The organism is Thalassoroseus pseudoceratinae (assembly GCF_011634775.1).
In the GTDB taxonomy this organism is placed as follows: Bacteria; Planctomycetota; Planctomycetia; order Planctomycetales; family Planctomycetaceae; genus Thalassoroseus; species Thalassoroseus pseudoceratinae.
This window is the reverse complement of the sequence record NZ_JAALXT010000003.1, coordinates 692,059-749,729: the sequence shown is the minus strand read 5'-3', so window position 1 is coordinate 749,729 and position 57,671 is coordinate 692,059. Positions and strand designations below refer to the sequence as shown.

Here is a 57,671-nt window from a genome sequence, read left to right as displayed (position 1 = left end):
CACTCCAGGGCGGTAGATTCAGGCGAAGGCATGTTCGATCTGTCTCGTTCGGTTCAGATTCTGAGCGGCCGCACCAGAGTCGGACCATCAGCATATACGCCAGATGCCTCCAACTCTTTGCCAGCCTCGATCAACAACACGACAGTTTCAAAAGAGCGATTCTCACTCTTGTCGACCCGGTTTAAGAAGGGGAAAACACAGGTCAGGCAGGGCATTCCGTCGCGGAGCCATCTCCTTCGTGATGGTGCGTATCGGCTGGGTCCGCAAAGTGGTTCGAATTTTGGGCGGCGGTGTGTCTAATGATGTTGAGTACGTATGTTAGCAGTGAACGTGAATCCCCCATGATTGTTTTGGGAATTTTCGATGAATAAACGTGCGTCAAACCAGGTGATTTGGGACGACTGCGAAGTATGTTCGTGTTCGAACGGTCAGTCAGAGTTTGCAGACCAAAACCATCGTGTAGGACTAATTAGATGGATGATGCCGATGATCATGCTGACATCGTTTGTCACGAAGGAATGGCCAATGGCCGTTTGAACGCGAATTTCTCTCGATTGCCAGGACCGGTTCCGATGACGACCAGAGTGAATCTCGGCCTTAGTGCCATTCTGACCCTCACATTGACCGGGGGTCTCATCGCGAGCGACTGCGATTCTCCGGAGCACGACTGCAAGACTCCGCACAAGATCTTCGGCAACAAGGCGGAAATTGATCCGGGATCGCCATCGCATTTGAGTTGGTGCGAACGTCACGCACGGGCGGGGAATCCGCAATCAATTTCGATCTTCGCGGACTGGTCCAACACACCTTCGTATTCCGGTTACTACGTCGGCGGTGGTAATCCACGAAAGATCGGTGCCCCGATCTTCGGTGGAGAACCACGCTACGTCAACTGCGAGGGTACATGGGGCTGGGACTACACGCCGTTTTGGTCTCGGGTTCGGCTCAACTGGTGGCATGGTCGTCGTTATGAAGACGGCGAAGGCCAATACGAATCGAACTCCAAATTTCTGTTCCCATTCACGCCAATGTTCGGACCGCTTCCCAAATAGGTGGTCGCGATCCGAATTTAACTATCCTTCCGTCGGATATTCCGGCTGACGGGCTTCGAGCGGTCGGAGCCAGATGTTCCGGAATCGAACGGGATTGCCGTGAAATTGCAAGCTAATCGGCTCCTTATCCGAGTGCTTGGTATACTTCGGTGGGGCAATATACGATGTCCCGCCGAGAAGTTCAGTTCGGTTCTGCACCACGACCCCATTCTGCAAAACCGTCATGTAACCGGGACGCGTGAGTGAACCATGCTCATCGAACCGGGGAGCTTCGAAGAGAATGTCGTAGGTCTGCCATTCCCCCGGTTTTCGACACGCGTTGACGAGCGGGGGATACTGCTTGTAGATGGACGCACATTGTCCATCGTGATAGGTGGCGTTCTCGTAAGAGTCCAAAATCTGGACTTCGTAACGATTCATTAAGTACACGCCACTGTTTCCTCGGCCCTGCCCTTGGCTTTTGACTTCGGCAGGAGTTGCGAACTCGAGGTGAAGTTGGCAGTCGCCGAACTTTTCTTTGGTTGTGATACTGGCCATCTTCGAGATCGCGTATCCGTCGCGGATCTCCCACCTGGTTCCGTTGTGCCATTGCGAGAGATCTTCACCATCGAATAGCACGATGGCATCGGAAGGCGGCGTTTCCGCATCGCCGGGATCGACGACTTTCGGTTCCGGCCATTCGATACCGCTCTTCCACTCTTTGAAGCCAAAGGCACTGGCCGTCATCACGACCACAACGGCACCAGCAAGTTTCACTAAACGCAGCATAAAATCAGTATCCTCATTTTGCGATCTTTCGGGTGAGAAGACCTGCACTTTACCGCATTGAAGAGGCAATGAGAACTGTCCCGCATTGTGCCGAAGTATCCAGCATAGCTGTTTCACAGCATTCATCGGAAGCATGCGTTCTTCCTCTTGCGAATCCATCAAGAAGACCAGGCGTCGCACTTGTGAGCACTGATGCGTGAAGCGAGTGGGATTGTAATTTGAGTGTCGAACGGGTGTGATAGAAACTAGGTCACAACGGTCGTTGTGAGTCCCGCTTTTCGTAGACCCTTTCATTAGAAAACACACACGATGATAAGCCGCTCGCTGAAGGGATTTGTTGCTGTTCTGATTTCCCTAACCTGGGGAAACATTTTGGAGGCTGCGCAGTCGCCGAACTTCATTGTGATCAACATTGATGATCTCGGTTACGGGGACATCGGGCCGTACGGAAACAAAGTCAATCGGACGCCAAACTTGGATCGGATGGCCAAGGAGGGTCGGAAGCTCGCCAGTCATTATGCGGCTCCGGTTTGTTCGCCATCGCGTGCGTCACTAATGACGGGAAGCTACCCGAAACGTGCCCTGAGCATTCCGCACGTTCTGTTTCCTGGTAACGATGTCGGTTTGCATCCGGACGAGATCACCGTTGCGGAGCTGTTAAAGAAACAGGGCTACGCCACCGGAATGGTGGGGAAATGGCACCTGGGGGATCAACCAGAGTTTCTCCCAACTCGGCAAGGATTCGACGACTATTACGGATTGCCATATTCCAACGATATGGGACCGGCAGCCGACGGTGTCAAAAGCAATCTTGGCCGTCCGCTTCCGAAAAATCGGAAAGGAAAAGGTCAACCGCCACTCCCACTCTTGAGGAACGAAACGGTTCTTCAACGAGTGCTTCCGAAAGACCAGCAGGCCCTCGTCGAACGCTATACCGAAGAGGCGGTTTCTTTCATTCGTGATCATCATGAGGAACCGTTCTTCCTCTACATGCCACACTCGGCGGTTCACTTTCCGCTTTACCCCAGCGAACGGTTTCGGGGCAAGAGTGCTCATGGACTGTTTGGGGATTGGGTCGAAGAAGTCGATTGGAGTGTCGGGCAGGTTCTCGATGCGGTCCGCGAAATGGATTTGCAGGATAACACCTTGGTCATCTTCACCTCTGACAACGGCGGTCAAATAAGACATGGAGCAGTCAATAAACCACTTCGTGGCGGCAAAGGCAGCACCTGGGAAGGCGGAATTCGTGTGCCGACAATCGCTTGGTGGCCTGGCAAGATTCCCGCAAATACCGAGACGTTTGCCATCACCAGCATGATGGACATTCTCCCAACATTCACGAAACTCGCTGGCGGCGAACTGCCGCCGAACCGAAAGATCGACGGTCACAACATTCGCCCGATTCTTTTCGGCCAAGAAGACGCCGAAACACCCTACGAGGAATTCTACTACTTCCGCGGCTTGAACCTGCAAGCGGTTCGCAGCGGCCCTTGGAAGCTGATCCTGAAGTCGGGAGAACTCTACAACCTTGACGCAGACATCAGTGAATCAAACAACGTCGCGAAAGCCAATCCCTATGTCGTCAAACTGCTTCGAGACATTGCCGCCAAGACCAAAGATGATCTGGGCACGGAGGGCGTTGGCCCAGGTTGCCGTCCGCTCGGAAGAGTCAAAAACGCACGGCCGCTGATCAACTACGATGGCAAGGTGCGTCCGGGTTTTGAGCCAGACCAGTCGGAATAGTATCTGGCCCGCTGGTTGTTTCGCCCATGCGAGAAGGGGGATTCTGCCCCTATATTTCCCACACGACCCTGCAAAAATCGAAGTAGGCGATTTTTCAGGTCCGTGAATAGGAGATATGACATGGCCGAACAAGGATTTACGTTGACGAGTCCGGCATTTCAACCTGACGCCGTCATACCGGATGTGCACACATGCGACGGTGATGACAAGTCGCCGGAGTTGAATTGGATTCATCCGCCGGAAGGCACCAAGAGCTTTGTACTGATTATGGAAGACCCGGATGCACCGGATGGCACCTTCACCCATTGGGTGCTGTTCGATATTCCGGCCCAGCGGTCCACGATTCCCGAAGGGGCCAGTGGGATTGGGCAAGGAGCCAGGAACGATTTCCAACACGATCACTATGGGGGTCCCGCTCCACCTCCCAATCACGGTGATCACCGGTACTACTTCCGTCTGTACGCGTTAGATGGGGAATCGCTTGGACTCGAAGCCGGCGTGAAACGGGAAGAAGTCGAACAGGCCATGCAAGGGCACATCCTCGATGAGACAGAGCTGATGGGACGCTACCAACGCACAACCGGTTAAACAGCCGGCCTGCCTGACGCATCAAGGATCGCTTGTGTTTTGATTTCGGTTTGGGCAAGATGCACGCAGGTTCCTCGCCCCACTCACACCGAAGGATTTGCAATGAGCGATACACCCCGCCGCACGTTCTTGAAGCAAGCCGGACTTGCGACCGCTGTCTGGACTGGAGTTTCGAGTTCCGCTCGAGCGGCCGATTCGGAGCGGTTGCGGGTCGGGATGATTGGGCCTGGCGGGATGGGCAGTTACCATCTTCGTGTCTTGACGGCGAATCCCGAAGTTGAAGTGGCATGGGTTTGCGATGTCGATGAGCAGCGGCTCGCAAAAGCAGTCGAGCATGTCGAATCCGCCACCGAACAGCGACCGCAAACCACTGACGACATGCGGAAAGTGTTCGACGATGATTCCATCGATGCGGTCTTTATTGCCACTCCGGATCATTGGCACGCACCAGCGGCAATTCTAGCACTGGATGCTGGCAAGCATGTTTATGTCGAAAAGCCGTGCAGCCACAATATCCGCGAAGGCCGGTTGATGATCGAGGCGGCGAAGCGGAGTGGAAAGTTCCTGCAAGTCGGGACTCAAAGCCGCAGCACGGAAACGGTTCGACAAGGTGTCGAAAAGGTGTTGAACGGAGAAATCGGCGACGTCCTGGTAACGAAAGCGTGGAACAGCCAACGCCGTCGGAACATCGGTAAACGCACACCAACCGACGCTCCAAGCCACCTCAATTTCGACGCATGGACCGGACCAGCTCCCAAGATCCCGTATCAAACCAACATGCTGCCGAGTGTATGGCGATGGTGGCGTAACTTCGGTTGCGGAGATATCGGTAACGATGGAGTCCATGACATCGACGTGGCCCTTTGGGGTTTCGGTGTGAACACGCACCCCAGTCGCGTGACGTGCCTGGGAGGCAAATACTTTTTTGACGACGATCAAGAATTTCCCGATACCCAGTACGCCGTCTTCGAGTACCCACAAGCGGGTGAGCCCAAAGGTCGGCAGAAACAATTTATCTTCGAGCAACGGATTTGGTCTCCGTACCCGCAGGAGGGTTACGGAAACGGATGTGCGTGGTACGGAACCAAAGGCATGTTGGTCATGGGGCACACGCGGGGTTGGCGACTTTACGGTGAACGGGGCAAGCTCCTTGATCAACAAACCGGCGGGGTCGATCTACCAGCGCACCATCAGAACTTCTTCGATTGCGTCCGTGGGAAATCGTCGAAGCTCAACGCGGGTATCGAAGTCGGGCATCAGGCTGCAACCCTCGTACATCTAGCAAATATCGCAGCTCGTGTCGGAGCCGTTTTAGAGTTCGATCCGAAAACAGAAGAAATCACTAATCACTCAGAAGCCAACAGCTTCGTCAAACGGGCCTACCGCGACCATTGGGCAACCCCGAAAGATGCCTAGCGGACTTCGTTAGGTCAGCCGGACTCAGGGAGCATTGCGCGTCCACCTCGGGCACGCACAGATGCTTCCAATGTCCTGAACGAAAACGGACGTACTCACACTGGTTAGTTCAACAAATCGTTCGGATCCGTTTGGTCGATGGATTCGCTTAGTAACGCCAAGGCTCCAAGACCGTAAAAGGTGTACTCCACATCGGCTTGTTCATCCCAGCTTGCCCCCCGAAATCCACCAGGGGGGAATTCCAACCATTTTGTGAAGAACTGACGGGCCTGCCCGCGATCAATGAGACGTTCGCGACCAATCTCGCTCAGCGTCAATAGGCCGGTGAACGTCGACAATCCATCTGCAAACGGAATACGGGTGTTCGCTTGGAATCCGCCCTCGTCACTCCGCACGTCCCGCAAGTACGCCGCAACATCTTCGCAAATTTCTCGGTCTAGATAGTTGAGGATACTCAGCGTTGCGACGGCAGCCGCCGTGGGGTTGGTGCCGCTGCGTTTCATGGGAGCAATCTCCACAAAGCCACCGTCTCCGCGTTGTCGATCGAAGAGAAATTGCACCAAGGCATTCGGGCGTGGAAGTGGTTGCCCGATCAACTCGTACGCCAAAACGACCAAGAAAGACTGATAAGTACTTCCCGCCGCTCCCTCGCTGCTTTTCGCATAACCACCGTCATTGGTGCGGACACTCTCCAACCGCTCAGCAATCTGCTTTGGCCAATCAGCGGCGTCGCTCGCAAACACGTCCGGTCCACCAGCCAATTGCACCACCACCGCCGAACTGAGCCAACTCAGCAGGTCAACAATACTCAGCGTCTGCCAATCGTGCGACTGCAGGAAACTACCGATCTTCGACGCTTCTTCAGACCGCAAACCGCCGAGCATCGACAAGCATCGGACTGCGAAACTAGTGTAGTAGATGTCGGAATCGCCCTCGCGTCCCCGAAACCCACCATCAGGCATCTGATGGGCCAACACGAATTGCCGATGCCGTTCGCGACGGTCCGGTTGCCATTCGATCAGTCCCTCGGAAAGCCGGGTTGCCAGGCGGAGTAGATATGGTTCAGACGACATCAAGTACTCGGCAAGGTGACAGTGTTCAGGTCGTTTCGTAGGCCTCTCGGAGTCGGTGCGTGTTGATCGTAGCAGAGCGTTTGTATTGGGGAAAGCAGTCACCGAAGCCAAGTGACTCGCCTTTGCGTCCACAACTTCTACAATGAAGCAGACTGTCACTCCACTGGTTTGGGAAATGCTGGCCTTCGATGTTGAAATTTGCCTACCGAAACCTTCGAAATCGTTCCTTACGAACCGCCCTCTCCCTGTTGGGATTGACGGTCGCCATCGCTGGGATGATCGGCCTGTTCTCCGTCGCAGAGGGCCTGGACGAAACGGTTTCGACCACTTTCGGACGTGTCCCTGGCTTGGCCGCGATGCAACCGGGCGCGCCCATGCCGTTGTTCTCAACGCTTCCCGCCGCATGGGGGGAGGAAATTGAGAACGTGGACCGCGTTCGTGCCGTCGTTCCAGAAATCTGGCAACGAGTCAACGTGATCAATCAAAAGATGATCTTCAGTCCGCCGCGGCTTCTCTACGGCAGTGAGATTTCCAAGCGGTTGCAACTCGAATCGGATCTGTATCGTGAGTCCATCAAATCTGGTCGCTTTCTAACGCTTGAGGACGAAGGCACACGCAACTGCTTGATTAGTCAACCAATTGCGGAAGAATTCGAAGTTGAAGTTGGCGATTCTCTGCAAGTCAATAGTCACCGAGTGGACGTTGTAGGAATCTACAAATGCGACTCCCTGCTGCTCGACATCGCGATTTTGATGGACATCGATACGGTTCGGCAGATGACCCGATTCGATCCCGGCACGGTTTCGAGCTACTACATCGAACAAACCGAAGAGACGAACAAAGACGATTTGGTCAATGAGATTCGAGAGATTTTTCGCGACCGTGACTTGCCACCGTGGACGCCATCGGCACTTCAAAGTATGGCTGGTTCCGGAACAGATGGCTGGATCGATGCATTCACTCAGAAGCTCAACTTAGTCCTCAAGTGGTTTGCCCAAAGACAGTCTTCACCGACCCAAGTCGCTCGTGAGAACAACGGGACTAACAAAGTTGAACAATTGGAACAAAGCCCAGCCGAAGAACCAATTGCATCCGGAGACACAGACTTTGTAGTGCGTCCAGACATGCCAATTGAAGTCCGCACCGCCGAGAGTTGGGCGAAGCGTTTTGACCGACTGGCTGACGACCTCAATGTATTTCTCGGATTGCTGACGGCAATCGGTCTCTTCATTGCTGTCTTGAGCATCATCAATACGATGGTGATGAGCGTCAGCGAGCGGATTATCGAGTTTGGAATTCTAAAAGCAAACGGCTGGTCCAAACGTGATGTCCTGAAACTCATCACATGCGAGAGTGGCCTGATTGGCTTTGGTGGCGGATTGCTCGGATGTATCGTTGGGTGGGTGGGCGTGCAGTTGGTGAACTGGCAATGGCCAACCCGAGTGGAGTTGTACGCCAGTCCCGGACTCATAATCTTCGGCGTGACGTTCGCAACCTCATTGGGAGTACTCGGCGGGCTATACCCAGCGTTCTGGGCAATGCGAATGATGCCGATGGATGCCATTCGCCGTGGCTAGACCTTGATCACCACCAACAACAATAGACCTATCTAGCGTTCCGTTGCAGGTAGACCGAAAAACAGCCAAGCTGCTCGTTCTCAAGCTGATTGATCAACGCTTCACTTTGGACTTTGTACTGTCTCGGGTCACGATGCATTGCAATCGTCGCATGATGCCGAGCTAACTCGGCACGCTGAGCATCTGCGTAAAATTTCGCCATCAGAAAATGGTTCTCCGCTGTTGGAGAAAGTTTAACGAGACTCTTCCATGCTCTCTCGGCCGCCGGATTGTTACCAAGCTTTCGTTGAGTGAACCCGATTCCTCGATAGGCTGTCTCGCGAAACGCCTGGCTAGCAGCATAACTTAAACTATCATGGGAATTCGACAACCACTCTGCACCGGCCTGATAGTACTGCAGAGCTTCACGATAGTTGCCTTGATGCTCTGCGACCGTGGCGAGAAGCAACGTGGCTTCGACGTCATCCGCATTCTGATTGACAAGCGACTCCAAGATTTGGGTTGCTTGTTCTTGCCGTTCAAGAATTGCAAGATTCTTCGCGGCTTGCTTCTCGAATTCTGCATGTGGTTGCTGAGCAATCGTATTCAAAATCTGTTCAGTCTGCTCACTCACATTTGCAACCTCTTTCCCGAGCACATGGGCTAGACGACGAGCGGACTCTTTCTGCGGTCCAATCTTCGCCGTTGGATCGACCGCTGCTAACTGGCTGGCTAATTCTGATGACGCTTTTAACCGATATTGCCCAAGCAGTTCGCTAAGACGCTCATTATGTTCGGCGAACCGCGAGGCTAGATAGATCTCGGGTAGTACAAACAGTATCGCGACTAGCAATAGACTCGAAGCAGCCTGAGTGGCTACCGAATCACCTACGTCTTCTGGCCTTCGGGAATCGAACCAGGCTGACGCGATCGTTGCCGAAGCACTACCGACAAACAAAGTCCCGATATATCTCGCAATGATTGACGGCACGTAAGACCGCAACGGAAACAACCACTGTTGTGCGAACAACGCAGCGGCAAATGAGACCGCAAGAACGCCCCCCGCAAGGAATACCAGAGTCCGACGAATAGCCGATTTCCTGATGACATTCCTTAGCCCAACAGCAGCGGCGATACCAGCACACATAAAAACGAGGCAAACGTCAGCCCAGACAAAAGGCCAAGCCGCAACATCTGCGACCGTCGCCGCAGACCAAACTAGGATTCCCCAGCACAGACAAACAAGCAAGGATGTCAGAACAACCTTAACCATGTCTTCTCCAGCCGCTTTGCTACCCACTGACAACCTCCCGAATTTGGTATCTCGCATTGAGAAAACACACCGTCTGATTAACTAGCGAATCAATGGCATGCCGCGTTCAACTTTCAATCCATTTAGGCCGCCAGCGGTTCTTGCTGAAATCGAACTATACGCGGCGTCTTCGCCAAATCAATCCATCGTACGAATAGTGCAAAAACGCAACAACAACATTGAGAAAGAGCCAGAACTTTGCAAAGTGCGTTGAGACTAAATAACCCGCAATCCCCAAAACAAGGATATAGATACTGAGTATTAGTAACCATGCAGGAACCAGTCGACTCAACAGGTCTTTCTCTTTCGGCATCTTTCGACTTGAAACGGACCAGGACACAATCGCGAGATACTCAGTTGCGTGAAACAAAGCCGAAGCAGTTGCTAACATCAAGACGAAATCGGCACGCTGAAAGTGCACTGAGAGAATCATACCACTGTATAGACACCACACACTCAGCATGTATATCGAACGCCCTACGCCAGTAAGTTGCCAATTCCTGAAATCGTAAACTAGAAGGAGAGTGGGTATCAGAATCACGAACCAGTCAGTTGTTGCTAGCGTTTGCTCTAGCGACTCATACGGCCATGTCCAACCGGCCACTCTGAGCGCGGCGTAGATAACAAAGATGCGAGTCCCCCACTTCTCAACTGCTGCAAAGCCAGGTTTTGATTCAAGTGGAGTTTTTCCGGTGAGCCGACCATAGATTCGATACACACCGTGATGCTGAGCAGCAAAGTGCCATGCATTCCACAGATAGTCGATTGTTAACAAGCACGTCAGCGTGCCGGTTGATATTTGTACGAGAGAGCAAACACCAACTGCGGCCGTCAAGACTGCTAGGAAGACGAATCGACGACTAGCAAATCGATCTCGGTCACCGAAGACTAGAAGCAATGAAATCCATCGATGCGGGGTAGTGACAAAATAGACCTGCCAGAAGATCAAGCCGTCGCGTCCCTCAATGCCGGTCCAATTCTGAAGAAGAAACACCAAGGGCCATAGCACATTGCATACAAACAACAAATCGGCGGTCGGTGAGAACAACCATTGCCTGGCCGATGGTGTGCCGTTTTCAGTTCTCGGTATCGGCTGACTGGCCGTTACTTTCGTTGTCGCCACTGAACTTATCAATCCTAAAACTACTGTTGTTCCACTCGCGTGTGGTGAGCCCGCGTGCAAGGGGGCAGAGCTACGCTAGCACGGAATGTTAATAATTTATGTCTAGAGGATGAAATACGGTCACAGACGGTACTCTAATAAAAACGATGCTCTCTCAAGAAGCCACCGAAAGTTCATCGAACTTTCATCATCCAAGATATGGACTGTCGGTTATAGTTTGCTAGCATGCTGGCTCATCGCTCACAACGCTAACGCATCTTTGACGAGACAAACCATACAGACACTCCTGCCGCCACCCCGCCCTGCTGAACCTACCACTTGCCTGCTGAACCTACCACTTGCCTGCTGAACCTACCACTTGCCTGCTGAACCTACCACTTGCCTGCTGAACCTACCACTTGACACATTAATTCGCCAGAGTCGCCCGCGCTGATTCTATGTAATTCGCGGACGGGACATTGCTACTTTTTCTCTCCTTACACACTGAGGACACGCTACCGATGCGTACACTTCCATGGAACCGTACACGCTCAACCAGTCAGCCCCCATCAGCTCGACAGGGTTTCACCTTGATCGAACTCCTAGTTGTGATCGCAATTATTGCAATTCTGATTGCACTGCTCTTGCCAGCGGTTCAACAAGCTCGGGAAGCCGCCCGCAGAACCCAATGTCGGAACAATCTGAAGCAGTTTGGTTTGGCATTGCATAATTATCATGGTACCTACGGCATGTTTCCGCCAGGTGGTGTGATCGGCGCATGTGCGGGGAATCCCCCGACGATCATCACCGGGGCCCAAGAGTGCGGCAATTTCAATGGTCAGTCACTCGGCGGAAACTGGGCACTCTATGTTCTTCCTTACATGGAGCAAGGAAACTTGTGGGAGAAGGCAAGACCAATTCTGGCAGGAGGCGACCCGCTAGACAATATGAATAATGTGTTCGGCCACTATGCACCCCCAGGATACCTATGTCCAAGTCATTCGGAAGGTGGCGGGAACGCTTCCGTTTACTTCCGCTCATTAGAGCACATGTCCCGCGGTAACTATGCTGCGAATTATGGTTCGGGTGACTTGTTGGCCTCCTACAACTCATCGACGGGGGGAGCATTTGCAATCAATCGAAGCTACCGTTTCCGTGACTTCAGAGACGGCACGAGCAATACCGCTGCCCTCAGTGAGGTTCGCTTCCGAGACGACGACAACAGCGATAGCCGAGGCACATGGGTGTACTCCGGTATGGGTGGCTCAGCATTCAGCACCGGTCGAGCACCGAATTCGGATACCCCAGACATCATCCCGTCGTGCCGCAACGTCGCTATCCTCCCATGTACAGAAGCAAACGACGGAACTCAAATTGCCGCCGCACGCAGTGAACATACAGGAGGTGTCCACACGCTGATGGCAGACGGTGGTGTTACATTCGTTTCTGAGTCGATCGACGCGGCTGTTTGGGCGGGTGTCGGTACTCGTTCCGGAAACGAAGTCCTCCAAGACTTCTAACCGATGTCGAAGGGGCCAGAAGTGCTGAGATCCGAGTCGCTCATGTCAACAAACCGACCTGAAGTTTGGACAGATTGCGGCGGAAGGGGAAGCACAGTCGATCACCACGGAATCAAGCAATCGACGATTGGCCGGTGTCTCCGTTGGACGCTGGCCATTACGTTAATGACTGGCGCACCACCATTGTTTTGAAACACCAGACCGACCTTTACTCAATAGAAACGCAGTGTTTCTGATTCTGCGAGCAACTCCATGCCAAACATTTTTCGATTTGGAATCTTTTTTATTGTCTGTATGTGCACAGTTGGATGCGGTGGCAACGATGTACCTTCATCGTCGGTTCCAATCACGGGGATTGTTCGCCTAAACCGGCAGCCGTTGCCATCGGGAATGATACATTTTTGGTCAAACGGTGAAGTCATCGCGACAGGGACCATCGACGGCGGTGAGATTCTCAAGGTCCACCCGAAAGATGACGCGAATGGACTGGGACCGGGGCGATATCAAATTACGGTCGGTCCGTCCGTCTCTAAGAAAGAAGACGACGCAATCGCACCGCCGACGACTACGACACCATCAACTATCGCTATCCCTCAAAAGTTCCAGTCGGTCACCACGTCAGGACTAGCGATCGAGATCAAAGCCGAAGCGACACTTATTCAAGTGAACATGCAGGGAGCGTAATGCAGGCATGGAAAGTCGGCAATAACAGACAGCGAAACACTATGAACATGGGTTAATTTACGCCCCAGCGTGGAAGACTCGCACATCACTTTCGACGCACGATCAAGTGGCAGTTTGGAGCGGCGATATCTTGAAATTCACATGAGGTTCACAAAGCCTTCACAATTCTCGATATCGTGACGTCCGTTAGCACACTCAGTAGAACCACGGTGTGTTCAAACTATCATCATTCGTTTTTGATGAATTACCTATTCTCTCGCTGTTTTGTGTTCCGAAGAGGTTACACGTCATGAATGCCGCTTCTTTTGGTCAGAGATCGAGAACTCGATTTCTTGGATTTACACTAATTGAGTTGTTGGTTGTGATCGCAATTATCGCAATCCTGATTGCGTTGTTGCTACCAGCCGTTCAACAGGCCCGTGAAGCCGCACGACGTGCGCAATGCATGAACAATCTCAAGCAGATTGGTGTATCGTTGCACAACCATATGGAAACGCATGGCTCGTTTCCCCCGGGATATGTCTGTTATGATGAGTCGGGTAACCGATTCAAGACCGGTGGATGGCAGCATGGCCAAAATGAGATTGGGTTCCACTGGGTCGCGGACATTCTTCCCTTCGTCGAACAGAACGCTCGCTGGGAACAGTGCGTCACGTGCAACGAAAACCGAATCAACGACCATACGCACAACCCTGCTGACGACTGCGAGTACCACGCCTCCACAGGTCACATCGGTCGCGAACCCCTTAAGTTCATGGTCTGTCCATCCGCTGATGAGGTCCAAACATTGTTTAGCGATGGAAGCTATGGATTGGAATCTCTCGCAAAGTCAAACTACGCGGGAAGCTGGGGTTCGGGCAACATGCTGTCCTGGGAATCGAATGCCACCAAAGGAACATTTGGAACGTTCTTCGTTAATCAAGAGAAGATTGTTCGTAGCCTGGGTGGTTCCGGTGACCGTTTTCAGAACTCGAAGGGACGTCGATCTTCTGACATCAAAGACGGCATGAGTAACACAATTGCTGTCAGTGAAGTTATCACCGTGGACGCCGCAACTGACATCCGTGGGACTTGGTTTTCACCGGCGATGGGAGCAACGATTTTCTCGGCTCTCTATGGCCCCAACTCAAAGCAACCTGACCAGCTTGCGGCATGCGATGAGTCCATCCCGGCAACCGACCCACTCCACTGTACGGAGGAACGATCCACCGCGGACGTTTGGGCCTCTGCCCGGAGTTACCACACGGGGGGAGTGAATGCGTTGCTCGCAGACGGTTCCGTCCGGTTCGTGGCTGATACCGTCGATCTCACAGTTTGGCAGGCCGCCAACACGATTCGAAATGGTGAAGTCTTGAAGGACTGGTAGGTTCTGATCTTGCTACTCCTAGTGGCAGCCATTGGCTATTGAGTCATCGTCTTCCAAGGGGAAGCGATATCAGGCATGAGCGTGTCTTGGTGTTATATTCCTCTTGTCCTACTACATAAGAATTTTATCGAAGTTGATATGTACCAATTCAGAAGTTTACTTTCGTGTTCAATGGCAGCGTCTGCGCTAGTCGTTGGACTCTCGGGTTGTGGTGACAACGTTCGAGGCAGTCTCGATGAGACCGAGCAGGTCACCGCTGCCATTCTTGCTCTCGGTGATGCTGCAGGCGGTGGACCGGAGACATTTCAGACGTTGTTTGTCGCTGGATCAGCCCCGGAAAACCGCAAGGACTACGCGACCGCAATCTTCGAGGTGGTTGGCGAGCCCGATGTGTCAGGCGATACCGGCACGGCTACAGTTTCAGTCACACGTGGTTACGGAGATTCTCAAGCAGGCGATAGTGTGAAGGGGAACTCGGCAAGTTCGGCGGCTCCGGCGGAAGTTCAATGGACACTGCAAAAGGTTGAAAATGAATGGAAGCTCAAGAGCGCTCCTTTGCAGTGACTTTCACGCCGAGCCGAATCTTATGGTTCGGAGTGATTGCCCTGGCGGCAACTGCGCTTTGTGTCAAGCTATTTTCGACTCGGTCCCCTGCCCCTAAGAATGCTGGCGTTGACAATCAAACCAGAACGGAATCGCAAAAGGACTCCGTTCTGGCATCGAGCGACGTCCAATCGCAGTGGGCACAACTCTATCACGAAAACTTCGCTGGTGATGCTGCATGCGTGGAATGCCATCAGGAACAAGCGGACGCACATCGCCGGTCGGGACACTCGCATACCGCGATACGGTTCGCTGAGTCAGGACTCGCGTCCCAAATCCAAGGCACTCAGTTCACTGATGAAATACTCAATCAGACTTTGACTTTCCAAAGTGACGGTCGTCAGTACTGGGTTGAAGCTGAAAGCTCTATCGGAATCGGGACAGTTACGATTGACTGGTTGCTAGGCTCCGGGACGCATGCTCAGACACCAGTTAGCGTACTTGAGAATGGCCGTCGAGGTGTGGAACATCATTGGACCAAATTTGCCGGTTCGGACAACTTGCAACTGTCTCCCGACCATGAAGACTTTGCATTCGACTCTCGTCACCCTCTAACTGACTTCGGCCGCCCTCTGGATGCGGAGAGTCTGAAAAATTGCCTTGGGTGTCATATGACCTGGGGACCGCCCCCGAACGGTCTTGTCAACAATGCAGAACTTGTCCCCAATATCTCGTGCGAACGATGTCACGGCCCTAGAAAGAAGCACGTTCTCTCGGCAAGGAACGGCGGGCTGGAGGCAGTCTCGCCAATGGTCAAGCTCGACTCACCGGCGGCTGAACTCAAGCTATGCAGCCAATGCCATCGTGACGAGACCATGATTAACCCCGATTCCGCCGCTCACGAACTCGCCCGCTTTCAGCCATATGGTTTGAAGCAAAGTGCCTGTTTCCGTGAGAGCAACGGGAACTTGAGCTGCTCAACATGTCACGATCCGCATGATGCGGCGAGCCGAAATCGGAGTCGCTACAATTCAATCTGTCGAGATTGTCATATGGAGGATGACGACTCAACTTGTTCAGCAGGTCGAAATAATCAATGCATTTCCTGTCATATGCCAGCAGTGGAGTGGGTTCGTGGCATGCACTTTCATGATCACCGAATTCAAATTCCCGCGACCGAATAATACTACTTTCCCACCAGCTTCGTCCGAGGCCATCGGAACGAGTGTGTCAGAGCAGGTTGATTAGCGATCAGTTCTCATGCCGATACGGGCTCATATTCCTCTTTGATAACCCAGGAAACGAATTGGCGATCGTACTCATTCGGGTGAGTCCAGCCCATCAAGTTGGTAGCGGTCGACTTGTTTCCCTTGTGCGTGCCAAATCTGTCCTGGTTCTCCTGGGATGAAATCGAATCCCTCGGCATGCATATGCGACTCGGCGATGTGCCAAACTCGGTTTGGCTGCTGGATTTCTTCTGGCAAGGTTTTTGGAAGCTGAAACTCGAACAATCCGTCCATGCTGCCAAAGGTATGAATCGAATACAGCCGATCTCCAACGATCCGAATGCCCTGCGAAAAATGCATCTCCTTGGGGTACCGTAGAACACCGTCCCGCAAAATCCGCTCTCCCTCAAATCGATACCGGTGGATCCCAAGGTCACTCAGATCACCAACCCATAGAAACTCACCATCATAGCAGACTGGATCGATCCAACTGACATCACTCGTGATATCCCAAGTTTGAACGACCGCTAAGTTACTCGCATCGATCTTTGCGATAACAGAACGATTGAGTTTCGGATCATGCTTCCCACCTTCCGGCCCATGTAAAAGCCCTGCCCAAATGAAGCCATCGTGGAAATCAATAGCACCAATGTGATTGACGCCTTCAATTCGAATCGGTTTTTCCTCAAGGAGTTTCCAATCTTGATCGTATCGCAGAATGGATTGGTACGTGCTTGTAAAGAATTCCGACTCTCCGATCGCAATTCCCTGACTAGCCGCCCCTTGCTTTAGCGGTTTTTGTTCGACAAGTGTTGAATGCGGCGTTCCTAATCCTGCTCTGTTAAGACGGGAACGATATTGAGGTCGCAGTCGTTCGATACCGTGCTCGTCTGCAACGTTCAACATCTCGTCGAGACGATCGACAAGCGGAAACTGAACGCCTGCGTTGAACAACGCCGCAACACGTTCGGCTTCGTTTGCACAGCAATAGTTCACCCGAACATTCTGCTCCTTCAATTTCGCGGTGACTTCCGGAGATGCCGGTCCACCGAGTAACTGAATGAAGTCCGCCCCCATCGTTATCGTCTCATTGGCGTAGGTCATCGAATTCGCTTGGCGATCCATATTGCAAATCAGAACTCTCTTATCAATTTTCTTGGCAGCATCAGCAGCAGCCTTGCCGCATGCTAGGAAGGCTTGGTGGAGACGTCCGCTTGCTGCGAGCGTTTTCGTGGTTTCTTCAGCCAGCTTCACATTTCCTTTGAGATGAACATTCAACCAAATGTTATCCGGCATCACGTCTAGGGCCTCTCTGAGCGTGGGGACACGCTCGCCCTTGAATCGCGTGTCTTTCCAAGACCCGGCATCGAGTTTCTTGAGTTCAGCGAGTGTCCACTCAGTGACTCGTCCGCTCCCGTTAGTGGTACGATCGATGGTCGAGTCGTGCATCAATACGAGTTCACCATCGCGAGTCAATGCGACGTCAAACTCGATCATCTGAGCCCCCAAGTGAATCGCACGTCGGAAAGCGGCCAACGTGTTTTCGGGATGCGTTGCGCTAGCCCCACGATGCGCGCATATGCCACGGATTGGCATCTCAGTGATATTTGACGCATCCTTCGTGCTTCTAACTAAGATCAATTTGCGTTCAGCACGGCTAATTCCGATCAGCCCCTTGGTTGCCGGGTCAACTGCAAACCCCTGTCCTGTAAAGGGGATCTTATCACGACCAACGTAATCCAACTCGTTGCCAGACTTCGGCAATCGCAAGCGGTAAAGTTCTTGCTTGTCATGCCCGGTGCACAGCAACTCGTCTCCATACCATAGTCCCCCCGAAAGACTATACTTGCCAAGTTGGCTAATCACCGATTTCGGAAATGTCCAACGCCCTAACTCCTGCCATTCATGACTAAACTGAACAAGAGTCGTCTGGTCGTTATCCTCCCCGTATTGCGCGAAGTTGCACCACCATGAGTTCCCGCGTCGTACCACCCATACGAGACTGCCTTCGTACCCTTCGATCTTGCGATACGTCGTCAACTTCATCGTGGAAGGGTCAAGAAATTTGATCTCGTTCTGCGGAGGCGTTTGAGGGTAGTTCGAATGCGCACATAAGAGCTGTCCTTTCCACAGAAACCCACTATTCAGGTGTTGGGCCTTCCCCGCGCTGACTGCAATGCATTCGCCCGTCATTCGGTCATATTTGGCAACTTGCTGGCTGCTGATCGCATATAGATACTGCCTGTCTGCAACCGCCGCCTGAATAGCCTCTTTGGCGGAGAATTCCTTGACCAATTTCCATTCACTGGCCGCTGCCGACTGACTCCAGGGAAGGAATACCGTAACAAGGCAACCGACATGAACAATGGCAAGGCACAATCTCATCGAAGCCGTCTCTCTATTGGAATATAAACCATGCAAACCGAGACAGGTTGTAGAATGGCCGATTCAAGTGGCATCTTCAATCAAGATGACACTGAGTTTCATAACTTTTTTATGATTGACTCTGATACACTTTGTTTTCGTGCCGTCAGATTAGCTTTGAAATTTGCAAACTCGCAATTTCATCAGAAGTTCACAGAAGGAACACGGGTTCTGCAAATGAGGGATTCTCGATTGATGTCTGTACTTCTCAAGTGTTATTTGACTACTGACGGACGAGTGTTGGTAAACACATCGACAATTGAGTTCGACGACGAGGACCAACAGACGACTATCGCTGACAACAGTTTAGTTCAGCATCCCATTCTGGTATTATCCCACGCTGACAATTCTGTGTCGATCGGTATCGAAAATTTCAAGTCTAGACGACACGCAATATCGCCCCACTAGGAGTGTTCAATGGCTTTGCACAATAAAGACTCAATTCGCGAACAGTTGGATGATGAGATCTATTCGTCTGCCGACCTTTCTATGGCGTTGCCGAAGTATCGTTTTCCTGGGGTCGAACAGGACCCCCGACATACCTATGCGCTCGTGCATGACGAGTTAATGTTAGACGGCAACTCCCGGCAGAACCTTGCGACATTTTGCCAAACGTGGGCCGAACCGGAAGTCCATCAACTGATGGCAGAGTGCATTGATAAGAACATGGTGGATAAAGACGAATATCCACAAACTGCAGAACTTGAAGCGCGTTGCGTCCATATGCTAGCGGATCTGTGGAATTCTCCGCGTGCTGCAAACACGGTGGGATGCTCGACAACGGGATCGAGCGAAGCGGCCATGCTTGCCGGGATGGCGATGAAGCGGAATTGGGAAGCCAAACGCAAAGCCGCTGGAAAGCCCATCGACAAACCCAATTTGATTACCGGCCCCGTTCAAATTTGCTGGCACAAGTTCACTCGATACTGGGATATCGAGCACCGGGAAATTCCCATGGAGAACGGCCGGTTGATCATGACTCCTGAAGAGGTCATCAATCGTTGCGATGAGAACACCATTGGGGTGGTGCCGACGCTTGGGGTCACTTTCACCTGTCAGTATGAACCAGTCAAAGCCGTGGCGGATGCATTGGATCAACTGGAGAAAAATCAAGGTTTAGATATTCGCATGCACGTCGACGGGGCGAGTGGAGGTTTTCTCGCACCGTTTTGTGCTCCCGAAGTGGAATGGGATTTTCAAATCCCTCGCGTGAAATCCATCAATGCATCAGGTCACAAGTTTGGACTTTCACCGCTTGGTGTGGGATGGGTGGTTTGGCGAGAAGAACAAGACCTGCCAGACGACTTAGTGTTCTGGGTGAACTATCTTGGCGGCAATATGCGTGACATCGCACTCAACTTCTCTCGGCCAGGCGGTCAAATCGTCTGTCAATACTATAATTTTCTTCGACTTGGTCGAGAAGGCTATCGAAGGATCCATACAGCATGCTACGAGACGGCCCAGTTCCTAGCCAAGGGGATCGAAAAGCTCGGTCCGTTCGAGATCATCTATGGCGGTGAGATGCACTCCGGCATCCCCGCACTCTGCTGGAGATTGAAAGAGGGGGCAGACCCGGGCTTTAGTCTATACGAACTTGCAGACCGACTCAGATGTCGCGGTTGGCAAGTTCCGGCCTACTCACTCCCTCCGAATTGTCAGGAGTTGCCGATTCAACGGATCCTCGTTAGACATGGAGTCAGTCGTGATCTTGGCTCACTCCTACTTGACGACATGAACAATGCGATTGCATATTTACAGAAGCATCCAAGTCAGTCACCAGTTACAGCTGAGGAGGCATCAGGCTTCCATCACTAGGATATCGTATGGTTTCTGGCGTGCGCCGCGAGTTCAAGATCACTCGTTTTGCTTGCGGTATTGAAGATTAGTACCATAGACAAATTGGTTGGATGGTTGATACAAAACCATCCAACCAAGCTATGCTACAACCCCAAAAACTTTGGCCGACGACAACATATGTCCTCAAGCAGTACACAAAAGAATCGATCTGCGCCACTCATGCTCGATCGTGTCAATGCGATGAGTGACGGTGTCGTTGCAATTGCTCTAACACTATTGGTGTTGAGCATTGAAGTTCCCCAATCGCACGACTTTACGAACGGTGGGCTAATCGCTTATCTCGTTAAAGTCGAATATCAACTCACCGTGTATCTTGTCAGTTTCGTTCTGATCGGATGTTACTGGGTTCTTCAGAACGTCATGTTTCATTACTTCCGACATGGCACGCGTGTGTTGACGTGGTTGAACCTTCTGTTTTTGTTTCTACTGACACTGTTGCCGCTAACAACACAGTTAATAGGCACCTACCGGGACGAGCCGCTGGTCATGGTTGTATACGGTGCAGTGAGTATTGCTTGCAGCCTATCACTCGCTCTGATTTGGTGGTATTCCAACCATATCGGGATGGTTGTCTGGCCAAAGATCGATCCCACCGTCGAACGAACGTTTATGCGTCGAATCCTATACGGAGCCTGTCTTAGTCTCGTTGCCGTTGGCGTTTCATTTCTAAACGTTCGAATGTCCCATTTCGTCTTCCTGTCGATGCCGCTGCTATATCTTTCCGATCGGCAGGTTGACCGCCATTGGTCCGAACTTGTAGCGGCTAACAATGGTGAAGTCGATGGTATTGATGATTAGACACGTGGAGATTTCATAGAGACATCATGGGAACGTAGAGTGACCGACACGGGATCGTGGAACCCTCGGATCAGAATTGGAATCCAAGTTGCACGATGGGGCCGCGGAGTTGCATGTCATACGCGAACCTGTTGTTGCCGCTCCCCTGTTCTTGGTCGATATCGAGCAAGCGATATCCGAGGCTCAGTTGGCAATGCTCTGAACATTGAAAGCGTCCGAGGGCTTCGATGTTGTAAGTCAGTTGAGAACAAGAACCAATCCCGAAGCCGCCAACGTCGCCGCGAAATGTGAGCCAAAAGTCATCGGTCACCGGGGCACGAAACCGGCCACCGATGATTGGATCGACCCACTGCCGCGAACCAGCAGCGGTGACACTACGCCCACGTGGCCCGGTGATGGTGATTTCATTGGTATCAAGAAGATTGTAACGACCGCCGAGCAAGACATCGGCTTCCATGGACTGATTCCAGTCGGTCAAACCGATGTCTTCGGATACGTTGTAGATAGCGGCGAAGTCGACGATGGCCTGTGCAAACCCAGCGGTCAAATCGATCCGGGGAAGAACACTTCGGTCGACGCCAAGGTTGTAGTAGTAGCCATTGGCGAGGAACCCCCACTTCTTATAGCTGACTTCCAGTTGCCCGGAAAAAATAAAGTTGAAGTCCGAGATGCTCTCGAAAATCTCGCGAGTGCTGACATTAACGTTAGCTGTTCGCCCACGAACTGTTGTGGTCCCATGCATTTCCGGAACCCAACCAGGGATATCGAACTTGCATTCAAGTTCTGGCTGACGACACTCCTCGACCAACGAACAACTGCTCCCGCATTCGGAGAAAACAGCGGTGGGTTCGACAAAGCACTCGGACCGGAGGTTTTCTGCCGTCGCGGTTACCGGCAGGTTCACGACAGTTAGAATTGCAAGTCCGGCGACGGATGACAGCCTGGACATAATTTGCCCCCCTGTAACGGTAGAATCGGAAGATGGCCGACGGGGAAACAATCGGCACAACCGACGGAGCACGTTCAACTGGAACATCTCGTCGAATCGATTCGCCGGAATCATTGTCGACAAGCCCTGCAGGATTGTTACAACCTGAACTCCTTAACAAGGCTCAGGGTTCAACTGCAAGGAGTGCGAGAGGCAAGCTGCGGATATGCCTGGCGAACCGCGGCCGATTTTACGAAAACAACTTTTTCACGGGTTGGCCACCGTCGGTGATAGGTACAGGGCGTGAGCCGGCATAGAGTTCCTGTGACGGATCAATACCGAGGGCCGCATGAATAGTTGCGTGATAGTCGGGAACAGAGACGGGGTTCTCAACGATTTTTTTGCTCAATTCATCCGTGACTCCGTACGCCCCCTGATGATTGAGACCTCCCCCTGCCAGCAGCAGACTGAAACAAGTTCCTTGGTGTCCACGTCCGCCGCGGCCGTCATAACTTGCGGGACGACCGAATTCCGTGCCCAATGCGATTAGAGTTTTGTCAAGAATGCCTTGCTGTTCGAGATCGGTGATGAGAGCGGACAACGCAATGTCCAGTTCTTTGATGAGCAAATGTTGGTTTTGTTGCCCTTCGTTATGCGTATCCCAGCCAGTGCCGTTGATGAAATTCAAGTTATGAGAGACTTCGATAAATCGAACGCCGGCTTGCACCAGTCGGCGCGCTAACAAACATCGCTGCCCGAACTCACCTCCGTAGGAGTTTCGCAATTCGGATGATTCGTCGTCCAAACGGAAGTGCTGCATGAAGTCCGGTCCGGCGAGTCGCATTGCTTCGGCTTGTGCAGCTCGGTACTGTGCGATGACCGAGTCTTGGGGGACGCGTGTCGTCAGGGGCTCAAGCAGATGGCGGCGACGTGCGACACGATCCGGTGTCACGTCTTCAGGTCGCGAGAAACCGGCGGGGCCACTTTCCGTGTCGACGAGATACACGAAACCGCTCTTCGCACCAAGGAAACCTGGCCCACGACTCACATTCGGATAACCAATCAGCATATAGGCTGGCACATTCGGGTTCACCGGCCCAGCGACGTGCCCGATGATCGATCCCAGCGATGGGTACGTAATACTGCCGCTGATTGCACGCCCCGTATGGACGAAGTTCGTGCCAAATGCGTGTTCATCAATCAAATGGTGATTGATCGTCCGCATAACGGTCAACCGATCCGCTAGCTTTGCGGTGCGATGGAGATGTTCGCAGAACTTCACGCCTGGCACGACGGTATCGATCGTGTCATATTCTGATCCTGCGATTTTGGGAGATGCTTTCGAGTTGCCACGTCGCTTGGGATCGAACGTGTCGATTTGTGCCATGCCACCGCCGAGCCATAGGAAGATGACGTGTTCCGCCTTCCCTTTGGGGAACTTCGTGGCCTCCGGTGCAGCTAGTACTGAACGACCGGCGAGCGCCGCCGCAGAAATGACGCTGGACTTCTTGAGAAAACTTCGTCGATCCATGGTGACTCCAATATATCGATATGAGATGAGTGCAGGCTCGAATTGTTAAGGTGTATAGACCCATTCGGGCGCGTTGAGAACGGCCCATACGAAGTCTTCCATTCGCAGTCGCCAATCTTCATTCAACGCATTGGTAGGGGGATCACCGCGGCGTGCGTCAGCTTCCTTCTCCAATGCCAACGCGTTCGCCGGCCCATCAACATGGTTGGACCAACTGACATAACGAACTGGTTCACGTTTCTCCGGTTTCGGTAGGGCACGTTCGGATTCCGGTATCACACGGGACTCGTAACCTTCGGAAAGCACACGAATGTAGCGTTCTCTCTCGGCAGTGGTTGGTTGACGCGTCAGTAGTCGAAGGAACACGCGGTCCACGAGTTCTTCAACGGGTTGATCCTCCAATGCAAGCTGAGTGAGTCCGTGACGATCACTCAAACGTGTCAACCAGATGCTCATAACGCCGTTGGCGAAGATCGCCGGTTGTAACACGTCCGGTTCGGTTTCGCGAAGACTCCGGGGATCCTGTCGCGCTCCCCGCCAACCAAATGCCTCCAGAACGCTTGTGACAGCCGTAATTCGGGGGAGTGACAAACTTGGACGGTCACGCTCATTCGACGTCGATGCCAACATCCAAGATCGACGTGGTTTGCCCATTGAGATGGCGTTCCGGACGGCGCGAACGCTATCGATATCCAAGCTCACTTCTTCCAAATCAAACGGTGTGCCGGTCGCGTGGAATACAGAATCCACGATTTGCTCGGCGGTGAGTCGTCGTGGTGCGGGAGCGACGTAAAGTGGACTCGTCTCTGCGAGTGTGACATCTGTTGCCCGCTGATAGGCATGCGAACTGAGAATCAGTCGGCTGATCGCTTTGACATCGTAGCCAGAGGCCACGAATTGCCGGCCGAGCCATCGCAATAGTTCTGGATGCGATGGTTCGCCGCGTTCCCAATCGTCGACATTTTCAACCAATCCTCGCCCCATCAACCGTTGCCAAATTCGATTGACCATGACCTGAGCAAATCGCTCGTTCTGCGGCGCAGTGATCAAGGTTGCTAAGCGATCGCGAGGGCTCTCCGGTTTTTCGGCGAGGACATCGGCGATGGATTCGTCACAATATCGCTCGAACGGCCATGCCGGTTTCACTTCCGCCCCCGGTGCCAAGGTGACTTCAATCAGCGGTTTTCGCCCACCGTGATCGAGCCGCCCCGCTGGGACACTACTTGACTTGGGGAGCTTGACCGTCTTCTGTTTCAACGACGCAGCCAGCTCAAGCAAATCCTTCTGCAAAGAAACATGTGATGGGGCATCGTGGCAGCGGGCACACTTCATTTGCACCCCCAGAAATGCCGAACTGACGATGATCCCTTTCGCCGCCATGGGAAGGTCGTTTTGTGTCGCAGTCGCAAAACCGGCGGGACCGCCGAACCGCTCGCTGCCTTCCATCCGGATCAGCTCAGTGACGAACAAATCCGCGGGCTTGTTGTCGAGCATGGACTCGTACAACCACCAGCGGAACGGGCCAGTGTTGTTGAGAGTAGGATTGATCATGTTCGGATTTTCGGCCAAGACATCAAGCCAATAACCCATCCAGTGATCCGCCCACCGCGGATCCTTCAGCAAGCGTTCAATCACGTTTTCGCGGCGACTAGCCGGATCGTCATTCATGAACGCTTGGATTTCCGCCTCAGTCGGTGTGACGCCTACAGTGTCGAGCGTGACTCGTCGGAGGAATTTTAGGTCGTCGGCGAGGGGTGTCGGTTCGAAGTTGGTTACATCGAACTGTGGCCAAACCGCCCCGCCTTCGATCCAACGTTTCAGTAGGTCGACTTCTTTCGCGGACAGCCGGTCCCCTTTGGGCGGCATCACTTCGGATTCATCCGACGCTGCGATCCGAGCGATGAGCGCACTCTGGTCGGGATGTCCAGGGACAATCGATGGTCCGTAGGCATCACCACCTTCGAGCATTGAAACATGATTGTCGATCCGCAAGCCGCCTTGCGCTTTTTCACCTTGATGGCAGGAGTAGCAGCGTGCCTCTAGCAAGGGACGGATTTCTCGGAAGTATGAAACACCGCTTGCTTGACTCTGACGCGACGCCTTCGCCGCGACGTCAATTCGCTGGGCAATGAAATGGTCGATGGCATTATGTGCGGGATAGCCTTCGGGGAGTGACGGAATTTCGACATCCTCGGTTTCGGCCAACCATTTCGCAGCCTCCTGACGACGTTTGTTCCAATACTCGCTGTTGGCATCTCGGCATTTTGAACGGGCCTTTGCGTTGACTTTCGCGAGCCACTCTCGCCGTTCGGATTCGTAGGCAGCCCATCCCGCATCTGTGTAGTCGACGTGCCGGTCACCAGGAGACATCAATGACCAGGACTCACTTCCTTCCAACGAAACCGCCACCACGGTCTCGCCGAGTTCTGGCCGGAACCGACTGCCGCCGGTCACGCCGCCAAGGATGGTTTCAAGAATCACAAAATGCTCACCGCCATCCGTCTCGAAGTCACACCAAGACTCGCGGTTGCCAGGTGGTGCGAAGCGGAACGTCGGGCCGAGATCAAGATAGTTGTCTTGTTTCGAAAGCAAATCGTGGCCGGCTCCGTCGCCTGGACGCGCCCCTGTTTTTAGCAATTGTTTACCATCGATTGTCAAACGACACGGTCCACGACCTCGCAGCAAAAGTCGATGCTTGCCCGCTGGGAGTTCCACAATCGCCGACGCCCGAAGGTGAGAGGGATTCGCCCGGTCACCACGCACACCGGTCGAAACATACTTATGCGGAACTTCGAACAAACCAAAGACATGTTCTTCGTAGGATTCCGTGACCTGCGGCTCTTCCGGCCAATTGTTAGAGGCGGGAACGCCGTCCTCGCTGATTTGCACAAGGACTTTCCCCGGCGGAATCATTTCCCGTGTGACGGGCGGTGGCGGCGGAACGAAAACATATCGTTTTGAGATTTCTTCGGCCTGGAATGGTTTGCGATAGATCGCAATGTTGTCCATCCAACCTTGAAACGACTGTGACTCGTCCCGTTGATACCCCGTTCCAATGATGAGATCAGCGGCGTCCTGAATCGGTGGCAAGTCCGTGGCACCGCCCAAGTCCCAGGTTCCAGCAACTGGTTGACCATCAATAAAGGCCTGTAAACTGCCACTTTGACCGAAGGTAAAACTCAATGCGATGTGATGCCAACCGGTGAGCGGAACCTTCGGTCCACTCCACCATCGATGCCATTCAACCGCCCCAGACTTGGGTTCCTTGGTTGTAAAGAGCAACCCAATTTGGGCTCCAGCGTCTGTTCCCTGCAATCGAACCGCGTAATTCTGATTGTTAACACCCAGTTTCTCACTGAGACTGCCATGCCGACCTTTGCCCATCAAGTAGACGATGCGACCTTTGCGGATCGATTTGACTTTCAACCAAGTCTCAAAGGCGAAGGTGTCTCCCTTGCCAAACCGGATGTTCGTAAAGCCGCCACGTTCGTGATCTTTGACGACAATCCATCCTTCATGCCCAACGAACTGGGTCGCGATGTTGTCTTCATGGAATTCCGGGTAGCGTGGTGGTCGCGGACCGTCGGACGGGGTGCCAAACTTCCCTGCCCAAGCACCGGGCTGCGATGTTCCATCAAACCGCCACTGCAAGATCGGTTCAGCGGCGTCTACGCACAAACTCCAGGACGGGCTCGTCAACACAATCAGAAATACAACCGGTGTAAAACGTGTGAGTATCTTCATTAGCACTTTCACTTGTCGGATAGTACCGTCCAATATTGAAGGTTCGACGGGCCGAATTGTCGTCCATGCGACCACGAGGGTTAGCGGCTTTCGAATCGACTGCAATATCGGAAATCGACGGACACGAAGGCGGGAGTCTCTCCGCGGTTTTGGCAATGTCGTTGTGGGGGTAGGCAGGCTTCTATTTCTACCCCATTTTACCTGGCGATTTCAACAGTAGACTGAGTTTACGGGTTCAATTGTGATCCATGTTCTTGAGGAAATGCATCGTTCTAGAGAGACACCGCACAAGTTTCCAACTAGAATCCGCGTTGACAGAGAATCGCGAGAATTGGGAGTCAAGTGGATGAAGATCGGCCAACGCAAAATCTCAGGGGATCAAGGATTGTGGCTCGTCATTGCAGTGGCGGTCGCAGTGCGTGTGATCTATTTCCTGAGTTTTCAAAAGTCCGCGTTAGCCGGTTTTGTTGACTTAGATCATCGCTACTACCTCGAATGGGCCCAGCGAATAGCGGACGGTGAATGGCTTGGCTCGGAAGTCTTTGAACAGGCCCCGTTATATCCGTATCTCGTTGGCTCGTTTTTCCGGGTGTTCGGCGAGCAATTAGACTGGCTAATAGCAATTCAGCACGTCGCCGGAGTCTTAACCGCCGTTCTAATCTATCTCAGCGGGTGCCGACTTTTCTCACGACCTGTCGCGATTGGTGGTGGCTTGCTTGTTGCAGTTTTCGGACCTCTCGTCTTCTATGAGGGTCTTGTGATGAAATCGTTTCTTAGCCCGCTGCTGACAACTCTTACCTTGTACGCAGGTCTAAGATTTCGAGAACATTTTAAAACACCTTGGCTGATTGTGGCCGGCCTAGCGATTGGTTTGGCTTGTGTCGTGCGAGAGAATCACATTTTGCTGTCGCTCCCAATCGCGTGGGAAGTTTGGCTGCATCGACGAGAATCCCAACGGTTCATAAGGCATGGGTTGATTTTGTGCGCGTCAATTGCGGTTTGCCTAATTCCATCGGCCGTTCGCAACTGGTCCGTTGCTGGTGAATTTGTTGTCGTCACGGCGGGTGGCGGAGAGGTCTTTTACATGGCCCACGGTCCCGACGCGGAACCGTTTTATCATGCTCCGGATTTCGTCAAACCCAACCCGTTCACAGAGCACGAAGACTTCCGTCGCGAGGCGGAACGTCGTACGAGACGAGAGCTGACACGTGGAGAAAGCTCGCGGTATTGGTTCCGGCAAGGGCTATCGTATGCGGTCCAACATCCGTTCCGCGAGGTGGCACTTTCAATCCAAAAACTGAATGTGCTTTTGCATGATTTCGAAGTCAATGATAGTGGAAACTATCGAGTCGCGGCACGTCTGATTCCGGTCCTTCGTTGGTTGCCAACGTTTGGATGGATCAGTGCATTGGGCTTGCTCGGTATGGTCGTCAGCCTTCGGGATTGTCGGCGATATGGATTGCCTTTATTGATCGTTGCAGCCCACGTTTTATCCGTCATTTTGACTTACAACTTCGGACGGTTTCGCTTGGGTTTGGTCCCGATTTGGTGTCTGTTTAGCGTCTCCGGTGTGGCTTGGCTCTATCATTTCTGGCGAACGAAATCGTCCAGAAATCGGATGACAGCAACGATGGTGACACTAGTCGTTTTGTTGGCCACACTACTCTTCTTTCAAATACCGCTTGGGTCGAGCCGTCTGACCTATGCAGTCGATGACGAATTGTTGCTCGCCAAGTTAGCCCTGCGTGAAAAGGACATCGACGCCGCGGAACAGTACTTCCTTCAAGCATTAGAGGAAATGAAGGACTACCAAGCGGACAATCGTAGCCGGGTTGATGGAGACCAAGTCGCTTTACTCGCGTTGAAAGTCGGCGATCAGTTGTTGAATTTAGAACACGTTGATCAGGCTGTTCGGTTTTATGAAGTGGCGAAGGATCAGCCGAACGATCGCAGTCATCGTCATGCCCTGTTGCAACAGTTGATGCGAACTCTTCTCGCGAGTTCCCGCAAGGGGCATCCGCTCGAATCTTCCGTCGCAATCGACAGACTACTAGCAGAAGTGCTCGCGGAACTCCGAAAGGTTGAGCCAACGCAGATCGCGTATTGGGCGTTAAGCGCCCATTGGCCGAATCATGAGTCGGAATTGGACCAGATTCGCGAGCGACTGGAAAAACTCTGGGCTCGATCGAATCAACAGTCGCCGGGCATTCGAGCTACATATCTCATGGGGCAAGCGTTTTTGTTTGAGAAGTCCGGCGAAACGGAATTAGCTCGACGAGCCGCCCGTGTCGCCCTTGACGAAGTTTCCGACCACCCTGCCAAAGTCGAACTGCTGGAAATTCTCAACCAAACCGACTAATAGCTCTCTCAATATCAGCAAACGAAGAACGCCTCGAATTCCCTAGAGAATCGAGGCGTTCTTTTGTTTCGACTTCAAGACCTGAATTGTCTACGGAAACTCAACAACTTGGCCGTCTTTGCGGTTGCCCAGTCGCTCGTACATCACACCATCAATGTTCTCGCTGACAAAATGCGTCGAGCCATCAGCGGCAAGGAAGTGAGCCCCGCCCGGATGCTTACTGCTGAAAGTGAAGTTACTGGTGCCATTGATGACGTCGGCAGCAGTGTTATCAGTTTGCCAAACAACCCCACCATACTTTCCATTGGTGTAGTATCCGGCCCAAATACCACCGCGTCGTTCAGGCTCGTCTCTGTTGATTTCGCCAATCATGAAGGTTTGGGTGGTACCGTCTTCGACATCCCGCATCCGAACCGAACTGTTGGACCAAAACATACCGTTGCCAGCGTTCAAATTGTCCCGACAGCAGCTCCCATAGACACCGATGTAATTGGAAACAGCATGTCCACCTCGGTTGCTGTTGAGCTCGCCACCGGTATCGGAAGGGCAACGATAGGCGTCTAAGACTGTTTCCGTCTCCGGTGTAGGGCTGGCCGTTCCATCATCGGTGCCGTCCACAAGGTCGAAATCAACCGTTGACACTCCCATTTGCTCGTGCAGGTTACCTTGCTCAATGAATGGCAAGATTAACGCTCCCCAACCCCAGCCAGGCTCCAGCGTTCCCGATGTTCGTGACTGAATCCACCCTGACGGAAAGCTCTTGTAGGTATCGTGGTAATTGTGTGTCGCGACACCAATTTGCTTCAGATTATTCTTGCACTGAGTTCGCCGGGCTGCTTCCCGAGCCTGTTGAACAGCTGGCAATAGTAATGCGATCAGAATAGCGATGATCGCAATGACGACCAATAGCTCGATCAGCGTGAATCCGCGTTTTTTACCCACAACTTGGTGCATTCAGAAGCTCCTGCAAATGGAAAAAGATTTGGCCCGAACGGGTTGATATCAAAAAATGGTGAACTTTAGTTGTAACAGATTGTCAGAGGTTGGCAAGTCAGTCCCACACGAATCGACACTATTGTCTGTTCATGTTACGTGATATTCACTAATTGTGACGCCAACGGATATCAATATCACGCAGGTATTTCTTGCGGGAAAAAGTTCTTGCTCAAATAGCCACAGCTCATTGCATTGGAAATTTGCGCAAAGAGCGTTATTGTCAGACCGCTCGATTCCTCCGCCAAACAAAAGTCACGTTGGGCGTTGGCTCATCTAATAATGGGGATCGCAGCCCAATTAGGTTTTGTTGAATCCTGAGATATTCGCGATCAAATCAAGAGGAAAAAATTCCGTGAAAATCCCGTTTCACAACATGTTCCCTGCGATGGCTGTCCTCGCGGGACTTCTCGCAGGATGTGGCGGCGGAGATCTCCCTTCGCTCGCTCCGGTCGCCGGAAAAGTCACGTTTAACGGAAAACCGCTGAGTGGAGCTCGTGTGACGTTCGAACCCGAGGAAGGCCGACCGTCATATGGGATGACGGACGCCAACGGAGAGTTCACCGTCGAGTACAAGCCCGATGTCCCGGGTGCTAAAATCGGCTCGCACACCGTGCGAATCCGAACCGGAATTGCCGATCCGGATGATTCAGAAGCCCCGCCTCCTCAAGAGACCATTCCTGCTCGATACAACCAAAACAGCAATCTCAAAGAGGAAGTCAAAGATGAAGAAAACACCTTTGAATTTACCTTGGAAAGCGGAGGTCCACTTCCAACCAACGATCCTGATGCTGCTCGTCGTGGTCCTGGCTCAGACGCGTAAATCCGCCCTCGAAAACGGCGGAGAGCACACATCACGATCGGCATTGTCGATGTGATTTGAATTCAACCGTCGGGATGATTTTGGCCATTTTCCGGATGTGTTTGAAAAGCACTTGAGGGATACGATCGGGATCACAAGCTCGATCCCCCGTGAGCATTGACTGCATTCGGAGATTCCCTTTCCGCGCGGTTAGCGAGGTTAACGTTTGTTGACAGTGGTGTCCGCCACAGGTGCTCGCAGCAACCATCGATCAAGCGGTTTTGAGCCATCCATGCCCTGGAAACCAAAATCGGGATTCGGTATCCTGAGCGGACCGTGGAAGAACCGTCTGGATTTCCGTCGAAATCTCAGGACGCGACCTTCCACGAACCCTCATATGTGAGGCTATCGTCTTCAGACATGAGAGTTTTGCCCCGTTAGCACAATTGGATAGTGCAGCGGTTTTCTACACCGCAGGTTGGGGGTTCGAATCCCTCACGGGGTACATCTCAACTTCAAGCAAACTTTGTCGGACGGTCCTGGATTTCGGTAGCCGCAACATTTTCGACACCAAACATTTTCCTGTCTCTTCGTGTCGAATTGACGTGGTTCGCGAAGACAAATCGAGGCACACGTCTACATCGTTTCGTGCGTAGCGAATGGGGTGTAATCAAGCTGATTGTTACGGTCCGATCGAAAGTTGTCTGGTCCATAGGTCGCGAATTACAACCATTCCATCACAATCACTAGGGATTCCAGGAACAGAAAAACCAGCCATTCAGACCGACTTTCCAGATCAGGTTTCCTCCCAAAGTACGGTTCGCTAGAATCCCAAAGCATCTCGGCACGGGACGTTGGGATTTTCTGTTCCATTTCGCAGCGAAGTCGGAAGGCCGCCAAGCGATCGGAAATGCAAAGCAAGAGTCCGTAACAGGGCACGCGGGGAGAACGACACAAGGAATCGCAAATTATCCAGCCCTCATGGGGCCGTAGCTCAATCGGTTAGAGCAGCGGACTCATAATCCGTTGGTTGCCAGTTCGAGTCTGGCCGGCCCTATTTTCTCATTTCTGGAACTTGTGCTCGTACCCGAATATCTTGGATCATTGGACCGCATCGGTTTCCTTCCAGCAGGTGCCGTTCTTCGGGGTGGGAATGCCTCGCCTGACGCTTGAATCAACGTGTAACGAGTCCTTTCAGTACACCGCGAGTCGCCGCCCTGCTGCTCCCCCCCCGGCTTCCCAACATTACCACTGAACACTTGCCGACACATTGGCTCAGATTCGACGCCGAGAATTTGCGTTGTGTGGCGTATGGTTCCCTGAACTTCGCAAGGCTTCACTGAGATTCCTGGACGGCAAACGCCCATGGGAGCACAGCGGAGTGCGATTCCTTCTCAACTCTCTGTAGCCAGTTATTACCGTCAAGCAACAGGCCTCCGGGACTCCACGGTTGCTGCTGTCCGACGTTCCCCTGATGGGACTGTGGCCGCGGATTGGTCTTCGCTATTTGCCCTGAATCTACGAAGTGTTCAGTACCCTGCGTCCTATTTGGGAATGATTCCCGAGAGTCGTCACGTCCGAAGTAGCCTGCTGGTCGTATCGAACGGGATTTAACGGTTGTGAGCGTTATGTTCGATACTCCTAAGAAAACGCCGGCGACCTTGTCGATTTTTGTACGTGAAAAGCAGTCGATGGGTCGATCGAGTCTTCGACGTCGCGGGATGCCGCTCCCCGTCTACGTCCCCGATTTTCGATCCCAAATTTACGTGGCGGGCAAGTTGTTGTCGGTCCTGACAGGAGGTCAAGATGGTTCTCCGACATTGGTTGACGAGCGTTGCGTTGACGCTCGGTGGCGGAATTGCACTCCACGCCCAGGTTCCGCCAGCACCGGGCCCGACGGACTCTGTAGAGTCCCCTAATGACAGTGGCGAATTCGCCACGGACGAAGCTCCGGCAGAGATCGATGCGGTCACTGACGACGTGGCTTCCACATCAACGGTCGACTCATCAGCGTTGGCTAGATTCCCGTATGGTGCCCGAACGACACCGACGCCTCCTGCGTCTCCGACCGTCCAACCGTGGAAAGTCAACTTCTTCGACAACGACTTCAGCTACAAGAACAAACCAGGGGCTCCGTATTTCCTGGGCGAAAATTTGAAGGACATGCCGCTCTTCACTTTGTTCGATGACGATTGGACACTCTCGATCGGGGGCGAACTCCGCAACCGTTATCACGACGAACGGAATCGGCTGGTGCCAGGCGGTCCCGGTCTGAGTTCATACAACCTATTCCGTTGGCGTCAATACTTCGATGCCAAGGCAGGCGATCATTTCCGGCTCTATTTCGAGGGGATTGATGCGTCGCAGTTCGGCGAAGAGCTACCCGCCACACCAATCGACGTGAACCGCTGGGATGTCCAAAATGCGTTCGCCGACCTCAAGATCGGTTCCTACGACGACCAACCCATTTGGTTCCGCTATGGACGCCAGGAACTGCTGTACGGTGCTCAGCGGTTGATCTCACCGTTGGACTACTCCAATACGCGTCGAAATTTCGAGGGCTTCAAAGCCTTCACGAAACTCGGGGACTGGAAGATCGATGCGTTCACAGTTCGCCCCGTGAACTCCGCAACCGGCAATGCAGGCGTGCCACAATTTGACAACGCCAGTGACTCACCAGACCAAAGCCGAACCTTCCAATCTGTCTATGCGACGTACTCGGGTGTGGACAACAACACGTTTGATTTCTACTGGATGTGGCTCCGTGAACAAGACGAACGAGCCCGTCCGCCGCGATTCCCAGACGGGAGTCGACAATTGGTCGGGATGCGTTGGGCTGGCAAACGTGCAATGGGACCAGGAACGTGGTCTTGGGACAATGAAGGTGGCTATCAATTCGGTCATGATGAGTTCGACGAAACGGTTCAAGCAGGTTTCGCCACCGGGATCTTGAACTACACCTTCAGCGACATGCCCTGGAAACCGAAGTTCACCGGGCTGGTTTGGTGGGGCTCCGGTGATGAAGATCCCAATGATGACTACAACAACACGTTCGTCCCCTATTTCCCGCTCGGCCACGCCTATTGGGGATTGATCGACAACCTCGGTGGCCCCAACTTATTAAACTATAGTCTGCAAGCTTCGGTTCAGCCTCATAAGAAGATCAATGTCCTCTTCGCGTACCATTGGTTCGACCTCGCCAGTGACAACGATGTCCTCTACAACGTCGCTCAAGCACCACTCGGTCGCCCCGTCGGCGAGGCGGATATCGGGCAGGAGTTCGACATCCTGGTGAACTATGTCTACAACCCGAATTTTGCGATCCAACTCCAATACGCAGAGTTCTTCTATGGTGACTACGTCGACCTGACCCTTCCACGCGATGACGCAAGACAGTTCTTCGTGCAAACGACGTTACGATATTAGTCACTCTTGAACAGCCAGTTTCAAAACTCAAAAGAAGCCGCCTGCTTCCCCAAGCAGACGGCTTCTTACAATTTCCATCATATGACAGGCCCGAGTACCGCTCAAATACTCGCCGACACTGTGATCGTCGCCACAGCGCATAACGAAACCCCTTGTCACAATTGTTATTGCGACAAGGGGTTATGAGTGCCCAAGAGAGGACTCGAACCTCCACGGGCGTTAGGCCCACTAGGTCCTTTACCTAAAGTGCCACACGTTGGCGCGATATTGCCCGCATGTTGTCTTTAGATGTAAGCATATTCAATTGAGTGGTTTAGGTCGAGTGACCCTCAGTCGCATGTTGAACGGATATTGCTCTGGTGTTGCCAATTGTGCTACTAATTTGCTACTAAACAGGAGGGCTTTGAGGACATCGTAGCAACACAGGTCGGGGAAATACCGTTGGCAAGCATTCATCAATCAGGACCAGGGGCGAGTTGGCAAATCTACTTTCGTTTCGCCGGAAAACAATTCAAGCCTTCATTGAAAACGAAATCGAAGCGGGAGGCCGAGAACCGCAGAGGCGAGATCGAACGAACAATTCAGCTCTTGGAAGAAGGGGTCCTCACGCTGCCGCCGCATTCCAGTCAGAGCGAAATCCGGCGATTTATTCTTTCCGGCGGCAAAGTGACCCAGAAGCCGGAATTTCATACCCTTCCAACTCTCAGTGAGCTTTGTGAGGAGTACTTCGAAAACTACGCCGTCGGAAAGGAAGCCAATAGCGTGTCGACCGAACGGACACATTCCAAGCATTTCCTGCGGTTAATCGGTGGTGAAACCCCGATCAATGAAATTACGACCGAAACGCTCCAGCGGTACGCGAACAAGCGATCGAAAGAGCAGGGACGGAAAGGCAAGACCGTTTCGTCTCGAACGATCGAAAAGGAACTGGTGACGTTCAATCAGATTTGGAAAATCGCAGTTGAAAAGGGGTATGTCACAGTCGACAGCCCGGCGAAGTCGACAAAGCTCTCGCTCTCTGACGAGCCTTTGCCATTTATGACCTGGGGAGAGATTGAGAACATTATCGAACGTGGCAGCTCGAACAACGCAGAACAAGCGGCGTACTGGGACCGGCTGTTTCTCGATGAAGCCCAGGTCAACGAACTCGTAGCGGATGCCTTTGTTGCGGCCCGACACATATTCATCGGTCCCGCAATCGCAATGGCCGCTTACACTGGCGCGCGTCGGTCGGAAATTCTCGAAAGCAAAATCGAGGACTGGGATTTTAACGACCGGACGGTCGCAATACGAAGTCGAAAAGGGAGCCGCAAACACCGAACCACGATCCGCAAGGTTCCGTTGAACAAACGGCTGGAACGGATCATTCGCGAATGGCTGGAGCGTCATCCGGGAGGCGTCTTCACTTTCATGGTGCCTGCGGACATCACGAGAAGTGGGGCACGCCAGGACAGGGCCGCACAGATGACCAAGGACCAAGCGACCCATCACTTCAAGACCACGCTCAAGGACACGAAATGGCGAGTCGTCAAGGGGTGGCACGTTCTCAGGCATTCCTTCTGTTCCAATTGTGCCCGGCGAAATGTTCCTGATCTGACAATTGACAAATGGATGGGGCACAACGGTGACGAAGCCATCAAGAAACGATATCGGCACTTATTTCCTGGCGACGAGCGTCAGCTGATGGATCGGTTATTTGCCTAACAAGTGGACATTTACCCATCGGTTTTACGTGCGGGTCTAGTGTGGCGACCGCAATTCAACGGTGAGGTCAGGTCAATTAGTCTTACAGTCGAAACACCGCTTCAAGTTGACGCTCTCAGATAATTCCTGGCTTGGTCGTTTTGAAGCACTCATTTTGCTTGAGATACGCTCGGCCGGGTAGCTCTGAACTTGTTAATCGATCGATGGGCTACCGACGAGACGGTCAAACATCGTGTACGGCACGATCTCCAACTATGACTGGACTGATATCAGGAATCGGCTGCTCTTTAACAAGTAGTTTCTTCGTTGAGTGATGACAGGATTGAAAAATAGGCCGCTGGCTTCTCAGGCAACCTTTGTGTTCAAACAAACCGTATGTATCCCGAGTCTGGCGAGTATCTCTAAAGGAGATTGCAAGTAATCCCTAATCTCAATGGGTAGTTGTACTTGCAACCACGACACAAGCTGTCGATACATTCCGGAAAAGCCGCTAAACAATATAGGATCAGATGTTGATCATGTATAGCTGGCCATATACAGTGATCGCTCGCTAACCGCTCAAAACATGTTGAGGACAACCAACACAAGGAGAATCGGCGTGCGCAGTGTCACTTGTGAGAGGGCAGGTCGAAAAAGCTTGGGGTTCACACTGATTGAATTGCTTGTCGTGATCGCGATCATTGCCATTTTAATCGCTTTGTTATTGCCAGCCGTTCAAAACGCCCGCGAAGCGGCCCGAAGGACCCAATGTAAAAACAATCTCAAGCAAATCGGAATTGCTCTTCACAATTACCACGATGTGCACCGGCAGTTTCCACCTGGATATCGCTTCATTGCCAACTCAACGACCGACACAATCGGTGGGCCGACAGTGTCGCTCTTGGCCTACCTCGATCAGGGTAAAATTGACTCTCAACTCGATCCGACAACTCCGTGGTACCTTCAGTCGAGCGTTATTGCGCAAACCACACTTCCAGGGTTCGTCTGTCCGAGCGATACCAGTAGCCCGAAGATTACGAGGCCCGAGTTGGCAGCCTTGGGACTACCAGTTGGTGATACGTTTGCCATCTCGTCATACGCGTATTCAATGGGATTTGATGACGCCGTCTGTTTTGGCTCCGGATACGGTCCGAAACCTGCGAACGAGAGTGTTGGCGTCTTCTACGTGCATTCGAAGACCCGTATTGCTGGTATCACCGATGGAACGACCAACACATTTGCCGTCGGTGAAGCGGCATCTGGCTATGATTTGTGCCATGGTGTTGGTTGTACCACGCCACTTAGTGGTTGGACTGCTGGACATGCGTGGCTAATTGACGGGACAAACAAAGAGCACCTCGTGTCACTCGGATTACAATATGCCGGAGGTTTGGCAAGCACTGTCGAGAAAATCAATAAAGAGGTGGCGACAGATGCTTACTTCCACTCAATTGGTGCTCCCACAAACAAGGAACCCAGCTGGGATGGTGGACCACACTGGGGGACCAATTTTCGCAGTTTCCATCCAGGCGGATGCCACTTCCTCCTTTGCGACGGGTCAGTTCGATTTGTGAACGAGAACATCGAACTCGCAACGTATCGTGCTCTGTCGACGATCCAAGGTGGTGAAGTCATCGGCGAATACTGACTATTTCGGCTATCAATTCGAGTTGGGCATGTTGCTGCCGCACTCAGTGCGGCCATTTCTCCATCGGGTTGTGTCGGATGAACAACATCAGCGTTAATATCTTCGATAAAATCCAATCGCTTTGTCAGGAATTCCGTCGGCAACTCAAACGCGGTGAGAACCGCGGTATCGAGGAATACCTTTCAATGGCTTCCGGTTCTTCGAAGCCAATACTTTTTCAGAACTTGTTGCATATCGATTTAGAATTTCGGCGTCGACAAGGGGAGAATCCCGGCTCTGACGACTACATTCAACGCTTTCCGCAATTCGCTCAACTGATTCGGCAGGCATTCTTTGAGTCGACGATGATGTCCCAACATCTGCGGGACACACCAGCCGACGAGAATACGGTGATCGTCGGAATGCCCGCCGCTCGGAAGTTGGGCGAGTATGAACTTCTTGAAGAGTTGGGCCGTGGTGGCTTTGGAGTCGTCTACAAAGCCCGGCACCTCGGACGAAATCAATTGGTCGCTCTGAAAACTCTGCCGACTGATTTCTCTGAGCAATCCCACCACGCAACCGAAGCCGACCGTTTACATAAGTTTCGTCAAGAATTTCGTTCGCTGGCCGACGTCAATCACCCGAATCTGATTGGCATGCAGACTCTGGAGGTGGAGGGTCAGCAATGGTTCTTGACGATGGACCTGATCGAGGGAATCGATTTCCTCAGCTATGTTCGGCCCCATAGTAAACTCGACGAAGATCGCTTACAGGCTACACTTCGCCAGCTTGTGGTAGGCCTCTCGGCTCTTCACGCCAAGCGAATTGTCCACCGAGACCTCAAACCAAGCAACGTAATGGTCGAAAACGACGGCCATGTCGTGATCCTGGATTTCGGGTTGGTCGCCAAATTGCAGAAAGCTGACGAGACGGCATCCCTTCGCTCCCAAAGTTTTGCCGGTACACCACGCTACGCCGCTCCCGAACAGGCCCACGGCGAGTGGTCTGAAGAATCCGATTGGTATGCGCTGGGTGTCATGATCTACGAGGCACTCACTGGCCAAGCACCGTTCAACGGTTCGGCTGTCGAAGTCATGATGAAGAAACAACATGGCACGGCCCCGCAGCTTAGCGAACGATCCGATCTTCCCCAGAAGGTTTGCCGACTCACAGACGCCTTGCTTGAACGGCAACCGAGCGAACGTCCTGCCGTCCAAACCATCGCCAATGTAGTCGGCATTCAAATCGACTCCGCAAGTCGTGACTCGACATTCACGCAGCTGCGTGGAGATTCCACTCAATCAGAGTGGCTGCTGGTGGGTCGCGATTCGCAGCTCGCCGAACTGGAAGCAGCTCGGAGGGAGCTGACTGCTACAAAGCTTCCCAAAGTTGTTTGGGTTCGAGGCCGAAGCGGCGAGGGTAAAACGTCGCTCGTCGAGAAATTTATTGCGCCGCTCCGACGAAGTCGCGAACTGCTCGTGCTATCGGGCCGTTGTTACGACCGTGAGTCCGTACCGTTCAAGGCTATCGACAGTCTAATTGACTCGCTAGTCAGCTCTCTGCGGTCACGTACACCAGACGATATCCTTCCAGACGACATTCCAATGCTGGCCCATTTGTTTCCTGTCTTGAAGCGGGTGGAAGCGATTGCAGATCGAGCTACGATTAGCTTGACGGGAATCGACAGTCGACAAATTCGTTATCGAGCTTTTGCCGCACTGCGAGAGTTGTTGACGACGATTGGTCGGTCAACGCCGGTCCTGTTGTTCATTGATGATTTGCAATGGGGCGATGCGGACAGTGCGGCTGCCCTCCACGAGCTCCTACTCCCGCCTGATGCCCCCGCTGTGATGCTCCTGGGCAGTTACCGGAGCGATGAGGCCGAGGAGAGTCCATTTCTGAGAGAATGGCGCGAACGCAATCCCGAGGCCGATCCCAAATTGGATGAGAAAGTCATCGAAGTCTCGCCACTAACCGCGGAACAATGCCTTTCCATGTTCGCCGCACGAGTCGGGTGCCATATCGAGGCATTGCAAGAACAAATGAAGGACGTCTTCCATGGAACTCAGGGCAACCCCTATTTCTTGGAGCAGTTGATCGAGGGCTTCGATGCTGAGTCAGGGCAATTTGAGGCGGTGCCGCTCCAGGAAATCATTGCCCGCAAACTTCAGCGACTACCTTTGGCAGCAGGGCCTTTGTTAGAAACTATTGCGGTTGCTGGTCAGTCGGTGAGGATCGACGAAGTCACTCACGTTTCAGATCAGGCTAGTAACGCGTATTCCGCCATCACCCACATGCGGAGTGAGCGTCTTGTCCGCTTGATAGGTTCTAGCGACCACCAACTTGTTGATACCTACCATGACAAAATTCGTGAAACCGTCTTGGACGGACTAGCCGAATCGGAAAAACAGAAGCTTCACATCCAGTTTGGAGAATACATTGAATCTGCCGAGGCTGTCACGGCAGAAGACATGCTAAAACAACTCACGCGGGATGTAACCCTCGAAGCAATCGAGATTCCTTCATCAAATCGCATTTTTGATCTGGCCTATCACTTCCACGCGGCCGACGATCCCAGAGGATTTGCTTATCAAATGGCCGCAGGTGAACTCTCCTTCGAGGCATACGCTTCCGAAGACGCCTTTGAGTATCTCAACCGCGCTGCGGCACACTGTCCCTCCGATATAGCCCAGCGAATTCGATTCCGGCTCCAGTATCGGTTGGGAAAAACTTTGACACGATTGCGTGAGTTCGATCTGGCACTGACTCACTTTAAGCATGCCACCAAAGAGGCTAACACTCCACTGCAACACGCGGTAGTTTTCGCTGGTATCGCAGCGACTTATCAAGTCCGCAGCAATTATCAATCTGCTTTGGACTTTTACGATAAAGCGTTAACTCAGCTGAATATGCCTCGACCTAAAGGATTGGCCGCGATTCTCAAGTGCGTTTCTCAAGCGTTGCGGCTTGCGACACGCCCACCGAAATGGAGAGCAGATTCGAATTGCGAAACCGCGGAAATTGCGAGGCATTCACTTGTCCAGGAGATTTACATCGACCTTGTCGCAATGATTTGGGAACTCGCTGACGGCGTCATTTCGTATCCATTCATAATGCTGCAAATGCAGAATATTTCTCGGTACGTCCAAAATCCAGGCGTATGGTGCGTTGGTGTTGCAACCTCCGCAGCAAGTTTTGCGATCAATGGTTTTCCCTGGCTTGGAAAATGGCTGCTAAAAAAAGCGGAGCCAGTTGAGCAGCAGATCAACGACAAAGAGTCGAAGGGTACTTTTCTAATGGGTTCGGCTGTGACCAATCACTATGCGAGCAAACCATCGCTAGCCGACGAGCAATACTCACTAGCATTCGAGCATCTGACGCAAGCGGGCTTCCACACTTACAGTTGTCTAGCAGCACACATGCATCGACATCTGCATGCTGTCATTGCATCTTCTTCTGTAGAACTTGAGTCAGCCAGGAGGACATTGCAAACGGCTCAAGCAGTGGACGACCAACGAACCCAGTGTTGGGGACACTACGATATTGCCAACGCCCTAGCTCGACTAGGTGATGTCACCGCTGCCCTTGAACACATTGAGGCAGCCCGAGGGTTCTTGCAGACTGGCGAGCGGTATCTCACAGACGCAATATTCCTTTGTACGGAAGGGTATGTCCGAATCCAAGCATCTGCCTATGAAGCCGCTCGTTTTAGTTTGGAAGCCGGATGGTATCTCGTCAAGTCGCGAAAACTCCTGATGAATGTGTCAGTGCGTGCACTACCTTATTTGATCGAGAGCCTAGTCGGCCCGAATTGGACACAGCCCATCGATCCAGTTGTCAGGAAAAGGCTCAAGCGTCTTTGCCGGGTTGCGATTGGTATGGATTGGCTGTATCCGGATATCGCCTCGCCAGCTCAGCGTTCGAGGGGAAGGGCATATGCGGCGAAGGGCAATACACGGAAGGCGGTTCGGTGCTTTGCAAAGGCGATTCGTCGAGCCGACGAATTTGGCGCAGAATACGACCGCGCAAAAAGCCTACTGGACCTCGCCGCAGTCCAAACGAATGGTCAGGATAAATTGCGGCAAGAGGCAATCAAGGTACTCAAGAAGATGGAATCCGTAATCCCCCGCGCGGAAAGTTGGCTACTCGGTGATCAATACGACGAACAGGTCGTCGCTCCCGAACGGTTCGACGTTGCACCGGATCATTCGATAATTGCGTCGAGTTGAATAGTTTTCCGAGCGAATTTCCGATCCGGATTACTCGCTTTTTCATCGCTGCAATATGTGAATGTCAGTGACTGAAGAGTTTTGGCGTCGGTTGCCTTGCTCTTATTTCGACAGCCCTGTTGCTGGCACTTCAATGTCGTCAGGAGGTGAGGCTACGCAACCCATGTCGGGATCGTCGCCCAGAAGCCAACGCTCCGCATATGGGATCACGGATTCCATCTTCTTCAGTAGTTCAATCGCCTCACGACGGTGTTTTTCTCGATCTTCCTCTAGAACTGCTGCAAGGTCGAGGAGGCACCTGGCACGTTGGTAATCCATCCCCTTCGATGCGGCCACTTTGACTGCTTTTTGAAATTTTCGAATCGCCTTACGATGATTGCCCAACGCAAAGTGTGCTCTTCCCGTCACGCGTAGCAAGTGGGGCTGATGGTTCGGGTAGCAATAGTAAACCGGAACAGCACGCCGGAGCAGTCGCTTGAGTATTCTAACATCGGCCTTCGGAACGTTTGAATTCCAATGCGGCCCGGGGATGCTCTCAATCAAGATCGGCAAACAGAATATTGTCACATCAATTGGGCATTTCATCACATTCTTCCAGGCCACGAGTGCAACTTTGCGTGCTTCCTCGTGCCTTGAAGCTTGGAGCAGAACAAAACCGTAGGTACTTCCGCGAATCGTCTCGGTCATGTTGAACCGTTCGTTCGTCAAGGCGTCGAGAGACTGTCGCATGTATTCGAGTGCCTCGATGATTTCTCCACGGCGGGCTAGAGCACTCGCGACATCGTACAAGCCCCAACAAGTGCATTGAACATTGTTTGTCTCGCGAGCCAACTCTAAAACCTGTCTGGCAACTTTCTCCTCCAAGCTTGTGCTGCCAAAGAAGGCGTACAAGTGACGGAGCATGTGACAAGAAACCATCTGTTCGTAAGAATTGCCAGTGCGTCTTAAGAGCGGAAGCGATTCCACAAGATTCTTTTCAGCAGTTTTAAGTTGGCTGCCCCAATAATTGGCAATACCTGAATTGTAGCAGAGCATCCCACGAACAGCCGGGTCGTTGAGTCGCGATTCGATCTGGCCTGACCATCGTATTAGTCGATTTCCAATCCAAGGCGTACCAAATCCCGAGAACAAAAATGCTGCACTGGCGTAGCTTTGGGCGACAAGATGCTCACCTCCCATCGCGAGAGTAGCGAGAGACCCTCGTGTGAAGCTTTCGGCTGCGGAAATTAAACTCTTTTCCGGCATGCATGGCCCCAATCGCGAAAACACGTCGTGACACAATTGCGCACTCTGTTGACCAGTGTTGTCGTGAATTCTCAAGAATTTTGGTGGAATGAGAAGAAGTGTCAACGTTGCCTTGGCGAACCAGGCGAGTTTTCCAATTGTCGTTTTACGCCTTGGCTGGTCGATGTCATTTAAAGCACGATCATAGAATTTGATCGCGTCATCGAATCGCCCACGCTGACTGTGCACATGACCGATTCCAACATTGGCCTTCGCACGGGACAGGGAGCAACTTGCTGCTTCCAAGGCATTGTTATAAGCCTTCAACGAAGTTTCAGTCGAGTTGTTCCACAGTGCGATGCGTCCAATCGCCAGAAACAACCGAAACCGAATATTCTCCGTCGTGGCATTAGGAAGCAACTGTTCCGCACGTTCGTAGAAATCGCTCGCGTCTTCAATCGCATATGTGCGTAGTGCTTGTTCGCCAGCGACCATCTGATAGAAGAAAGCCCTTTCGTCATTGGCAGCATAAAAGTGATACGCCAAATCGAAAATGCGGTCGCTGGCAGGAAGGTCCTGCTCCTGAAGCGTAAAGTCTTGGTCGAAAATCTGTTTGATTTTCTCGGCCGAGAGATTCTCGGTCTGTTCGAGAAATTCACCGTATTGAGTGTGTAGCTCTCGACGTCGCTCCTCATCCATCTGGTATAAAACTGTTTCACGAATTTTGTCATGGTAGGTATCGACCTGTTGCGTTCCGAACGAACCGATCAGCCGAATCAGCCTTTCACTTCGCATATGGGTGAGCGTCGAATACACTTGACTCGTCGTTTGCGCGACTTCGGCGATCTCGTCGATGACTGCCGCTTGTCCTGCGACTGCGATCACCTCCAAGAGTTCGACGGCTTCCGGTGGGAGTCGGTGGAGCCGTTGCGCAATTATCTGATCGAGCGGAACTGCCTGAAATTCGCCCGTTTGCTGATCAAAACCTTCAAGCAGTTGGTCGACAAGGTACGGATTGCCACGCGATTCCTCATAGAGTTTCCGGGCTTGCTCGTGAGACATCTCACCTGTGCCACTTAGCCGATGTGCAATCAGTTGGACGCATTCGACTTCTGTGAAGGCAGCCACTTCGATCAGAGTTTCTTGGATTGGACCAGACTCTAGCGGATTCTTCTGCTTCCATTCAGTGAGAAAGGGGCTGTCGTCAGCCTCATCACTGCGATAACTTCCCAGCAGTAAAACAGTGGGTGAATCTGGGGGAGTGAGAACTTCGAACAGTGCCGCCGCACTGTCAGCGTCGCCCCATTGCAGGTCGTCGATCAACAATACAATCGGCATGGTGCGACTGATGGTGATGAACAGATCGCGTAGTGCGTTAAATGCACGGTAACGGATTTGACGACTGTCTATGCTACGAATTTCCGGCTGGGATCGGTCGGCAATTGCTTGCACACGCCGCAGCACGGGGAACAGTTGAGCTAACATCGCAATATCGTCCGGCAACCAGCTGTGAACTTCGTCACTAGGGCGAGAGCGAAAGAAAGCAACGAGAGCATCGATCAGTGTGTCGATGGCTTTGAACGGGACCGACTCCCGGTCATAACATCGTCCGCCAAGAACGAGAACATCGTCGCTCAATCGAAGCGGTTCCAAAAATTTGTCTGCCAACGATGATTTACCCTCGCCACTCCGACCGCTGATCATCGTGATCACAGCTTTTTGACTTGAAAGCAGCTGGTCGAAGGCCTTCTGCAACTCTGATAACTGCTGTTCGCGACCGACCAAGAATTCATTCGAGGAGGTAAAGGTACGATCTGAAGTACTGTCCGTAGAGTCTTCCTGTGTCGCTTCGCTTTCGACTCCTAGCACATCGCGTATTTGTTGTGCATGGGGACGCGAGTCTGGGTCGGCCTGGAGGAGTTGATCCGCTAGTTCTGCCAAATCTTGTGGCAAATCCGGTTTCTCACTCAACTGGGGGGCAGGCTCCGACTGCTTTTTCATCATCACTTCAACATACGAACCCTCGAACGGTGCTTTTCCTGTCAATGCTTCGTAAATGAGCACGCCCAGTGCGTACCAATCGGAAGCCGGTAATCTCGTACCGGAAATCTGTTCGGGAGCTGCATAACGAGGTGTTCCGGCGAACTGTCGGGATTTCATCGAGACTGTCTGGTTTGTCGTCCGTTGCAATTCCGCGACAAGACCGAAGTCGAGGATTGTCACTCGGCCTTCTTCACTGACCAGGACGTTGCTTGGCTTGAGGTCTCGATGGACGATTCCGCGGTCGTGCAAGGCTGCGATTCCCCGAATCATTTGATTCAAGGCTTTTCGAACTCGCGGTTCGTCTAACTGTCCATTTGGTCGAACATACTCAATAAAGTCCACTCCTTGGACGAGGTCCATTGTGAAGAACCATTGGTCTGCATCAACTTCCAGTGTTTGCATACCAACCAAGTTGGGATGGTTGATCTCCGCGAGCGAACGAAATTCGCGACGAAATTTATGCAAGCGTTCGGCATTTTGAATCGGATTCGATTGATCCTCGGTATTCTTCGGCAGAGTCTTGAGCGCGACACTATCACGACGGCGGACATGTTTGGCTTCGTAAACGATGCCGAAGCCGCCACGACCTAACTCCCGAACAAGATCGTATTCCCCAATTCGGCGGTCGAATGACATATTGACGAGAATCGTCTTTTCCGCCGCGGGGGTGTCGACCCCGATCTGAGACATCATCGTCGACTCGAAGAAAGCCTGCCGGATCGACCTCCCGTATCGGGGAAACCGCCGGTGGTACTCATCCGAGGACGGCGGAGTACCTTGCTTGTTGAGAAACTGTAGCTCCAGGTTTAATAGGTTCTGGAAAAGATTCTCCCGAGCAGACTCATCGATCCGTTGAAGAAAGTCTTCCAGCAATGGAGTACTGCCATCCTTGAGTTGCTTTCGAAAATCTCGACAAAGTGACTGGATTTCCTCGAAGACATTGTTGCCCGCTGGATTGTTCATCGTGCCTATATCCAGTTCCGCTGCACCGGCAGCTTCAACGTACCGAATTGCTTCGTGAGTGTTTGTAACGACAGAGTGTTTCTCACTTGCCGCAAGGTTGAGCAAAAGTTGTGTGCACGCCTCAGTACATCTCGCTTGTAAACCCTTCTGGAAGAAGTATACAGGAATGCGCACCTGTGGACAGGTGTAGTGGCAAGTGAGTCAGATCGTATCATGCAATTACAAGTGTGTCTTCGCATGCTCGGTGCGAAGCAAACCCCGTCCGGAAAAATTCCGGCGGGGGTTCTTGAATTTTGGCAGTTAGACCTTCACGAAGCGATTTCGGCAGCATCGGAAGAGCCATCATGACGCCGTTGCTCGGACACGTTTCTCAGAGTGGTAGTCTCCGCAGTCTCAGGCTCACGACCGTCTACGGCTCAACAGCAAGCCGGTAGCCCCTGATTCCGGATGGTCTCAATGGCCACGTGGCTCATTCGCCACTTGCCGTCCCGCTTCTTCTGCACCCAGGCCTCTTCAAACCGCCCTTTGTTGCACCCCTGACGCAAAGTGTACTCGGCCAAACCGGTTTTCTCGGCGGCCTCTTTGATCGTGTACCACTCTTTGCGAGTGGACTGAGATTCCAATCGGCTGATTTTCTCTAGCAGGAGATCAAGCTTCTTGGACTCAGCATCGACCTGCTCATGGCACCAGTTCAACAGTCGGCCAACGCGAATCAATCCCTCGCGAGGTGTCAGAATAGCCGCTTCAGGTTCGATCGGTGCCCCGAATCGGGCGGCTTTTCGGTTTAGGTCCTCCACAAGTTCGGCGATATCGAACACCTCGAAACCGTCATCGTATTTACTGTAGTCGCTCAGCTCTTCAAATGCTTGTTCAAGCTCTTGGTGGTAGGTTCTCAATTCGAAATTCATAGTTTACGTTGTCCCATTCATAAATTATTTGGTTTGAAAAGTGCTATGCCAACCACGGGTATCCGACGTGGCTTTAGAGTGACTGCTCCGGCGTGCAACACACGACCTTCAGTCGGCCTCCACACCGTTTGTTTGGTGTTCCACTAGCTGTCATGCATGCGCTTTCGGAAAGAAAAAGCCCCCGATCCAGCACGAAATGGCCGGTCGGGGCTTTTTAATTTGTCGCACCGCAGAATCGAGGACTGCGGCAGGTCAAGAGAGCGTAAGATTCGAAGTCTCGGCCGAATCGGAGGCTCAATAATTGCGTCAGGCAGCAACCGTGGTTTTCGGATCGGCAGAATGTTCGCTCGCTGTTGCGGGAGTCGGCTTATCGATACTTCGAAGCTGCAATCGCCCCTTTTCAACTTCAAAAAACTCTTCTGTCGGCACGTAATCCTTAGGTGGACGGACCCAAGAAAGGTTTCCAGTGAGCCTAACGTTGTTTGTGTGGGAGCCGTAAGCAATATCATCGGGCAAGGCCTTTCGTACTTTCGTCTTCCCCCATTCCTCGTGTTCCTCTACGTCCAACCATTTTTTGAACCGTTCATAGAATTCTTTGAACTCGATTTTTTGCCCGACAAACTCATAGCATTCTTCCAGAATGAACGACTCGACTGGCGTCATATTGTGTTTTTCACTTCGCGATTTGTGGGAGGTGTTGACAATCGGCAGTCGCAAACGTCCGTACGATTTCGGCAAAGTAAAGTCCATCAGCGTTCGCATGAATGCCGGGGCTTCCGATTCTAGATGCTCCATCAAGATTTTCTTGGGAATTTCATTCTCGGGTTCTTGAACAAACATCACATTAATCCGGGTATCGCCCGGAAAAATCGGGCAAGCGTATTGGGAGTTGGCACATTGCACCCAGTGAGTTGTATTCCGCTGCTCGTAAGAGTCTGTCCGCATTTTGCGAATTGAAATCATTGGTGAATTCACCCAATCCTTGATTCGGTTGTACGCGTTAGCTCCCGCTACGGAAAGGTCTTTCTCCTCCACATAGCAGAGAATGGCACCTGCCAATTCGCCGTTGAAGCCACTAGCATCGGTTAGTGCTCGATCAGCACTGACCACTCCTTTAGTCATCAGCATTGAACACACGTGATGAAACGTGCTTTTACCCGAGTTTTGTGGTCCGAAAAAGAATAGATATGGCAACGGTTCAAACGGTTCGCGGAGCATAGATGCAAGCCAGGCTGTAAGATAATCTCGCCCGTTCAAGATGTTTGATTCCTGTGCCCAATCGAGTTCCGGAAGATATCGGTCCAAATCCCGACCACCGTGGGCTAGTACCTGGTCCCAATACGGATGTTCTCCAGGTTCGTCGCTTGGCCTGAAACGCAACTGCGCCCCATCTCGATTCCACTGCCGCTTGCCAGGATACTCGTGCTTGAACGGGAGATTGACCAATGTCCAATTATTCAAGATAGCTCCACCAAGAAGCTTGTCGGCCTCAGCCTTTTTGTAATCTAGAGAACTCAATGCACTACGCACATTGTCTTTCGAGTGCTTAACCCAGTTGCCATTCGAGTCTTTCAACGCAAAACCTGCATCGGACCCAGCAGGGGTGGTAAGGCTTCTGAAGATGTCATCGAAATTACCGTTCTGGCGACAATTGCTATTTTCTACTGCGACCACATCAAACAATCGCTCGGCGATCTTTCCACGCTTTTCGACCCATTCGAAGGGGATTGCCTCACGTCCGGCGATCGTAACTCGAGCGATTACCCGGCCGTCACGATGCCTCTTCAACGCGCATTCCCGATCTAGGAATTTTTCAGGAATCCTTTCGCTTGTCCCAAGGTGAGTCAAAGCAGCTTGCGCATCGGCAGCTGTTCTGAAATGAAAACTGACTCCATCAGTGTCCTCTACACCGCCGACAGCGAGAGAAGCCGTCCGGAGGTCTGGGCGATGGTTGAAATAGGTCCATGTCCAACCGGCTCCGTCTTGATTCCACGAACCGTGTTCTTCGGTACCTGGACCAAACCGAAAAACTCGCCAACTGCCATCTTCCTGTGGGAACATAAAGCAATTCGGCGTACTGGGATCGGTCCCTTCAGAATTCGTAGTGAAGACGCCTGATAGCCCGAGCTCTTTTCGTGCGTTGTCGCCGTTGAACAGTTTTGCCAGGGCACAAGTGTGTGTTTGAACTAGGCCGTGATCCGGCTCCCAATTAGTCGAGAATCCGGTTTTGCTGAGAGCGTCGATGACAGCTTTGTGGAAATCTGTCAAAGTCACTGAAGTATTCGCCGAAGTTAGCGACTCGAAGTCATCGATATCGCCATTTGAAACTCCCTGTAGTCGGACCTTCGACCTTCGCTTGCTGACAACATCGACGTGGTCGCGCCAGTTTGCTGGTAGATCGGCCACTCGCAGCTTACGCGATGCAGCCTTGACCAGGCTCAGTCCGCCATTTTCCGATGTGGCCTTTCGGTGCCACACCCACATGTTGCCACCGCAAACATCGACTGCTTGCGAAAAATCGAAGCCAGAATCCTGACCCATCTTACTGAGTGCACATCGAGCGACCGCAGCATGCTCTGTATGATTTGAGGTTTCCACGTCCTCAAAGGAAACGTAAAGGTGATAGCCGGTTCCACTTGTTGAGCGACGAACCTCGACATAATCGAGGTCCATTGCATTTTTCTTGACTTCCGCTAGCTCAGCGTCGTTCACGCCGAAGCCGTCGGCATGTCCAGAAATAGCATCGAAGTCAAAACCGACCCACCAGCTTTCCCTAAGTTCATAGTTCCAGCCAGTCGTGCCGATCGCTTCAGCATGTAGTTCTAAGGGGAACGTCATTTCGTAGTCAGGTGGTTCCGGTGTGGAGGCAGCATTTTTCGGAATTCGAATATTCCACCATTTATAGGAACCATTTGTGTAAGTGTTGCGTCGACCTTCGACAGGTTCACCTTTCGCAGACGACACGTTGATCTGGCATTCCATGCCAGGCTCAATGCGTTTAAGCATGTCTGGAGAATGATGCTTATCACTCTCGTTCTTCAGAAAATTGTGGAGGACTTCTGTAACAGTAGCCATGCTACTCTCCATACGAGTTGCGCGAGCGGAATCTGGTCGCTCGCTGGGGAAAAGAGCGATCTCGGAGGTCGAGATTCGCGAAATAGATTCGAGCTGCCGGCCGTCAAATTAGAATTCAGGGACAGCCGCTCAAGAAATGGGTTCCGCCGCCGTAATCAGAGTTGACGGTCGGCGATTGCGTTGCCTGCCCGGTTTTGACGCAGAGAGCGAGTTCGGGCGGTCGAAAACTGTAAAGGAATGACAGTTACGCGACAGAACAGAAAGAATCTGTCACTCTGGTATTCTGACGACTCAAAAAGACAGTCGCAGAATCACTTCCCTACATACTACTAGAGTGCATATTTAAGTGAAATATAGGAAAAAAAATGCCAGCTTTGACGAAGTCCCCATGCACGTGGGGGTGAACCGTGATCCTTTTGAAACTTTCGGAAGGTGTGCTCGAAGTCCCCATGCACGTGGGGTGAACCGCTGACGCTTTCTCGGAGCTGCTGGCCGATTTCGAAGTCCCCATGCACGTGGGGGTGAACCGTTCGCGACGAAGGCGGCCTGACGGCTGACAAAGAAGTCCCCATGCACGTGGGGGTGAACCTCACGAAAGCTACCTCTTCACGTTTTCGTGGCGATATCCGCACGTGTGTCACGGTATTGAAGAGGCAACGGTTGTAATTGGAAGTCGACGTTCTCCTACCGGTTTTTAGCTCGCGGCAATCTTCCCGAAATAGCCATATTCGAGGTTGACCCTCAGCCACACCTGAGCAACACAACGGCAATATTGCTACCAATTTGCTACCAAATGAGCAACATCACGAAAAAAGGACTCACGGCGATTTGCCGTAAGTCCTTTCATACCATAGTGCCCAAGAGAGGACTCGAACCTCCACGGGCGTTAAGCCCACTAGGTCCTGAACCTAGCGCGTCTGCCAATTCCGCCACTTGGGCTGTGGTTGAATGTTCGACACGAAGTCTAATCAGTTCGAATCTGGTTTTCCAGGTCTGCGAATGCCCAACTGGGGATTTTTTGATCGGTTGCACATGAACGCAGTCGTCTTATCCCTGCTCTGTGGTCGACATTACTGGGTTCGGAACGACGTTCTGCCCTACTGCATTGATCAGGTTCGGACATTCCGTCTCGTGAGTCTCTCGCGACACTGCGCTCCCTGGGTTGCGTAAGTCATTTATTTCAGGACGCTTACGTCAAGCAATCGCAACTTTCTCAAGTCTCCACATTTAACGTTTGATGATGCAACGCTTTGTCGCCTCGCGTGCTAATTGGTCGATGGGTCGACTTGTGTGGTTCCCCTACCTGGGCTGGAGGGAAGTTTGATGGCACTTTGCCGTCTGAGCGACAGTGAGGTATGGAGATTCTGATTGAGCAGTGGCCGACCGGAATGACGGAGAGTGCTGATTCTTTCCTGGCTCAACGGATTTGACAGCCGATGAACTGCCGCGAACACTGGTCGAGGTCGACCTCAAGCGATAGGATGTCGCGGAAAAACTCAATCTGGCTGAGCGCTCTTGGCCCATAGTCTGACTCAATCTTTCTGGCATGACTGGACAACGAAGGAACACGTTTGATGAAGTATTTGCCGATTATTTTTGCATTGGGAACCGCCTTGTTTTGGGGAATTTACGGGCCGACTCTCGGGAAGGCACGGAGCCCGATTGGGGCATACAGCGGGTTCAAACCCTATTTGGGGATTGGTCTGGCTTATCTGGTCATTGCCATTGTCGGTGGTTCAATTGCGATGTCGATCAAGGGCGATGACTTCTCGTTCAAAGGTGACCAATGGCCGGCACTGCAATGGGGATTCCTCGCTGGCTGCCTTGGGGCGTTCGGTGCATTATGCCTGACGAGTGCGTTGGTGATTTCGAAGGGGGATTCGCGATTAGTTATGCCGATCGTGTTTGGCGGAGCGGTGACCATCAATGCGTTGGTGAGTGCCTGGATCTACCATGGCAAAACCGAACCGAGCCCATGGATGTGGGTTGGTACTGTTGGCGTGATTATCTCGATCGTCATCGTCGCGATGAACATTCCACACCCCAAGAAACCGGCCTCCGCCCCGACATCGCCTTCTTCAGAGGCCGCCTCCAACGAAGCTCACTGATTCGCCAAATACGGTCGGCAACGGCTCCGCGTGATGGTCAAACTTCTCGTTTCCATTAACGGACTCGCCACGACACAGACGAGCAATCGTCGTATCGAGGAACAAATCCAGACGCGGACCAGTCAGATGCCGTCATGGTCGCTCCTGTTGAGATCGATGGTTCCCGTTGGTGTGGGATATTGGATTCGGTCATCCCAATGGAGTTGGGGAACATCGATGTCGCTGGAGCTACAGAATTCCGCAGTCGGGTATCGGGGCCTGATCGCGGCCGACGAACGTTGAACCATCACCGTGATCAGGAACGTCCTTAACGCCCGTCTAGAGGACGCAACCGCTCGCCACAACACGAATCGCGTCCCAGACAGCATTCGGTTGGGCCATCATACCAACGTGAATTGATCGACGAGTTGCATCAATTGCGTTGTGAAATCGAAGTGCCCCAACAAAACTCGGGCGATTCGGGAACACCGTCTTCGTCAACGAAACGAGCCGGTTCCGACACCACCTGGCCGAGGGACCCGGAAAAACGATACACCGACTTTTGAGGATTCTGGCATTCCGATCGCTCCGGAACAGGGCAAACCAGCTGCGTCCCGGTCGATCGAAGAAACTAAATCAGAATCCGGTCTGCCGAGTGAGCCTCAGCCAGAACCGAGCAAGACATTGATTCCCAATGACAAGACATCAGGTTGAAAGTTAGACTTCTGCCGTCAGGAAATCGGTCGATTTTCGCGGATTAGTCGGTCAATCGGAGTCGTTTTCGGGCGAAGTGGATGGCGTCAATCAAAGCGTCCACTTCATTCATTGTGTTATAGATGGCGAAGCTGGCGCGAGTGGTCGCCGACAGCCCCAACTTTGAGTGCAACGGCATCGTGCAATGGTGGCCATGACGAACAAACACTCCTTTGCGGTCCAGCAGATTCGCCATATCCTCCGGATGCATCCCGTCGATGGTCATGCTGCAAATGGCCCCCTTGTGTTCAGGAGATGGGCCATAAATCTTCATTCCAGGAATGGAGTTGAGTTGCTCGGTGGCGTGCTCCAGCAGGGCTTGCTCATGGGCGTGGATGGCATCGAAACCAATCTCGCTTACGAAATCAATCGCCGCCCCCAATCCAATGGCCTGGGTGATTGGTAACGTCCCGGCTTCGAACTTTGCGGGAATCTCCGCCCAGGTGCTGTGATCGTCGAAGACCTGCGAAATCATGTGCCCGCCGCACAAGAACGGGTCCATGTCTTCGAGTAATGCCCGTCGTCCGTAGAGCACACCAACTCCGGACGGACCGTAGAGTTTGTGACCGGAAAACGTGAGAAAATCTACGCCAAGTGATTGCACGTCAGTCGCACCGTGTGGCACGCTTTGCGCTCCATCGACGAGGACAACAGCCCCGATGGCATGGGCTTGCTTGGTGATTTGCTCAATTGGAGGCATCGTGCCGAGGACGTTCGACATCCCTGTGATGGCGACGATTTTGGTGCGTTCGCTGAGTAGCTCCGCAAACGCCCCGAGATCGACACGACCGTCTTCGGTGAGTGGCGTCAATTTGACGATGGCTCCCGTGGCCTTCGCAACAAACTGCCATGGTACAAGGTTGGCGTGATGTTCCATTTCCGTCAGCAGGATTTCGTCACCTGGCTTCAGGAATTTCCGCCCCCAACCGTTCGCGACCAGGTTGATTCCCATCGTCGTTCCCGAGGTGTAGACGATTTCCTCGACCTCGGCCGCCCCGATGAATTTTCGGATTTTCTCTCGCGTGGACTCCAATTCGTCGTCCACCATGGCACCAAATTTGTATACGCCGCGATAGGCGTTGGCGTAGTAGTTCTCCTGGACTTCTCGTTCTTTGTCGACCACACAACGTGGCTTCTGCGTCGTCGAAGCGTTGTCGAGGTAGACCAGCGGCCGTCCCTTCGGCAGCGGTTTTCCGAGGATCGGAAATTCGGCGCGGATGGCTTCGACATCGAAGGACACAGACGTGGAGACACTCATTGTGATCGGACTTTTCGAGGAGGGAGATACATCGTAACAATGCGGTCGATTCAGGCCGCCACCTGAGCAGCCAACTCGCGGATTCGCTGAACCATGCCGTTCAATCCATTTTTCCGAGCAGGGCTCAGATGTCGATCCAAACCCAATTCGCGAAAGACTTCGCGTGGCTCGATATCGAGGATCTCCGCGGGAGACTTGCCGGAGTACAGAGTTAGCAGGACCGCAATCAACCCTTTGACGATCATTGCATCGCTATCCGCGATGATGTCGAGAGTTGTGCGGCCGTCTTCGGTTCGCACGCGGGTGATCAGCCACACATTACTCTGACACCCATGCACCTTGGTTTGTTCGGTTTTCTCGCTTGATGGCATTTCGGGGAGGTCAAACCCCATGTCGATCAGGTAGTCGCAACGTTCCTCCCAATCGCCTAGAAACTGGAATTCGTCTATCAATTCCTCGATTGTCATTTCCGACATCGGTGCTGTTCGATCTTTCTCAGTGGAATTCGTTGGATGATTGTCTTGCATGTCTGCATTCTAGGCATCCCACGAGCATGGTCCAAGGGACAGTTACGCCAGTTGCCGATGTTGACCCGAATCGCTAGCCTGAACAATGACGAAACTGGACCACAACCACAGGGATCAATTCATGTCTCGAAATCCGCGCCCGAAACAAAAAGACATTTGGCGATCGACAACGGTGCTTTCCGTTCGACGCGGTGGCACGGTGGCCCTGGGTGCGGATGGACAGGTCACATTCAACAATACCGTTATGAAATCGGATACCCGCAAGGTTCGGCGGGTACTCGATGGAAGCATGCTCGTCGGTTTTGCCGGCTCGACTGCCGACGCGTTCGCCCTGCTTGAGCGTTTTGAGACAAAAGCCAAGGATTACCCCGGAAATATCACGCGAGCCGCTACCGAATTGGCCCGTGATTGGCGAACGGATCGGGCGTTGCGACGGCTGGAAGCGTTGATGATTGTGGCCAACAAGGAACGGACGTTGCTTCTTTCCGGCAACGGAGATGTCGTGCAACCGACCGACGGAATTGTCGGCATCGGGTCCGGTGGTCAATATGCGACGGCGGCCGCCCGTGCTCTGGACCGCCATTCCGATCTTTCTGCGACGGAAATCGTCCGTGAAGGACTCAAAATCGCCGCCGAAATCGACGTCTTCACGAATGAATCAATCATCATCGAGGAACTGCCAAGCGACGAATAACGGGTGCTCAAAGTTGTCAATCCTCGCGAGTCACAGTTTCCAACGACGTCATGTTCGACTCTTTGCAACAGTCATCGACGAGGATTAAACACCCAACGCCCTACTTGAGATGAGCGTTTCTAAATCGCGATTCAGCCCCCCTTTGGAATCGGATCGACTGAACACAACTGATTGAAAGCCAACACATGCGAGCCTCCGCATCAACTCTTTTCGACGCCAAACACTGGCTTGTAAACTTCCTCGCTGTTGCATCTCTGCTGACGTGTGGAATCCAGGCGTTGGCCCAATCTCGGCCGAACGTCATCATCGTGATGACCGACGACCAAGGTTATGGTGAGTTCTCTTGTCACGGCAATCCGATTGCGGAAACTCCGAACATCGACCGCCTCGCGTCACAGAGTGTCTGCCTCACGGACTTTCATGTCTCGCCAATGTGCACACCGACCCGTGGGCAACTGCTAACAGGGTTGGATGCGTTCCGTAACGGTGCGATCAATGTGAGTAGCGGACGAACGCTGCTGCGTCCCGAACTCGAAACGATGGCCGACATCTTTCAGTCCGCCGGTTATCGCACTGGGATTTTTGGAAAGTGGCATCTCGGGGACAACTATCCATTCCGACCAGAAGACCGAGGTTTTGAAGAAGCCCTATGGTTCCCGTCTTCACATATCAACAGTGTGCCGGATTATTGGAACAACGACTACTTCAATGATACGTATATTCACAATGGCGACCGCGAAACCTACAACGGTTATTGCACGGATGTTTTCTTCCGCGAAGCAATGAAGTGGATGCAACGCCAGCCAACTCAGCAATCGCCCTTCTTTGCGTATATTCCTCTTAACGCCGCACACTCCCCTCATTTTGTCCCAGACCATTATCGCAAACCAATTCGGGACGTAATCGCAAAGAATCCAAAGATCGTCGAGAATCTTACCCCTGCTAGACGAGAAGCCCTGATCAGTTTTCTCGCAATGGGGGCGAACATCGATGAGAACATGGGCCAGCTAGATCAGTTTCTGAGAAAGAACGATCTTTTTAACAACACGATTGTTGTATTCCTGACCGACAACGGCAGCACATTCGGAGACACCTATTTCAACGCTGGTATGCGAGGACACAAGACTCAACTTTGGGAGGGCGGCCATCGCGTCCCATGTTTCATTCGTTGGCCGAATGGCAAACTTGGCAAGCCTCGTGATGTTGACAGTCTCGTACACGTCCAAGATCTCTTACCAACCCTAGCGGAACTTGGGCAGATTTCATCAATTCCAAACCACCTTGATGGGATTAGCTTGGCACCAATACTCAAAGGTGAACAAGACGCCTTGGCTGACCGAATGCTAGTCATCAACTATAGCCGAATGCCGCAATTCAAAGTCACCTACACTCGTGAAAACCCCGCGATCCCACATCGCGACGGTGCCGCCGTTTTGTGGAAGCATTGGCGTCTGTTAGAAAATCAACGGCTGTACGATTTGCGAACCGACCCGCATCAAGATCATAACGTTGCCGCAACTCATTCTCGCGTCGTGAAGCGGATGCAACAACATCTCGACGAATGGTGGGATGGTGTCAAGGGCGATGTATTCGAACCGCAACGAGTCATCATCGGTCACGACGCGGAAAACCCAATGTTGCTAACAGCCTGTGAATGGCTTGATGTCTTCGTCGACCAACAGCAGCAGATTCGTCGCGGCGTGAGAAAGAACGGAGTTTGGCATCTCACGGTGGCCGAGCCGGGAACCTACACGTTTGAACTTAGACGATGGCCACGCGAGAGCCATTT

Annotated in this window: 35 protein-coding genes and 3 tRNA genes (1 of these 38 running past the window's edge); 24 read left to right on the top strand and 14 right to left on the bottom strand. The window is 52.5% G+C overall.

Annotated features, from left to right (window positions below; genetic code table 11):
• Positions 1-473 precede the first annotated feature (473 nt).
• Positions 474-1,052 (top strand): hypothetical protein, encoded by a 579-nt coding sequence (locus tag G6R38_RS12975; RefSeq protein ID WP_166825756.1) that lies wholly within the window; start codon positions 474-476, stop codon positions 1,050-1,052.
• A gap of 21 nt (positions 1,053-1,073) precedes the next feature.
• Here G6R38_RS12975 and G6R38_RS12970 read toward each other — a convergent pair whose 3' ends face one another.
• On the bottom strand, positions 1,074-1,820 hold the full coding sequence (locus tag G6R38_RS12970; protein WP_166825753.1) for a 3-keto-disaccharide hydrolase: 747 nt from the start codon (positions 1,818-1,820) through the stop codon (positions 1,074-1,076).
• Positions 1,821-2,129: 309 nt separating this feature from the next.
• Between G6R38_RS12970 and G6R38_RS12965 the strand changes: the two genes are divergently transcribed.
• From G6R38_RS12965 to G6R38_RS12955, 3 genes are all read left to right on the top strand, one after another.
• The gene (locus G6R38_RS12965; RefSeq protein WP_166825750.1) at positions 2,130-3,563 is read left to right on the top strand and encodes a sulfatase family protein; all 1,434 of its coding nucleotides are present in this window, start codon (positions 2,130-2,132) and stop codon (positions 3,561-3,563) included.
• 120 nt (positions 3,564-3,683) lie between these two features.
• The gene (locus tag G6R38_RS12960; RefSeq protein ID WP_166825747.1) at positions 3,684-4,151 is read left to right on the top strand and encodes a YbhB/YbcL family Raf kinase inhibitor-like protein; all 468 of its coding nucleotides are present in this window, start codon (positions 3,684-3,686) and stop codon (positions 4,149-4,151) included.
• A 102-nt stretch (positions 4,152-4,253) separates the two neighbouring features.
• Positions 4,254-5,567, top strand: coding sequence for a Gfo/Idh/MocA family protein (locus tag G6R38_RS12955; protein ID WP_166825743.1), 1,314 nt, complete (start codon positions 4,254-4,256; stop codon positions 5,565-5,567).
• 104 nt (positions 5,568-5,671) lie between these two features.
• Here G6R38_RS12955 and G6R38_RS12950 read toward each other — a convergent pair whose 3' ends face one another.
• Positions 5,672-6,640 (bottom strand): prenyltransferase/squalene oxidase repeat-containing protein, encoded by a 969-nt coding sequence (locus tag G6R38_RS12950; RefSeq protein ID WP_166825740.1) that lies wholly within the window; start codon positions 6,638-6,640, stop codon positions 5,672-5,674.
• Between the two features lie 188 nt (positions 6,641-6,828).
• Between G6R38_RS12950 and G6R38_RS12945 the strand changes: the two genes are divergently transcribed.
• Positions 6,829-8,217, top strand: a complete 1,389-nt coding sequence (locus G6R38_RS12945) for an ABC transporter permease (protein WP_166825737.1) — start codon at positions 6,829-6,831, stop codon at positions 8,215-8,217.
• 28 nt (positions 8,218-8,245) lie between these two features.
• Here the strand turns inward: G6R38_RS12945 and G6R38_RS12940 are convergent, their stop codons facing one another.
• Positions 8,246-9,469: a tetratricopeptide repeat protein gene (locus tag G6R38_RS12940; RefSeq protein ID WP_166825732.1), complete on the bottom strand. Its 1,224-nt coding sequence runs from the start codon at positions 9,467-9,469 to the stop codon at positions 8,246-8,248.
• A 1,662-nt stretch (positions 9,470-11,131) separates the two neighbouring features.
• Here G6R38_RS12940 and G6R38_RS12935 point away from each other — a divergent pair.
• The 5 genes from G6R38_RS12935 (at position 11,132) to G6R38_RS28435 (ending at position 15,907) form a co-directional block, all read left to right on the top strand.
• Complete coding sequence (locus G6R38_RS12935) at positions 11,132-12,130, top strand: DUF1559 domain-containing protein (RefSeq protein WP_166825727.1); 999 nt, start codon at positions 11,132-11,134, stop codon at positions 12,128-12,130.
• A gap of 390 nt (positions 12,131-12,520) precedes the next feature.
• On the top strand, positions 12,521-12,814 hold the full coding sequence (locus tag G6R38_RS12930) for a hypothetical protein (protein WP_166825724.1): 294 nt from the start codon (positions 12,521-12,523) through the stop codon (positions 12,812-12,814).
• A gap of 289 nt (positions 12,815-13,103) precedes the next feature.
• Positions 13,104-14,180: a DUF1559 domain-containing protein gene (locus G6R38_RS12925; RefSeq protein ID WP_166825721.1), complete on the top strand. Its 1,077-nt coding sequence runs from the start codon at positions 13,104-13,106 to the stop codon at positions 14,178-14,180.
• Between the two features lie 171 nt (positions 14,181-14,351).
• Positions 14,352-14,744, top strand: a complete 393-nt coding sequence (locus G6R38_RS12920; RefSeq protein WP_166825718.1) for a hypothetical protein — start codon at positions 14,352-14,354, stop codon at positions 14,742-14,744.
• Positions 14,714-15,907 carry a multiheme c-type cytochrome gene (locus G6R38_RS28435; protein ID WP_390881390.1) on the top strand — a complete coding sequence of 398 codons (1,194 nt, stop codon included), beginning with the start codon at positions 14,714-14,716 and terminating at the stop codon, positions 15,905-15,907. Before G6R38_RS12920 ends, G6R38_RS28435 begins: the two co-directional genes overlap by 31 nt.
• 135 nt (positions 15,908-16,042) lie before the next feature.
• Here G6R38_RS28435 and G6R38_RS12910 read toward each other — a convergent pair whose 3' ends face one another.
• On the bottom strand, positions 16,043-18,334 hold the full coding sequence (locus tag G6R38_RS12910; RefSeq protein WP_166825712.1) for a glycerophosphodiester phosphodiesterase: 2,292 nt from the start codon (positions 18,332-18,334) through the stop codon (positions 16,043-16,045).
• Between the two features lie 456 nt (positions 18,335-18,790).
• On the opposite strand from G6R38_RS12910, the gene G6R38_RS12905 reads away from it, so the two are divergent.
• On the top strand, positions 18,791-20,188 hold the full coding sequence (locus G6R38_RS12905; RefSeq protein WP_166825709.1) for a glutamate decarboxylase: 1,398 nt from the start codon (positions 18,791-18,793) through the stop codon (positions 20,186-20,188).
• Positions 20,189-20,389: 201 nt separating this feature from the next.
• A complete protein-coding gene (locus G6R38_RS12900; RefSeq protein WP_166825704.1) occupies positions 20,390-21,028 on the top strand; it encodes a TMEM175 family protein in 639 nt (212 codons plus the stop codon).
• 70 nt (positions 21,029-21,098) lie between these two features.
• Here G6R38_RS12900 and G6R38_RS12895 read toward each other — a convergent pair whose 3' ends face one another.
• The 3 genes from G6R38_RS12895 to G6R38_RS12885 all read right to left on the bottom strand — a co-directional run bounded on the left by G6R38_RS12895 (position 21,099) and on the right by G6R38_RS12885 (position 27,231).
• Positions 21,099-21,977 (bottom strand): hypothetical protein, encoded by an 879-nt coding sequence (locus tag G6R38_RS12895; protein ID WP_166825701.1) that lies wholly within the window; start codon positions 21,975-21,977, stop codon positions 21,099-21,101.
• Positions 21,978-22,206: 229 nt separating this feature from the next.
• The gene (locus G6R38_RS12890) at positions 22,207-23,487 is read right to left on the bottom strand and encodes a DUF1501 domain-containing protein (RefSeq protein ID WP_166825698.1); all 1,281 of its coding nucleotides are present in this window, start codon (positions 23,485-23,487) and stop codon (positions 22,207-22,209) included.
• 45 nt (positions 23,488-23,532) lie between these two features.
• Positions 23,533-27,231, bottom strand: coding sequence for a DUF1553 domain-containing protein (locus tag G6R38_RS12885; protein WP_166825695.1), 3,699 nt, complete (start codon positions 27,229-27,231; stop codon positions 23,533-23,535).
• Positions 27,232-27,577: 346 nt separating this feature from the next.
• On the opposite strand from G6R38_RS12885, the gene G6R38_RS12880 reads away from it, so the two are divergent.
• A complete protein-coding gene (locus G6R38_RS12880; RefSeq protein WP_166825692.1) occupies positions 27,578-29,590 on the top strand; it encodes an ArnT family glycosyltransferase in 2,013 nt (670 codons plus the stop codon).
• Between the two features lie 90 nt (positions 29,591-29,680).
• Here G6R38_RS12880 and G6R38_RS12875 read toward each other — a convergent pair whose 3' ends face one another.
• Positions 29,681-30,544 carry a DUF1559 domain-containing protein gene (locus tag G6R38_RS12875; protein WP_166825689.1) on the bottom strand — a complete coding sequence of 288 codons (864 nt, stop codon included), beginning with the start codon at positions 30,542-30,544 and terminating at the stop codon, positions 29,681-29,683.
• Positions 30,545-30,938: 394 nt separating this feature from the next.
• Here G6R38_RS12875 and G6R38_RS12870 point away from each other — a divergent pair, with 394 nt between their 5' ends.
• From G6R38_RS12870 to G6R38_RS12840, 7 genes are all read left to right on the top strand, one after another.
• Positions 30,939-31,406, top strand: coding sequence for a DUF4198 domain-containing protein (locus G6R38_RS12870; protein WP_166825686.1), 468 nt, complete (start codon positions 30,939-30,941; stop codon positions 31,404-31,406).
• Positions 31,407-31,816: 410 nt separating this feature from the next.
• Positions 31,817-31,890: transfer RNA gene (locus G6R38_RS12865), tRNA-Arg, on the top strand.
• A 478-nt stretch (positions 31,891-32,368) separates the two neighbouring features.
• Positions 32,369-32,442, top strand: a tRNA-Ile gene (locus G6R38_RS12860).
• A gap of 749 nt (positions 32,443-33,191) precedes the next feature.
• Positions 33,192-34,811 carry an alginate export family protein gene (locus G6R38_RS12855; protein ID WP_166825682.1) on the top strand — a complete coding sequence of 540 codons (1,620 nt, stop codon included), beginning with the start codon at positions 33,192-33,194 and terminating at the stop codon, positions 34,809-34,811.
• A 441-nt stretch (positions 34,812-35,252) separates the two neighbouring features.
• Positions 35,253-36,515, top strand: a complete 1,263-nt coding sequence (locus G6R38_RS12850; protein WP_166825679.1) for a tyrosine-type recombinase/integrase — start codon at positions 35,253-35,255, stop codon at positions 36,513-36,515.
• Between the two features lie 598 nt (positions 36,516-37,113).
• Complete coding sequence (locus G6R38_RS12845; RefSeq protein WP_166825675.1) at positions 37,114-38,142, top strand: DUF1559 domain-containing protein; 1,029 nt, start codon at positions 37,114-37,116, stop codon at positions 38,140-38,142.
• A gap of 77 nt (positions 38,143-38,219) precedes the next feature.
• Entirely contained in the window at positions 38,220-42,350 is a 4,131-nt protein-coding gene (locus G6R38_RS12840) for a serine/threonine protein kinase (RefSeq protein WP_166825672.1), read from the top strand.
• A gap of 102 nt (positions 42,351-42,452) precedes the next feature.
• Here G6R38_RS12840 and G6R38_RS12835 read toward each other — a convergent pair whose 3' ends face one another.
• The 4 genes from G6R38_RS12835 to G6R38_RS12820 form a co-directional block, all read right to left on the bottom strand.
• Positions 42,453-46,580 carry a serine/threonine-protein kinase gene (locus G6R38_RS12835; protein ID WP_166825669.1) on the bottom strand — a complete coding sequence of 1,376 codons (4,128 nt, stop codon included), beginning with the start codon at positions 46,578-46,580 and terminating at the stop codon, positions 42,453-42,455.
• A 416-nt stretch (positions 46,581-46,996) separates the two neighbouring features.
• Positions 46,997-47,488: a MerR family transcriptional regulator gene (locus G6R38_RS12830; protein ID WP_166825665.1), complete on the bottom strand. Its 492-nt coding sequence runs from the start codon at positions 47,486-47,488 to the stop codon at positions 46,997-46,999.
• A gap of 306 nt (positions 47,489-47,794) precedes the next feature.
• Positions 47,795-50,563 carry a DUF5906 domain-containing protein gene (locus G6R38_RS12825; protein ID WP_166825662.1) on the bottom strand — a complete coding sequence of 923 codons (2,769 nt, stop codon included), beginning with the start codon at positions 50,561-50,563 and terminating at the stop codon, positions 47,795-47,797.
• A gap of 854 nt (positions 50,564-51,417) precedes the next feature.
• A tRNA-Leu gene (locus tag G6R38_RS12820) sits at positions 51,418-51,502 on the bottom strand.
• A 635-nt stretch (positions 51,503-52,137) separates the two neighbouring features.
• Between G6R38_RS12820 and G6R38_RS12815 the strand changes: the two genes are divergently transcribed.
• A complete protein-coding gene (locus G6R38_RS12815; RefSeq protein ID WP_166825659.1) occupies positions 52,138-52,671 on the top strand; it encodes a hypothetical protein in 534 nt (177 codons plus the stop codon).
• Between the two features lie 33 nt (positions 52,672-52,704).
• Positions 52,705-52,953 (top strand): hypothetical protein, encoded by a 249-nt coding sequence (locus tag G6R38_RS12810; RefSeq protein WP_166825656.1) that lies wholly within the window; start codon positions 52,705-52,707, stop codon positions 52,951-52,953.
• 454 nt (positions 52,954-53,407) lie between these two features.
• Here G6R38_RS12810 and G6R38_RS12805 read toward each other — a convergent pair whose 3' ends face one another.
• On the bottom strand, positions 53,408-54,661 hold the full coding sequence (locus tag G6R38_RS12805) for an aminotransferase class V-fold PLP-dependent enzyme (protein WP_166825653.1): 1,254 nt from the start codon (positions 54,659-54,661) through the stop codon (positions 53,408-53,410).
• 50 nt (positions 54,662-54,711) lie between these two features.
• Positions 54,712-55,137, bottom strand: a complete 426-nt coding sequence (locus tag G6R38_RS12800; protein ID WP_166825650.1) for a SufE family protein — start codon at positions 55,135-55,137, stop codon at positions 54,712-54,714.
• A gap of 172 nt (positions 55,138-55,309) precedes the next feature.
• Between G6R38_RS12800 and hslV the strand changes: the two genes are divergently transcribed.
• Together hslV and G6R38_RS12790 are read left to right on the top strand one after the other, a co-directional pair.
• Positions 55,310-55,882, top strand: coding sequence for an ATP-dependent protease subunit HslV (gene hslV, locus G6R38_RS12795; RefSeq protein ID WP_166825647.1), 573 nt, complete (start codon positions 55,310-55,312; stop codon positions 55,880-55,882).
• A 185-nt stretch (positions 55,883-56,067) separates the two neighbouring features.
• Positions 56,068-57,671: the 5' portion of an arylsulfatase gene (locus tag G6R38_RS12790; RefSeq protein WP_166825644.1), read on the top strand. 271 nt of this gene lie beyond the right edge of the window; the window shows 1,604 of its 1,875 coding nt (coding positions 1-1,604); the start codon lies at positions 56,068-56,070; the stop codon falls past the right edge of the window.

What these genes read in the sequence shown, in the direction of transcription:
- G6R38_RS12810 (WP_166825656.1), top strand. Translation starts at nt 52,705, where the DNA reads ATGGTCAAACTTCTCGTTTCCATTAACGGACTCGCCACGACACAGACG.
- G6R38_RS12895 (WP_166825701.1), bottom strand. Translation starts at nt 21,977, where the DNA reads ATGTCCAGGCTGTCATCCGTCGCCGGACTTGCAATTCTAACTGTCGTG.
- G6R38_RS12940 (WP_166825732.1), bottom strand. Translation starts at nt 9,469, where the DNA reads ATGGTTAAGGTTGTTCTGACATCCTTGCTTGTTTGTCTGTGCTGGGGA.
- G6R38_RS12965 (WP_166825750.1), top strand. Translation starts at nt 2,130, where the DNA reads ATGATAAGCCGCTCGCTGAAGGGATTTGTTGCTGTTCTGATTTCCCTA.
- G6R38_RS12955 (WP_166825743.1), top strand. Translation starts at nt 4,254, where the DNA reads ATGAGCGATACACCCCGCCGCACGTTCTTGAAGCAAGCCGGACTTGCG.
- G6R38_RS12815 (WP_166825659.1), top strand. Translation starts at nt 52,138, where the DNA reads ATGAAGTATTTGCCGATTATTTTTGCATTGGGAACCGCCTTGTTTTGG.
- hslV (WP_166825647.1), top strand. Translation starts at nt 55,310, where the DNA reads ATGTCTCGAAATCCGCGCCCGAAACAAAAAGACATTTGGCGATCGACA.
- G6R38_RS12910 (WP_166825712.1), bottom strand. Translation starts at nt 18,334, where the DNA reads ATGAGATTGTGCCTTGCCATTGTTCATGTCGGTTGCCTTGTTACGGTA.
- G6R38_RS12970 (WP_166825753.1), bottom strand. Translation starts at nt 1,820, where the DNA reads ATGCTGCGTTTAGTGAAACTTGCTGGTGCCGTTGTGGTCGTGATGACG.
- G6R38_RS12835 (WP_166825669.1), bottom strand. Translation starts at nt 46,580, where the DNA reads ATGAACAATCCAGCGGGCAACAATGTCTTCGAGGAAATCCAGTCACTT.
- G6R38_RS12825 (WP_166825662.1), bottom strand. Translation starts at nt 50,563, where the DNA reads ATGGCTACTGTTACAGAAGTCCTCCACAATTTTCTGAAGAACGAGAGT.
- G6R38_RS12950 (WP_166825740.1), bottom strand. Translation starts at nt 6,640, where the DNA reads ATGTCGTCTGAACCATATCTACTCCGCCTGGCAACCCGGCTTTCCGAG.
- G6R38_RS12805 (WP_166825653.1), bottom strand. Translation starts at nt 54,661, where the DNA reads ATGAGTGTCTCCACGTCTGTGTCCTTCGATGTCGAAGCCATCCGCGCC.
- G6R38_RS12920 (WP_166825718.1), top strand. Translation starts at nt 14,352, where the DNA reads ATGGCAGCGTCTGCGCTAGTCGTTGGACTCTCGGGTTGTGGTGACAAC.
- G6R38_RS12960 (WP_166825747.1), top strand. Translation starts at nt 3,684, where the DNA reads ATGGCCGAACAAGGATTTACGTTGACGAGTCCGGCATTTCAACCTGAC.
- G6R38_RS12830 (WP_166825665.1), bottom strand. Translation starts at nt 47,488, where the DNA reads ATGAATTTCGAATTGAGAACCTACCACCAAGAGCTTGAACAAGCATTT.
- G6R38_RS12900 (WP_166825704.1), top strand. Translation starts at nt 20,390, where the DNA reads ATGCTCGATCGTGTCAATGCGATGAGTGACGGTGTCGTTGCAATTGCT.
- G6R38_RS12905 (WP_166825709.1), top strand. Translation starts at nt 18,791, where the DNA reads ATGGCTTTGCACAATAAAGACTCAATTCGCGAACAGTTGGATGATGAG.
- G6R38_RS12855 (WP_166825682.1), top strand. Translation starts at nt 33,192, where the DNA reads ATGGTTCTCCGACATTGGTTGACGAGCGTTGCGTTGACGCTCGGTGGC.
- G6R38_RS12930 (WP_166825724.1), top strand. Translation starts at nt 12,521, where the DNA reads ATGATACATTTTTGGTCAAACGGTGAAGTCATCGCGACAGGGACCATC.
- G6R38_RS28435 (WP_390881390.1), top strand. Translation starts at nt 14,714, where the DNA reads ATGGAAGCTCAAGAGCGCTCCTTTGCAGTGACTTTCACGCCGAGCCGA.
- G6R38_RS12875 (WP_166825689.1), bottom strand. Translation starts at nt 30,544, where the DNA reads ATGCACCAAGTTGTGGGTAAAAAACGCGGATTCACGCTGATCGAGCTA.
- G6R38_RS12890 (WP_166825698.1), bottom strand. Translation starts at nt 23,487, where the DNA reads ATGGATCGACGAAGTTTTCTCAAGAAGTCCAGCGTCATTTCTGCGGCG.
- G6R38_RS12945 (WP_166825737.1), top strand. Translation starts at nt 6,829, where the DNA reads ATGTTGAAATTTGCCTACCGAAACCTTCGAAATCGTTCCTTACGAACC.
- G6R38_RS12800 (WP_166825650.1), bottom strand. Translation starts at nt 55,137, where the DNA reads ATGTCGGAAATGACAATCGAGGAATTGATAGACGAATTCCAGTTTCTA.
- G6R38_RS12840 (WP_166825672.1), top strand. Translation starts at nt 38,220, where the DNA reads ATGAACAACATCAGCGTTAATATCTTCGATAAAATCCAATCGCTTTGT.
- G6R38_RS12880 (WP_166825692.1), top strand. Translation starts at nt 27,578, where the DNA reads ATGAAGATCGGCCAACGCAAAATCTCAGGGGATCAAGGATTGTGGCTC.
- G6R38_RS12975 (WP_166825756.1), top strand. Translation starts at nt 474, where the DNA reads ATGGATGATGCCGATGATCATGCTGACATCGTTTGTCACGAAGGAATG.
- G6R38_RS12925 (WP_166825721.1), top strand. Translation starts at nt 13,104, where the DNA reads ATGAATGCCGCTTCTTTTGGTCAGAGATCGAGAACTCGATTTCTTGGA.
- G6R38_RS12935 (WP_166825727.1), top strand. Translation starts at nt 11,132, where the DNA reads ATGCGTACACTTCCATGGAACCGTACACGCTCAACCAGTCAGCCCCCA.
- G6R38_RS12885 (WP_166825695.1), bottom strand. Translation starts at nt 27,231, where the DNA reads ATGAAGATACTCACACGTTTTACACCGGTTGTATTTCTGATTGTGTTG.